Here is a 57671-nt window from a genome sequence, read left to right as displayed (position 1 = left end):
TCAAGATTGTTGCGACGGATTTGCCTATCACAACTCTCTAAGTGCTTAGACTAGCATCCAATAGCTAGCACATCCTATCCTCCTGTGTCACTCCATCGGTAATAACGATTAATAGTGGTATCGGAATATCAACCGATTGTCCATCACCTACGCCTTTCGGCCTCGGCTTAGGTCCCGACTAACCCTCAGCGGACGAACCTTCCTGAGGAAACCTTAGGTTTTCGGCCTGTGGGATTCTCACCCACATCTCGCTACTAATGCCAACATTCTCACTCGTAATCAGTCCACCGCTCCTTACGGTACGACTTCAGCCCGATTACGACGCTCCCCTACCCATCAGTATAACTGATGCCGTAGCTTCGGTGGTAAGTTTGAGCCCCGAACATTTTCGGCGCAGGATCTCTCGACTAGTGAGCTATTACGCACTCTTTTAATGAGTGGCTGCTTCTAAGCCAACATCCTAGTTGTCTTGGAAATCCCACATCCTTTTCCACTTAACTTACACTTTGGGACCTTAGCTGACGATCTGGGCTGTTTCCCTTTTGACCACGGATCTTATCATTCGTAGTCTGACTGCCGAACTAATAGTATATGGCATTCGGAGTTTGATAAGGTTCAGTAAGCGCTATGCCCCCTAGCCCATTCAGTGCTCTACCTCCATTACTCATATTCGACGCTAGCCCTAAAGCTATTTCGGGGAGAACCAGCTATCTCCGAGTTCGATTGGAATTTCTCCGCTATCCACAGCTCATCCCATGGTTTTTCAACACCAACGTGGTTCGGTCCTCCACGAGATTTTACTCTCGCTTCAACCTGGCCATGGATAGGTCACCCGGTTTCGGGTCTACAGCATGCAACTAGTCGCCCTATTCAGACTCGGTTTCCCTTCGGCTCCGTACCTTAAGTACTTAACCTCGCTACATACCGTAACTCGTTGGCTCGTTCTACAAAAAGCACATCATCACACTCATATGGTGCTCTGATCGGTTGTAGGCACACGGTTTCAGGTTCTATTTCACTCCCCTCCCGGGGTTCTTTTCACCTTTCCCTCACGGTACTTCTTCACTATCGGTCATCAGGTAGTATTTAGCCTTGGGAGGTGGTCCTCCCTGCTTCCCACAAGGTTTCACGTGTCTCGTGGTACTCTGGAGCAGAACTATGATCTTCTCGTTTTACTTACAGGACTATTACCTTCTACGGTGTAGCTTTCCAGCTATCTTCAATTACGATACCTTCACGTTATGTTCTGTCCGCAACCCCAGAGATAAATCTCTGGTTTGGGCTCTTCCGCTTTCGCTCGCCGCTACTTACGGAATCGAGTTTTCTTTCTCTTCCTCTAGGTACTTAGATGTTTCAGTTCCCTAGGTTTACCTCCATACAACTATTTATTCATTGTACAGTACATGGGGTTTCCCATGTGAGTTCCCTCATTCGGAAATCTCCGGATCACAGGCTATGTGCGCCTACCCGAAGCTTATCGCAGCTTATCGCGTCCTTCATCGGCTCCTGATGCCAAGGCATTCACCATGCGCCCTTTGTAGCTTGACCTCTAACAAAAAACTAACTTCGTATTACTTTGTCGCTTTCCTCGCTGCGCTGCTCACTTACCTAAGTAAGCTCCGCTGCTCGCTCGTCAGCTCCGCGTACTACTCGTTTCTTTTTTGTTGATGTGTTATCAAAACACATCGTGCCTATCTTAACAAAGTTACTAAATCTAAATTCGCATTTGAATTTGACATTTGAGATATTACATTAATGTAATTTATATACTTGTATGCAATTTTCAAAGAACATTCATATTTTATTTTAGACAATAAGTCTAAATGGTGGGTTTAAATGGACTCGAACCATCGACCTCACGCTTATCAGGCGTGTGCTCTAACCAGCTGAGCTATAAACCCATGTGGTGGAGATAAAGAGATTCGAACTCTTGACCCCCTGCGTGCAAGGCAGGTGCTCTCCCAACTGAGCTATACCCCCACATTGTTTTTCGATGCTATTAAATTTTATCTGTTTCTACTTCACTTGTCAATACTAATTTAAAAACATTTTACCAGACTATTTTTAAATTTTTGAGAGAAGATCTCTCAAAATTAAACAGAGGATAACCAGTCTTCGTTATTTATCTAAACACATGTTTCCATCACTTAGATGTTCTCCATAGAAAGGAGGTGATCCAGCCGCAGGTTCTCCTACGGCTACCTTGTTACGACTTCACCCCAATCGCTGACCCTACCTTCGGCCGCTGCCTCGCTTACGCGTTAGCTCACGGACTTCGGGTATTGCCAACTCTCATGGTGTGACGGGCGGTGTGTACAAGGCCCGGGAACGTATTCACCGCGACATTCTGATTCGCGATTACTAGTAACTCCAGCTTCATGTAGGCGAGTTTCAGCCTACAATCCGAACTGAGACAAGTTTTTGAGTTTTGCTCCACCTCACGGTATTGCATCTTTTTGTACTTGCCATTGTAGCACGTGTGTAGCCCTAAACATAAGGGGCATGATGATTTGACGTCATCCCCACCTTCCTCCTGGTTAACCCAGGCAGTCTCGCTAGAGTGCTCAACTAAATGGTAGCAACTAACAATAAGGGTTGCGCTCGTTGCGGGACTTAACCCAACATCTCACGACACGAGCTGACGACAACCATGCACCACCTGTCTTCCTGTCCCCGAAGGGACTTCCTCGATTAAGAGTAATGCAGGAGATGTCAAGTTTAGGTAAGGTTCTTCGCGTTGCTTCGAATTAAACCACATGCTCCGCTACTTGTGCGGGCCCCCGTCAATTCCTTTGAGTTTTAATCTTGCGACCGTACTCCCCAGGCGGGATACTTAATGTGTTAACGGCGGCACAGAAGGTTGGACCCTCCTACACCTAGTATCCATCGTTTACGGCGTGGACTACCAGGGTATCTAATCCTGTTTGCTCCCCACGCTTTCGAGCCTCAGCGTCAGTTATTGTCCAGAAAGTCGCCTTCGCCACTGGTGTTCTTCCTAATATCTACGCATTTCACCGCTACACTAGGAATTCCACTTTCCTCTCCAACACTCTAGACTTCCAGTTTGGAATGCAGCACCCAAGTTGAGCCCGGGTATTTCACATCCCACTTAAAAATCCGCCTACGCTCCCTTTACGCCCAGTAAATCCGGACAACGCTTGCCACCTACGTATTACCGCGGCTGCTGGCACGTAGTTAGCCGTGGCTTCCTCCACAGGTACCGTCATTATCGTCCCTGTAAACAGAGCTTTACAACCCGAAGGCCTTCATCACTCACGCGGCGTTGCTGCATCAGGGTTTCCCCCATTGTGCAATATTCCCCACTGCTGCCTCCCGTAGGAGTCTGGGCCGTGTCTCAGTCCCAATGTGGCCGATCACCCTCTCAGGTCGGCTACGCATCGTCGCCTTGGTGAGCCGTTACCTCACCAACTAGCTAATGCGCCGCGGGTCCATCTTATAGCGGATTACTCCTTTGATGATTCTACCATGCGATAAAACCATGTTATGCGGTATTAATCTTCCTTTCGGAAGGCTATCCCCCTCTATAAGGCAGGTTACCCACGTGTTACTCACCCGTCCGCCGCTAGATCGTCTTCCGAAGAAGACTTTCTCGCTCGACTTGCATGTGTTAAGCACGCCGCCAGCGTTCGTCCTGAGCCAGGATCAAACTCTCAATTTAAGTTTCAAGTTTAATCTTAGCTTTCGCTTAAAAGAATTGCTGGTCTTAAAAAAAGTTCATATGAACTATTAGTTTCCTCTGTTTAATTTTCAAAGATCTATGCAGTTTTCTCAACCGCTTAATCAGTTTATCATTGTCAAAGTATTTTGTCAATATATTTTTTATAACTTTCAAAATATAATTTTAAAAACACTTTTTGAACCTTCTCACTAGTTTTCCTAGCGACGTGTTCTATAATATCATGTTATTGAATATAATATTTAATGTCAATCACTGTTATGCACAATTAAATTAAATTTTCTTTATTTTTCTTTACTTTTCTAAAAATAGCCTATATAGATACACTTGGACCTGTTTATATATTTAGTGTAAATATTTTATATGCTAAATTCAATTCAAAAATAGATATTTATGATACAATAATAACAAATCAACTTATCTCAATAAGGAGGTATAAAAAATGAAGAAATCTATACTAACACTTTTAATAATATCTACTTTAAGTTTTGTTTCTTGCAGTTCAAGTAGTTCAAGTAACTCTGCAAACGCCAATAGTACTAAGAGTTCTACTATTACTGTTGATCCTAATTCAACTAGCAATTCATCTGCAACTACTAGTACACCAAGCAACAAAACTCCCCTAGTTCTTGCTTCTGGATATACTGAATCCTCACCATTCATAAAAATTGATAATGATTTATACGCTGCTAAATGGAGCGATAACTACAAAGTTTATGATTTCAATTGGTCAGATTCAAATTCAGTGTATGATTTTACTAAAATAAAACGGAATTTGCTATTTCAATCTAGTGAAATGATAGCTAGTGATAAAAACATAATTTATTCTAATATGAATGACAGCAATAAATTATACATATATAATACAAAAACAAATAGCAATACCAAAATAAGCAATGATTCCGCAACTAATCTAATTCTAAATAATACAGACTTATATTATTTAAATACCTCAGACAGAAAAATATATAAAACTTCTGTGGATGGCAGCAAAAAGCAAGTTTTGATGCAGATTTCCGCAGGAAAGTTTGTGTTATCTAACAATTACATACTATATCAAAATATAGATGATGGATATAAATTATATGCTTATTCTATTTCAAATGGCACCAATATAAAAGTATCCGACTTTGCTGTGGAGAGTTTCACATTTAATGATAAAGTGATTTTTTGTGTAAATTCTTCTGATAATGATGCTTTATATACCATTGATAATTCTACTTATGAAGCAAGAAAAATATTAGATTATCATTGCGAGTCAGTAAAATCCTATAAAAATAAAATATATTATATAAATAAAAATGATATGGACTATTTGCATGTTTTATCTGCTCCAAAAGGTACTCCTGAAACTTATACCTCTTCAGCAGTTGATAAAACAAGCATAAATGAATACCATTTTGTAGATACATTAATATTCTATCCACCTAACACTTCAAAGAATAGTATCCTAAATACTAAAGCTCAATAAAGCAACATAACTTAAACATAAAAAGCAACAGCATAGTTAAAATCTTTGATTTAAACTACACTGTTGCTTTTTCACTTTATATAAGCATCTAATTTTATTACAGTCGGCTCAGGTTTTATATAAATAACTTTTGTTATAATTAAAGACTGTTAACTATATCTTTAAACTTATTTCCTCTAACCTCAAAATTAGGGAACATATCAAAACTTGCACAAGCTGTTGAAAGGTATACTATGTCTCCATCTTCAGCTACTTTTTTACATGCAAGTACAGCCTCATCTAAATTTTCAACTATTGTCATAGGTATATGGATCCCCCTAGCATTAAGTTTATCAAATTCAGCCTTTATCTTTTCCTTTGTTGCTCCAAGTAAGACTAAATGCTTTATCTTACTATATCCCTCTGTTGCTAGAGGCTCAAAAGATATATGCTTGTCATATCCACCTGCTATCAAAATAACCTTTTGATCAAAAGCTTTTAATCCTGCTAAAGTTCTTGTAGGAGTTGATGCTATAGAATCATTATAGTATTTAACATTATCTAACTCTCTTACAAATTCACATCTGTGTTCAACACCACCAAAACTTTCAGCAACCTTCTTCATAGTTTCAATTGATACACAATCATATGTTGCTGCAAAAGCAGCTAAATAATTTTCTACATTATGCATACCTCTTATGATTATATCCTCTGCTTTGCATACTGCCTTATTATCCACATACAATATACCATCTTTATAGTAAGCTCCATTTTCAATTTCTCTCTTTGAACTAAATTCTAACACTTTCCCTTTTGCTTCTTTTGCAAATCCATAAGCAATTTGATTTTCTCTATTAACAATAAGCACATCTGTATCATTTTGATATTTAAAAATGTTCTTTTTTGCTTCTATATACTCATTCATATCTTTATGCATATCTAAATGATTTGGACTCATATTAGTTACAATTGCCACATCCATTTGAGTATTCATAGTCATAAGTTGAAAACTTGAAAGTTCTAGTACGACTTTATCTTCTGCTGATATTTCTTCGATATTTGAAAACAAAGGAGTTCCTATATTGCCCCCAACCCAAGTTTTAAACCCTTGTTCTTTCAATAATTTTGATATAATTGTAGTAGTTGTGGTTTTTCCATCACTACCTGTAATTCCATATATTTTAGCTTTACAATACCTAGTGAACTCCTCCATTTCTGATGTTATGTAGGATCCTTCATTTTTAACCTTAACTAAAGCATCACAGTCTATTCTCATAGAAGGTGTTTTAAACACAACGTCAAAACCACTTAAATTATCTAAATAATTTTCACCCAACACTAAAACTACACCTTTAGTTTCAAAATCTACTGATACTTCACCTAATTGCTCTTTTGTCTTTTTATCAAAAGCAGTTACTTTAGCTCCTAGCTTTAGTAAAAAATTAATAAGAGGGATGTTACTTACTCCTATCCCTACTACAGCTACCTTTTTGCCAGCAATATATTCCTTAAATTCATTAAAATCTTTTCTCATATTAACCCTCCACATATATTCATTTCATTTAGCCAACTCCAAAAAACAAGTAAATCAATACACTAGTTGGACTTGTTATTTATTTTCGGATGCTTGTTTTCTATAAACATAAGAATATATAAATATAAAAATATTTATATATTTTTATATTTATGATTATATCATCTTAAATGTACCTGTTCCATTTCAATCCTTATAACTTATTAACCTCGGAAAAACATAAATTATAAACAAGCACTACCTTACATATTCTTTACATCTTGCACACATATATACAAAGAGATTCCACTTTTACAAAATGGAATCTCTTTAAAAATATTAGAAGTCTAATCTGCTTTCAATATAGCTTTCTAACTCATCAATCTTTATTCTTACTTGTTCCATTGTATCTCTATCTCTTACAGTTACAGATTTATCTTCTAATGTATCAAAATCCACTGTAATACAGAAAGGTGTTCCGATTTCATCTTGTCGTCTATATCTCTTTCCTATACTTCCAGTTTCATCAAACTCTAAATTAAACTTCTTGCTTAATTTAGCATAAACTTCTGTAGCTTCTTCTGAAAGCTTTTTAGAAAGTGGTAATATAGCTGCCTTATATGGTGCTATAGAAGGATGTAAATGTAATACTGTTCTTATATCTCCACCTTCTAATTCCTCTTCATCATAAGCATCTATTAAAATTGCTAATGCTGCTCTATCTGCACCCAATGATGGTTCTATACAATATGGAACATATTTTTCATTAGTTGTTGGATCAAGGTAACTCATATCTTGACCTGAATGTTCTTGATGTCTCATTAAGTCATAGTCAGTTCTATCTGCTACGCCCCAAAGTTCACCCCAACCAAATGGGAATAGATATTCTATATCAGTTGTAGCTTTTGAATAGAATGATAATTCTTCCTTAGCATGATCTCTTAATCTTAGGTTTGATTCATTTACGCCTAAAGATAATAAGAAGTTCTTGCAATATGCTCTCCAGTAATCAAACCATTCTAAATCTGTACCTGGTTTGCAGAAGAATTCTAATTCCATTTGCTCAAATTCTCTTGTTCTAAATGTAAAGTTTCCTGGTGTTATTTCATTTCTAAAAGACTTACCAACTTGAGCAATACCAAATGGTACTTTCTTTCTTGATGATCTTTGAACAGCCTTAAAGTTAACAAATATACCTTGAGCTGTTTCAGGTCTTAAATAAATCTCTGATTTAGCATCTTCTGTTACACCTTGGAATGTCTTAAACATTAAGTTGAACTTTCTAATATCAGTGTAATTTAACTTTCCACACTTTGGACATACTATGTTGTTGTCTTTAATGTATTGCATTAATTGTTCATTTGACCATCCATCTGCTGATGCTACTTCTGCACCTTGTGCTGTCATAAAATCTTCTACAATTTTATCAGCTCTATATCTTGTTTTACATTCCTTACAATCCATTAATGGATCTGAGAATCCTCCAACATGACCTGTAGCAACCCAAACTTCACTATTCATTAAAATTGCACAATCAACTCCAACATTATATGGACTTTCTTGAACAAACTTTCTCCACCATGCTTTTTTTACGTTATTCTTGAATTCCACTCCTAAAGGACCGTAATCCCATGAGTTTGCCAATCCACCGTAAATATCTGACCCTGGGAATATAAAACCTCTATTTTTACAAAGAGCTACTATCTTATCCATAGTTTTTTCTACTGCCATTTTTACTACCTCCAATATTATTAAATTAATTTATTTTAATTTTGCCAATAAAAAAAAGACCTCAAGCTTAAGGGACGAAAAAATTTCCGCGGTTCCACCCTTTTTGGCTTTAGCCCATCTCTCAACTACTTACACTCAAAAGTTCCCTTCCCTATAATCTTTTAATGATTCACATCACCCATCATCTTTCTTAAAAAATCTTATAAGTACTCTTCCTTATCATCGTGTATATTAAATTATATCTAACATTGTAAATCAATTAGTTATATATGTCAATACAGTGGTTTTATTTAAACACACTTTTTAATATCGCAACATATCAATTTAATTTTTATAAGCTTACACTTCTAAATCCATTAAAAAATTAAAGTCACAAATATATTGTGCCGTCTATCTTCTGTTTAAATTTGACGACATAAAATTCAATCTAAAGCATAATAACCTACAAGCTTTATAATTTCTCAAAACAAAAAGCTGATTTAAGGATACTTAATATCTTTAAATCAACTTTCTAATAAAATAATGGCTCCGCGAAGAGGATTCGAACCTCCAACCTATCGGTTAACAGCCGAGTGCTCCACCGTTGAGCTATCGCGGAATATTACTTACATTTTTAATTATAGCATCTAAATTTGCAAATGCAATAGGTTTTTAAAAGAATTTTCAAACAATTTAATATGTTTGTAGTTAGCCACAATATATTGCAAAAACAACCTATAGCGCTCAATGATTATATTATGTCAAGCTCTATAGGTTGTTATTCATAAACTTAATTATTGAATTACCTTCATTGTTGGGAATAGTATAACATCTCTTATTGATGCAGAATCAGTTAATATCATAACCAATCTATCTACTCCAAAACCTAAACCACCTGTTGGAGGCATACCTGTTTCTAATGCACTCATGAAATCTTCATCTATTTCATAAGCTTCATCATCTCCAAGTTCTCTTTCTTTCTCTTGTTGAGCAAATCTATCTCTTTGGACTATAGGATCATTTAATTCTGAGTATGCATTACATACTTCTCTACCGTATATAAATCCTTCAAATCTTTCTGTAAATTCTTCATTTCCTCTCTTTTTCTTTGTAAGAGGTGATATTTCAACTGGATAATCAACTATAAATGTTGGTTGAATCATTTTATCTTCACAGAATTCTTCAAATAGAGCATTTAAAACTTCACCCTTAGTTACAGTACTTAAATCCTTCTTAAACTCTAATCTCTTTTCTTTAGCAATTTGTTGAGCTTCAGCATCATCCTTTATGCTGTTATAGTCTATGCCAGCATATTCTTTAACTGCATCAACCATAGTTATTCTTCTCCATGGTGGAGTCATGTCTATTTCAGTTCCTTGATAAGTAATCTTTGTTGTTCCATTTACTTTTTCACAAGCATATGCAGCAACATTCTCCATTATATCCATCATATCATTATAATCAGCAAAAGCTTGATATAATTCTATCATAGTGAATTCTGGATTGTGTCTTACATCCATTCCTTCATTTCTGAAGTTTCTTCCAAGATCATATACCTTTTCGAAACCACCTACTATACATCTCTTTAAATGTAATTCTGTAGCTATTCTTAGGTACATATCCATATCTAACGTATTATGATGAGTTACAAATGGTCTAGCAGATGCTCCACTAGCTATTGTTGTTAATATAGGAGTTTCAACTTCAATAAATCCTCTATTATCAAGGAATTCTCTTATACCTTGGATAATTTTAAATCTCTTATAGAAAGTACTCTTAACTTCTGGATTAGTAATTAAGTCAACTTCCCTTTGTCTGTATCTTAAATCTGGATCCTTTAATCCATGCCACTTTTCTGGTAATGGCTTTAATGATTTAGAAATTAATTGAAAACCTGTTACGTGTACAGAAACTTCCCCAGCTTTAGTTCTAAAAACTGTTCCTTCTGCACTAACCCAGTCTCCCAAATCATAAGTCTTAAATTCTTTAAGATTTTCTTCTCCAACATCATTAATCTTTAAAAATAATTGTATTTTTCCATCTCTGTCTTGTAAGTCAGCAAAAATAACCTTACCTTGACCTCTTTTAGACATAAGTCTACCCGCAACTGTGACTACTTGATTTTCTAAAGTTTCAAAATTGCCTTTTATTTGTTCTGAATTATGAGTTTTTTCTACTTTGTAAACATCAAAAGGATCTTTTCCTGCTTGTTGTAGTGAAACTAATTTCTCTCTTCTTATTCTCTCCTGCTCATTAAATTGAGCTTCCAACTCACTTAAGTTTATCTCTTCATTATCCATTTGAATACATCCTTCCTAATTAATCTCTTCTAATTTCTAAAACCTTAAATTTTGAAGTTCCACCTGGAACAACTACTTCTATTTCATCATCTACTTTTTTACCAATTAGAGCACTTCCAACTGGTGACTCATTTGAAATTTTATATTCCATTGGATCTGCTTCAGCAGAACCCACTATTGAGTATACCACTTCTTCTTCAAATTCGTAATCATAAACTTTAACTTTTGAGCCTACAACAACTGTATCTGTAGGTATTTCTGATTCATCTACAACTGTAGCATTTTTTAACATATTCTCTATTTGAAGAATTCTTCCTTCTGTAAACGCTTGGTCATTCTTTGCTTCATCATACTCTGAATTTTCACTTAAATCTCCATAACCAAGTGCAACTTTAATCTTCTCTGTTATTTCTTTTCTTTTTGTAGTCTTTAAATATTCTAATTCATTCTCTAATTTTTTTACACCTTCATATGTCATAACATATTTTTTTTGTTCGCTCATATTATTCTCCCCTTTGACAATTATGCTCTATAATTTTACTTTATAATATAAATAAAATAATGTTTAATTAGTGCAAATTACTCTATTGTAAACTTATTTTACCTATTATAAATCAGTGAATTTTATCTGTCAACTAACTATTAATATATACTCAATTATATTGAAAGAAGGAAATTCACATTTATATGTTAATAGATTATTCTATGTTCATTACATTAATTCTTACTTTCAAAATTATTTTTTAAATAATTCTTATAATCTAACAGTATCTTTCTTACTTCTTCACTATCATTTTGTTTATTAATTTCTTCTTTAATATCTGTACAATTTTTAAGTCCTTTGATATACCAAGCTGCATGTTTACGCATCTCTCGTACAGCCTTATGTTCACCATCATACTTTAATGATAACTCATAATGCCTTATAGCCATATCAATCTTTTCCCAAGCTTCTGGATATATTACTTCTTCTCCACTTATCTTCTGAAGTATTTGTTTGAATATCCAAGGATTGCCCATGCTTCCTCTTGCCACCATTATTCCATCGCAATTAGTAAGCTGTTTTAGACTAAGAGCATCTTCCGGAGTGAAAACATCACCATTTCCTATAACAGGTATTTTCACTTTATTCTTAACTTCACCTATTATATCCCAGTCTGCCTTTCCTTCATACATCTGCTCTCTTGTTCTTCCATGAACCGCTATGACATCTGCACCTGCATCTTCCATAATTTTAGCAAATTCTACTGCATTAACTGTATCTGCAGTAAACCCTTTCCTAAACTTTACTGTCACAGGTTTATTAGATACCTTTTTCACTGCTGATACTATATCATAAGCTAACCATGGACTTTTCATTAATGCAGAACCTTCTCCATTTTTAACTATCTTAGGTGCAGGACAACCCATATTAATATCAACAATGCAAAAATTATCATTCTCATTAAAATATTTTTCAGTTACATAAGCCATTATCTTAGGATCATTGCCAAACATTTGGATAGCCACTGGTTTTTCTTCATCTGCTACCCTCATAAGTTCTTTTGTATTTTGACTTTCATAATATAAGGCCTTTGCACTAACCATCTCAGTATATACAAGTCCACATCCCATTTCCTTGCATAAACCTCTAAAAGATATGTCGGTTACACCTGCCATAGGAGCTAAAAATACATTATTTTCAAATTCTAAATTTGCTATTTTCATATTTAGCCTTACTCCCTATTTTTTTCATACAAAATTCTAAGACCTTCTAAAGTAAGATTAGTATCTACCTTATCTATAACTTCAGTTTCACTTGCTATTAATTTTGCAAGACCTCCTGTAGCTAATACAAATGGATTTTCTTCTCCTAAATCCATCATTTCCTTTTTCATTCTTTTTACTATATACTCTACTTGCCCTATGTATCCGTAAATTATACCTGCTTGCATACTGCTAATGGTTGTTTTACAAATCACATTGCCTGGCTTCTCTAATTCAACTCTTGGTAATTTAGCAGCTCTTTCAAACAATGCATCAGAAGCTATTCTAATTCCTGGACATATGTTACCACCTAAATAATTTCCCTTCTTAGTTAAAGCACAAAAGGTTGTGGCTGTTCCAAAATCTATTATAATTGTTGGTCTCTTATATATTTCATGAGCTGCTACTGCATTTACTATTCTATCAGCACCAACTTCCTTTGGATTATCATATTTAATATTTATCCCTGTCTTTACCCCTGGACCTACTATTATAGGTTCTTGCTTAAAGCATTTTCTTATCATATGCTCAAAAGAATACATTATATTTGGGACAACTGAAGAAATAATAACCCCTTCTATTTCATTTGGATCTATCTTTGCATTGTGAAATAATTGCATTACTTGGATAGAATATTCATCTGATGTCTTTTTTGAATCTGTTGATATTCTCCAGCTTGTAATAAACTCATTATTACTATGCACTCCCAAAACTATATTTGTGTTGCCTACATCTACTAATAGAACCAACATTTACACCACCTTAATATAATTAAAAGTAGCCTTTTTGGCTACATTCAAATTTCATTGCAGAAAATACTTTTCTTTTAGTTAAATTTTTATCATTTTAATTTTAACAGGTTAGTACTTTTTGTCAAGTTCATTTATCATGAAAAAATTAGGGGTTAAAATAACCCCTAAAATACATATTTTTAAATCAAGTTTGATTATATATTATTATACATTATATATTCTCTTTTTATGGTGAATATATACCTATTAAAACAATCCTACTATCTCTCCACTTTCTAATATATCCATCTTATTTGCTGCTGGAGCCTTTGGTAATCCAGGCATTGTCATTATGCTACCTGTTTGAACCACTATGAATCCTGCTCCATTTGATACTCTAACTTCCTGAACAGTTATTTCAAAACCTTCTGGTCTACCAAGAAGTGATGGATTATCTGATAATGAATACTGAGTTTTTGCCACACAGATTGGTAGTTTATCTAAATTGAAGCTTTCAATTTCTTTAATCTGTTTTTGAGCTGCTCCAGTAAATGATACTCCTGCTGCTCCATATATTTCTTTAGCTATAGTTGATATCTTATCTTTTATGCTATCTTTTTCATCATATAATACTGAGAAATTTGATTTTTCTTCTTCCATGGTTTGAAGTACTTTTCTTGCAAGATCTCTTCCACCTTCTCCACCTTTTTCCCAAACTTCAGATAAAGAAACTTTTACATTTCTTTCTTTACAGAAATCTTCAATATATTTCAATTCAGCTTCACTGTCTGCTATAAACTTATTTATTGCTACAACTACTGGCACGTTAAACTTCTTAATGTTTTCAATTTGTTTTTCTAAGTTAGCAATTCCCTTTGATAATGCTTCTAAATTTTCTGCGCCTAAATCTTCTTTTTTAACTCCGCCATGATTCTTTAAAGCTCTAACTGTAGCTACCAAAACTACACAATCCGGCTTTAAGCCACCATATCTGCACTTAATATCAAAGAACTTTTCTGCTCCAAGATCAGCGCCAAAACCTGCTTCTGTAACTGCTACATCACCTAATTTCAATGCCATCTTTGTAGCAATTATAGAATTACAGCCGTGAGCTATATTAGCAAAAGGTCCCCCATGAATAATTGCAGGTGTATTCTCTAAAGTTTGAACCAAGTTAGGTTTTATAGCATCCTTCATAAGTAAAGCCATAGCTCCCTGTACCCCTAAATCTTTAGCATACACTGGATTTCCTTCATAGTTATGTGCTACTAATATATTTCCCATTCTTTCTTTTAAGTCACTTAAACTTGTAGATAAACATAGGATTGCCATAATTTCTGAAGCAACAGTAATCATAAATCCATCTTCTCTTACAAAACCATTTGGTTTTCCACCAAGTCCTACAACTATATGTCTTAATGCTCTGTCATTCATATCCATAACTCTTTTAAAAATTATTTTTCTTGAATCTATCCCTAAGACATTTCCTTGATGAATATGATTATCTATAGCTGCTGCGAGAAGGTTATTAGTACTAGTTATAGCATGCATATCACCTGTAAAATGAAGATTTATATCTTCCATAGGGACAACTTGAGCATATCCACCACCAGCAGCTCCTCCTTTAATACCAAAAACAGGCCCAAGTGATGGCTCTCTTAATGCTATTACTGCCTTTTTATTTTCCTTCCACATTGCTTGACCAAGACCTACTGTTACTGTAGATTTTCCTTCTCCAGCCGCAGTAGGATTTATTGCAGTAACTAAAACTAATTTTCCGTCTTGCTTATTTTCGGCATTCTTCAATACATCCAATCCAATTTTGCATTTATACTTGCCATAAAGTTCAATATCATCTTCTGATAGCCCTATTTTTTCTGCTATTTTTACTATTGGCTCCATTTTTGCCCCTTGTGCAATTTCAATATCTGTTTTAAACATTCTCCAATCACTCCTTACAATTATAAATCGCCTTTCCCGAACATTATCTTTAAAATACTTGTTTATATTCGAATTATAACATTTATTTATCGCCAAAACAACTTCTTTGTACGTGATTTATGTTTAAGATAATCGTACAACTTATTATAAACATCTAGAAGTAAATGACACCCCAAATATGTCTTATGTAATTATAAAACTTTTAAGTAAAAAAAAATACCCTCTACACAAATAAATGTAAAGGGTATTTTGACATATTAAGAATTTTGGAATATTTCTTCAAATTCATCTGCTTGAAGCTTTTCTTTTTCAATTAGCGCTTCAGCAACTCTATGCAGTCTATTCATATTTTCTTTTAATATTTTCTCTGCTTGAACATAAGCATTATCGATGAACATCTTAACCTCTGCATCAATTTCAGCGCTTATCTCTTCACTAAAGTTTCTTTCTTTGCCCAAATCTCTACCTAAAAATACTTCATCATGGCCAGTTCCAAATGAAATTGGACCTATCTTATCACTCATACCGTATTCCATGACCATCTTCCTAGCAATGTTACTAGTTCTATCTATATCATTCTTAGCTCCTGCACTAATATCTCCTATAACTAACTTTTCTGCTGCTCTTCCTCCTAAAAGACTAACCATCTCATCAAGTAAATAAGACTTCGATATATGAGATCTATCATCTGTTGGTAATGGCATTGTATATCCTGCAGCCATTCCTCTAGGAATTATACTTATCTCATGTACTGGATCTGCATTTGGTAAAACTCTCATTATAATCGCATGACCAGCCTCATGATATGCTGTAATCCTCTTATCTGCTGCACTAATAACTCTACTCTTTTTCTCTGTTCCTACAGTCACTCTAGTCATAGCATCTTCTAATTCTGGCATATTAATTTGACGCTTATCTCTTCTTACTGCTAAAAGCGCTGCTTCATTTGTTAAGTTTTCTATATCAGCGCCTGTAAATCCAGGAGTTATCTTAGCTAAAACTCTAAGATCTACATCATCACCTATTGGTTTATTTTTAGTATGAACTACCAAAATCTCTTCTCTTCCTTTTACATCTGGTGCTCCTACCACTATCTGTCTATCAAATCTTCCTGGTCTTAATAATGCTGGATCTAAAACATCAGGTCTATTTGTAGCAGCTATCATAATGATACCTTCATTCACACCAAATCCATCCATTTCAACTAGAAGTTGATTCAATGTTTGTTCTCTCTCATCATGACCTCCGCCGTAACCAGCACCTCTTTGTCTACCTACAGCATCTATTTCATCAATAAAAACAATACAAGGTTGATTTTTCTTAGCTTGCTCGAACATATCTCTAACTCTTGATGCCCCAACACCAACAAACATCTCTACGAAGTCTGACCCTGAAATCGTAAAGAATGGCACACCTGCTTCACCAGCAATAGCTTTTGCTAATAATGTCTTACCTGTTCCTGGAGGGCCAACTAAAAGCACTCCCTTCGGTATTCTTGCTCCCATTTCTATATACCTATCCGGCTGCTTTAAGAAATCTACTATTTCAGCAAGTTCTGTTTTTTCCTCATCTGCTCCTGCAACATCTTTAAAAGTAACTTTTTTATTATCTGGCAATGCCATTTTAGCTCTACTCTTACCAAAATTCATGACGCCTCGGTTTCCACCGCCACCGCCTTGAGTCTGTTGCATGAACACAAAGAAAACTACTAAACATATTATCAGTATAAATAGCATAGGTAAAATCTGCATCCAAACTCCCATATTGCTAGGTGGTTGAAATGACACTTTTACATTAGATTTAAAATTATCCTTCATAAGAATATTTAATGTATCTATTGGTACATATGTGTTGAAAGTCTGACCATTGGTAAGAACTCCCTCAACTAACATCTTATCTTCTTTTACATTTATACTTTTTACTTCATCACCAATCCATTTTTGTTGGAATTCGTTATATGGTATATTCTGCCCTGTATCCACTGTATTGAATATAAACAATGCTGTTATTACAACAAATACACTGACAAGAACATATGTTGTTAAAGTTGAATATTTCTTCATTGGGTTTTCCCCCTCTCCTTCTAGTTATTTATAATTTTATGTTTATATACATTTAAGTTATTTTTCATAAACTGATCTTTTTAGTATGCCTATGTATGGTAAATTTCTATACTTCTCAGCATAATCAATTCCATAACCCACGATAAATTCATCAGGAACTTCAAAACCTTGATACTTTACATCTATATCAACTTTTCTTCTTGCAGGCTTATTAAGTAATGTTACAATTTCTATGCTTTCAGCATTTCTTTCTTTTAGATACTTTTGTAGATAATTTAAAGTTACACCTGAATCAACAATATCCTCAACTAATAATATATGCTTTCCTTTTATATCATTATCTAAATCCTTTAGTATTTTTACTACTCCTGAACTTTCTGTAGAATTTCCGTAACTCGATACTGCCATGAAATCTAATTCACATTGTGTAGTAATATTCTTAAGTAACTCAGCAGCAAAAACAACAGAACCTTTCAGAACACCAACAACCAAAAGTTCTTTCCCTTCATAATCCTTGCTAATCTGTTGTCCTAATTCCTTAACTCTACTGATTACTGCTTCTTCTGATATTAATATTTCTTGTATATCCTCTTTCATAGTTTAATTCCTTTCTTCTAATTTTATTTGAAGTATTTTTTTTGTATTACCTTTTACCTTAAAAGAGTCACTTATTTTAACACCAACAACCCATGCTATCTCATTATCAAATTGGATTACAGGTATAGCCTCTCTTTCATCTTTGGGTATCTTCTCATTAATAAATATATCCTTTAGTTTCTTGGAATTAGTCATCCCCAGAGGAACAATTTTATCCCCATCTTTTCTGTACCTTATTATTACATTATTAATATTATCACAGTTAAAATACTTTATTAAACTATTATTTTTAAAATCAATATTTTTATTTTCCATGATAGATATATTAATACTGTATTTATTAAAACTTATATTAATTCCTTCTTCAGAAACTTGCTCACAAATATTTTCTAAAATTACTTCTTTAATTTCCCTATCATTATCTCTGTTTTCAACTTCTTTTATTGATTTATTTATTATTTTAATATTCCCATAAGAATTTACTACAATTATATTATTAGGAAGTTCTATAGAGCTTCCTGTTCTATTCTTTTGCAACTCTATAATACTTTCTATATGCTTTTGTTCAAAATTTTTACTAACTCCAGAAATATCAGTTAAGACATACTTTATACATCTCGTAAGAATTGCTTCATGTTCTTGAAAAAGTCCATTATCTAGTATTCCTTGATAAGCATCCTTTTTATCATATTTATTTTTTAATATATCTTCTGATAACTTATCTAGGTATTCATTATCCCTAGCAGCGATCTTCCCAAATCTATTTATAGTATTTATAATATCTTGGTTAAAATTTTCTTTAAGAAACGGTAATAGCTGCAACCTTATTTTATTTCTCTTATATACTGTTTCATTATTAGTTTTATCAATTCTAGGACATAGATTGTTATTTTCACAATAATTCTCAATTTCTTCTCTACTTAAACAAAGAATAGGTCTGATAAACTTATTCTCTCTTACCGGCCTTATTCCTACCATTCCTTCCAAGCTACTTCCTCTTATCAATCTCATTAATATGGTTTCTGCTTGATCATTAGAATTATGAGCAATTGCTATCTTATCTATGTTTTCTGATTGAACTATCTCTTCAAAGAAACTATACCTTTCTTCTCTTCCTGCTAATTCAGTTGAAATTCCTTTTTCTTGAACAATCTTATTTATATCTACACGTTTTACAAACAACTTTACATCATTTTTTGTACAAAATTGCTTAACATAATTTTCATCCTCTTCAGCTTCTACCCCTCTAAGCATATGATTAACATGTGCTGCATATAGCTGTAATTTATATTTATCCTTTAGATTAATTAATATATGCATTAAACAAATTGAATCTGGGCCACCAGATAAAGCAACTAATATTTTCTGTCCTTTTTCAAACATTTTATTTTGATTTATATAGGCTTCAACCTTACTTATCAATGCCAAACACATCCTAATTTTATTTGTTTATTCTCATTATACATTATTTTCTCATATAAACAACTCAAAGTAAAATAATCAAAATAAAAATAGGACATTTATACTGTCCTATCTTTTTTGGTATTATGGTCTTAGCATCATACATTTCTAAAATAATTATGTGTTAATATTTTATGAAATTTATATTGCATAAACCTTTGATACAACCACCGTCATATCATCTTTAACTTTACCACCATTCAATTCCTTAGCCTGTTCTAAAATCTCAATTGCTAACTCTTTAGGACTTTTAATTTTACTTTGTTCAAGAAATGCTTCAAGCCATCTAAAGTTACTCTTTTCAGTTCCAACATCCAATATTCCATCACTAATAGTTATTATCATATCCCCATTAGAGACCTTTTTTTCAACTATATCTGCATCTGGATTATCTAAAATACCAAATGGCAATGTTTTAGAACTAATTGTCTGTACTCCCTTAGCTTTTTTTATAAAACTCTCCACAGCTCCTATCTTAATAAAGTTTGTTTCGCCTGTATATAAATCTATATTTTGCATATCTAGTGTTGCAAACTTTTCATCTTCTGAAAATTTCATTGTCATAACTGAATTAACAGCATTTATAGCAGTTAAATTAGAGAATCCAGCCTTTATAAACTTCTCCATAAGTTCCACAATTGATTTACTCTCTTCACCTGCCTCTTGACCTGAACCCATACCATCACTAACTATAATACTATAATTACCACCACTAGTTTTACCAAAACTAAAACTATCTCCTGTGCAACTTTCCCCATCCTTACATGCAACAGCAGAATAAGAAGAAATATAAAACTTTGGAGTTTCTTCAATAAGAATAGTACATTTTTTAGTTGAAGGATCTATTACACATCCATCTCCACCAATACTCATATTGGCCCCAATTGCATTATTTATAATAGGCAAAATGTTTTTAACACATTTATGCTCTCCACCACATTCATCTATTATAACTTTTATATTTAACCTCCCATTTTTATCATTGTAACAAAGTACATCATCATACTTAATATTAAATCTATTTAAAGCCTTAAATACGCTTCTTTCAACATCACTGCATATACTTATATCTTTATTGAAATCATCCACCAATTCACCTACAGTTACAGCCATATTATTAATTTGTGAAGCCAATATCTTTCTTCCTTCACTCAACCTTTTTCTCCACACTTCATTTAATATGTGATTTTCCACCAACTCCTCTGCATTTTTTATTAAATTATATTTCTTTAAACATTTCTTCTCTAACGCTAATGGAAATTCCTTATTTCCTTCCTCATAGTTTTGAATCAATTGTGAAAATTCTGTATAAGTAGAATGAAACTCTCTGCGCCAACATATATTTCTCATATCACAATTTGAACATACTCTATCTCCTAAATTTTCAATAAGCGCTGTTCCCTTACTTTGTAATAGTAGCTTCTCATTATCTGATAATCCATTTAAAATTACAGACATAGAAGATATCACCTCAGTAAAATCATTGAGTCTTCCAGAAAACTCTTCTTTAAGCTTATTAAAATGAAATATATTAAACTTATCTTCCTTAACATCGTTATCTAGTTCAGCTGTAATATTCTTCAGAAAATTTTTAGGTATGATTGCAAACACAATTATGCTAGTTGTAATTTCAATTAAAATTTTTATATCAAAAGTTTTGGCATATACATTTAATACTACATATATAATTACTCCAGCTATCGATGCAAATAGTTTTCCTGTATCTTTAAATATACCTACTACAAACGCACATAATCCATACACGCTAACTAGCTGCAACATATTGTTTGAAGATATTCCTATAACTACCCCCATTATTACGCCAGCAGTTGCTCCTATAGTTCCTCCCAAAGAATAAGAAACTATAAAAAGAAATATTATGGCTAATATATTTTTTATACTGATTCCATATACATTAATATCACCTATTCCTGATAATACTAAACAAAGTATTAATGTCATCGCTATTATTTCTTCACTAATAAAATAGTGATTTGTATTTATATCTTCAAAACATCTTATTGCAAATCGTATTATATAGTAAATTGGATATATTAGTACAGTTTGTATTATTGAAATAAATATTACAGAGTCTATTGAAAAATGGTTTACAAAATATCTATAAAAAATCATTGTCATGGCTATAATGAAGAAATTAATAAATACAGTTACATTATTTTTTAATTGTTTTATTGGCATCAATTTTAATATTAACATTAAGCTTAATATGCTTATATATAACGGATCCTCACTATTCCTATTATAAATTGATATATACCCAATCAAACTTCCCATAAATACTAATAAAGACTCTTTCTTTTCTCTTTCTAATAAAATTGCCATAGTAAAAGCTATTCCAAAAGGTGCTATATTATCTATAGATGTTATATCTAGCGTAATAACTACCCTACTAATTAAAAATGCCGTTAATACCTCTATAATAAACTTCACAGGAGAAGTAACTTCCCCTATATAATTCATACCATCTTCTTTTCTTAATCTTTTATATGATTCTACCTCTACCCCATATTGCATATCTGTATTTCCTCCTATCTGCTAATGTAAACACATTATAACAAAACCCATTGGAAATAAATGTCATTATATGAGCCGAATTTTTTTTTTCGTATGACCATATTCTATTGATTTCTATTTTTTTATTATTATATATATCTTTTTATCTTTCAGAATTTCAAGTCTAATATTCAAATAATTATCCTTAATGTAACATAAACCTTAATTTAATAATGTTTCTTAATACTAAAACTTTTATTAGAGTAATATGTCGCTTAAATTTGTATATTGGATATATTTGTAAACAAGTTTTGTTCTATTTTTTTATTTTATGCATAATCTAATATACCTATTTTTTAATTACAACAAAAAACTGCATTGAAATTATTAATTAATTTCAATGCAGCTTTATAATTAAGCCTTATCATTGTAGGGAGAGTATTTCAAGCTAGAATCTTACGACTATCAATCTAAAGAACTAACAACTACTCCATCCTATACTATTGGTGCCGAAGACCGGAATCGAACCGGTACGATGTTTTAGCATCGCAGGATTTTAAGTCCTGTGCGTCTGCCAGTTCCGCCACTTCGGCATATTTTCTTTTTTTAATTATGGTAGCGGAAATAGGACTTGAACCTACGACCCTTCGGGTATGAACCGAATGCTCTAGCCAGCTGAGCTATTCCGCCATATTGGTTGCGGGGGCAGGACTTGAACCTACGACCTTCGGGTTATGAGCCCGACGAGCTACCAACTGCTCCACCCCGCGTTATTATTGGTGCCGAAGACCGGAATCGAACCGGTACGATGTTTTAGCATCGCAGGATTTTAAGTCCTGTGCGTCTGCCAGTTCCGCCACTTCGGCATATTTTCTTTTTTTAATATGGTAGCGGAAATAGGACTTGAACCTACGACCCTTCGGGTATGAACCGAATGCTCTAGCCAGCTGAGCTATTCCGCCACATTGGTTGCGGGGGCAGGACTTGAACCTACGACCTTCGGGTTATGAGCCCGACGAGCTACCAACTGCTCCACCCCGCGTTATTATTGGTGCCGAAGACCGGAATCGAACCGGTACGATGTTTTAGCATCGCAGGATTTTAAGTCCTGTGCGTCTGCCAGTTCCGCCACTTCGGCATTTCTTTTTTGTTATTTAATAAGCATACGCTTACTGCCATTTATTAGAGTTTTATCCACCACTCTCATCAGCGACATATTTTATTATAGGGCATACTTCGAATGCTGTCAACACTATTATGTATCATTTAGGTATATCCCAAAAACATGTAGATATATGGCATATAGAAAGTTCATTTTTTATTATGTTAATAGCATAAATTCTATTTTACAAATAAAAAAAGCTGTATTAAAACACTTAATACAACCTGATAAATTCTTATGGTTGCGGGGGCAGGACTTGAACCTACGACCTTCGGGTTATGAGCCCGACGAGCTACCAACTGCTCCACCCCGCGTTATTATTGGTGCCGAAGACCGGAATCGAACCGGTACGATGTTTTAGCATCGCAGGATTTTAAGTCCTGTGCGTCTGCCAGTTCCGCCACTTCGGCATATTTTCTTTTTTTAATATGGTAGCGGAAATAGGACTTGAACCTACGACCCTTCGGGTATGAACCGAATGCTCTAGCCAGCTGAGCTATTCCGCCATATTGGTTGCGGGGGCAGGACTTGAACCTACGACCTTCGGGTTATGAGCCCGACGAGCTACCAACTGCTCCACCCCGCGTTATTGGTGCCGAAGACCGGAATCGAACCGGTACGATGTTTTAGCATCGCAGGATTTTAAGTCCTGTGCGTCTGCCAGTTCCGCCACTTCGGCATTTCTTTGTTACTCATGAATACTTTACTCATCAACATCTAACAGATTTCTGATTTCCGTACTCACTAGCGACATGTTTTATTATATGACATACTTCGAATACTGTCAACACTTTTTATATATTTTTTATTTTGTGTAAAAAATCCTTTCCCACATAACACTAATAAATAACGCCACTTTATCAATATTATTCGCAATAAGGAGCCATTGCATTGCAACAGCTCCTCATAAAATTTATATTAAAAATTCTTTTTACTACTCTTTGATTTAAAATCCTGATGCTTTTTAACATCAGCTAATCTTTCTTCACTATCTTTTAAAAATCTAGACATTATATCCTCAAACTTAGCTGAAGATTGTTGTTTCTTTTTCTCTGAATCCCAATCTATTTCAGCTGGCTTAGCACTCTTTTTTACTGGATTAGCTTGCTTTATTGATAAGCTAATTTTACCATTAGGATCAATACCTAATACCTTTACTTTTACTTTGTCTTGTTCCTTCAAATGCTCTTTTATGTCTTTTACGAAAGAATCTGCAACTTCTGATATATGAACTAGACCAGTTTTGCCCTCCACTTCTACAAATGCTCCGAAATTCGTGATATTAACTATTGTTCCTTCTAATATACTTCCTGCCTCTAAGGTCATGTTAAAAAGACTCCTCCTTAAATTTAAATATATGTTATTAATATAATAACCTTTTTTATTTTTGTTTCTAAAAAATCATTCCTATAGCCTAATTCTTTTTATCGTTTGCATTGCTATTTTCTTGAACAATTACTTCTTCACCAGGTTTTATCATTTTTAACCTTTCCCTAGCCTTTCTTTCAATAAAAGCGTCAGTTTTAGTTTCATTGACTTCATCCTGCAATTGCTGGTTTGATTCTTTCAACTGATTAATTTGTTTTTGTTTTTCAGTTATTTGTTGTTGTATTTTATTCATAGTAGAATTTTGTCTTATTAAACTTACTGCAACAACGCAAAATATAATGGCAATAACTACTCTCTTAACGGTAATTTTCTTATTCATATTATTACCTCTTAAATCATAACTTATTTACACTTAATATTTTAATAACTATTGACCATATATTCAAGTTATTTTTTCTCTGATTTATTTTTATATAAAAGCAGCCTAATTACATACGATATATTTTTATAGGCTATTCTGACAGACTTCATAATACTATTCCCTATGGTTCTTTCTAAATTGAAAATAGTCTTTGAAAAAAACTTTAAATATATTATTACCCCTACTAGCAATAATACATATATATAAGTACCCATAATAGCGTAATTATTATATAACAAAAATGTAAATACAATAATTGAACATAATATCCAAAATAAAATGTCCTCACAAAACTTAAAAACAATAGGAAGATTATCTCCTCTAATTATTCTATAGACATCATACAACATACCAATGATAATTCCCGATAATAACCCAAATAATATTATCTTAAATTGCATGTACATAGGTAATAACATTAATTATCACCTACCTAAATAATCTTGCTAATATGCTGTCTTTTTTTTCAGGTTTTACATTACCAGTAGCATACACTAAGGAACTAATGGTACCTACCATTATTACATCCCCATTTTGGACATCTAGTTTATTCATTTTCAACTCCTGTCCCTTTATGGTTAACATACCTAAGCAAGTATTTAATAATATTTTTTCATCATCAAAGCTTAAAACTTCTATAACACCTGTTAAAACTAGTTTTTTTCTGCTATCTAAGGTTAGATTACTTTTCTTATCTTGAACTTTTAAATCTTTATTTGTTTCCATTTGAACCCTCCACTCATCATTATATGTATTCTACATATTCTATACATATTTAAATATATGAGTAGTTGTTACTGTATATTCAAACAAAGATAGTTCTTTATTCTGTATCTTCTTCTCCTTCAAGAATTTTATACATTTCTTTTGCATCATCTTTTCTAACATGCTCTGCTATATTAATTATTTCTGCTTTTATAGTTTTGTTTGCAAATCTAATATCTATAATATCGCCTTCTTTTATCTCTGTAGATGGCTTAGCCAGTTTGCCATTGATTGAAACTCTCCCACCTTCACATGCTTCTTTAGCTACAGTTCTTCTTTTTATAATTCTAGATACCTTTAAATATTTATCTAATCTCATACAAGTACTCCTTCAAAAACTAATTATAAAAAAACCCGAGTTAAACTCGGGTTTTTACAGAGAAATAATTACTTATTAACTCTTTCTTTAAATTCTTTTCCTGCTTTAAATACAGGAACTTTAGATGCAGCTATTTGGATAACTTCCTTAGTTCTAGGATTTCTTCCTTCTCTAGCAGCTCTTTCTCTAGTTTCAAAAGTTCCAAACCCAACTAGTTGAACCTTATCTCCACTTTCTAATGCATCTTGCACGCTTTCGATGAAAGCTTTTAATGCAACCTCTGCATCCTTTTTAGTAATATTACTCTTTTCTGCCATGCTTGTGATTAATTCTGCTTTATTCACGTTCACATCCTCCTTAAATTCAACCTTTATTTTAGCACTATGTGCTATTATTCACATTACCATATTATATATCTAATTAATGGCTTAGTAAATATATTTATCAATTTACACTAGATTATATCATTAAATTATCCGTGTAGTTGTATATATTCTGTAAAAATATTAAAATTCCTTCTACTTTAGCCATTATTTTTCTTGTTTTTTTGCTATTTCCCAAAGTTTATCCATTTCTTGCAACGTCATTTGTTCAATATTATTACCTTTTTTCATCGCCTCTTCTTCTATAAAAGAAAATCTTTTTATAAATTTTTTACAAGTTCCTTTCACAGCATCCTCACTATCAACTCCTAAAAATCTTGCTAAATTTACACAGGCAAATATTAAATCTCCCATTTCATCTTTTATTCTTGCCTCATTTTGACCATTATATACCTGTTTTACTTCTTTTAATTCTTCTTCTATCTTTAAAATTACATCTTCAACTTTATCCCAATCAAATCCAACCTTAGAAGCTTTCTTTTGAATCTTCTGTGCCCTCAACAATCCAGGTAATGCTTTAGCTACTGCATTTAATTCATCTGTAACAGTGTTGAGTGATTTTTCTTTTTTCTTTAATTCATCCCATGCTTTTAATACTCCTTCAGTATCCTTCACATTAGCTTCGCCAAATACATGCGGATGTCTGCTCACCATTTTATTATGAACAACTTCAACTATATCATTTAAGTCAAAGTAAGCCTCTTCTTTACCTATTACAGAATGGAATACTACCTGAAAAAGAACATCTCCTAGTTCTTCTATAATCCCATCATAATCTTCTTTTTCAATAGCATCTACAACTTCATAGCTCTCTTCTAAAAGAGCATTTTTTACACTTTCATGAGTTTGCTCCCTATCCCAAGGACATCCATTCTCACCTCTTAACACTTCTACAAGATTCACCAAATCATATATATCTTTTTTATTTTCTAAATCTTTAGGAATATATATTGATGTCAGGTAATCTATATCTTCTTGTCTATCCATTTCATAAAGTGGTATCTTCCTTATACTTTCTAACCCTTTAACACCAGCAGCTCTAATAAAATAAATTTCTGTTTCATCTTTGTAATAATCTAATAACTTCAATTTAACCTCAGATGCTATAAATTGATTATAAACCTGCGTGATAATGGTTCCTATTCTCTTATCCATAATTTGATTTTCCATATCAAAAGCATCTATAATTTTCAATCCTTCTATTGGATCTATTTTTAATGCTTCTATAATGGCATCTACAAAGCTCACAGCTGGCAGTATATCATAGGTTATATTCTCTTTTTCACATAAAGATATCAAGTTAAGAACTGATCTCTCAGCAACTAAAGGATGCCCTGGAACTGCATATACTAAATCTTTTTCCCTTGCTTTAACAATTAAATCCTCAGCAATCGTTTTATATACCTCATCAAAACTTTGATTATTTTCGTAAGAATAATCATATGTTTCAAATTTAATTCCTAACTCTCGTAGATAGTCAACTGTAGGATGTTTTTCTGTTCTTAAAAAAATGTAATCACTTTCTTTAAGTGCATTTATCGTCCCAAGAGTTAATCCACTTTCAGCTCCTGGTCCTAATCCAACTATTTTTATCATTAGAAATCCTCCCTATAATGTTTCTGTATATTGTTAATTAATTGACTAAAAAAAATATTTTTGCCAATTAGATTTACTCTCCTAAGTTTAGATAAATAATTTTATATATTATTTATTTCTTTTAAGATATCTCTCCTTTAAAAAATCATAATCAAATACTCCTAGTAATATTAACAACAATACATATATAATAATACCAACAAATATAGAAATCAAGGTTGCTACAATGCTATTCCTTGTTATAAAAATTAGTTTCATATAAACGAACAATACTGACAATATCATTATTACAGCGGCCAAGCTTGGCTTAATTAAGTTTTCAAAAATATTACACCTATATTCAGTTTTAATATATAAAAATATTAAATTTAAAATTGCTGCTACAACATATGCTAAAATTGATGCAATTACTGCTCCATATATATTTATAGATTTTATAGGAACAAGCATACTTGTAAAAATAATCTTAACCATGCATCCTATCAGCATGTTAATAACCGGAACCTTTAAATAATCTAATGCCTGTAAAATAGCTGTAGTGGTCTGTGCAAAGATAATAAATGGTATAGATATAGAGAGATACTTCAGTATAATAAATCCATCATACTTACCTGGAAATATCAATTTCATTATTGGTTCAGCCATGAAATAATAACCTAGAAAACATGGTATAGCAATAACAGCTGAAAATTTCATTGCTAAAGATATCTTGTTATTTACCTCGATATTATTCTTAACAGCATGATTGCTAGATATAACTGGAATAAGAGAAACACTTAATGCCATTGATAAAGTTAGCGGTATATTTATTAATACATTAGCCTTTCCTGTTAACTGTGCATATAAAATAGTTGAAGTTACGTAATCAAGCCCTGCTTTTAATAATTCCTGTGGAACCAACACTGAATCTATTAAACTCATTACAGCTCCCACAGAAGCCCCTACTGCTATAGGAACAGCTATATTTAGGAACCTGTCCATAATTGCAATATTTTTCTTTACAGTTTTTAAATTATATTCTTTTTTAATTTTTTTATATTTATATATTAAATATCCACTTCCAAGAATTCCTCCTGCAGCAGCACCAAAGGCCGCTCCTCCTGCTGAATACTGAATACCCTTATTAAAGAATAAAACTGCAAATCCTACTCCGATTATAACCCTGCCTATTTGCTCAATTATTTGGGATACAGCTGTATAATTCATATTTTGAAATCCTTGAAAAAATCCCCTTAGAACCATCATTACTGATACTGCTATTGGTGCAAAAGAAATACCAATCAATGAATAATAAGATTTAGGATCCCATTTTAAAATCTTCACTATATATGGAGCTCCCAAAAATAAAAGAAGCGACATACTTGTCCCAAATATAAGCATAAACTTCATTGATGATTTATTCGCTTCAAAAGCTCCTTCTATATCACCTACAGCAATTCTTTCAGATACAATTTTTGATACTGCTACTGGTATACCAGAAGCAAAAGCCACAAAAAACATATATAAAGGGTACGACATTTGATAATATCCAACGCCTTCATCACCTATAAGCATTATTAATGGCCATCTAAAAAACAGACCCAGAAACCTTGTAAAGATTCCTGCTAGTCCTAATATAAGACTTCCTTTTATTAAAGATTGAGTTTTCATAAATACCTCCAAACTACTATTTATTTTATTACTATTTCAAGTTTGGAGGTATTATTACAATAACTTTATAATAAATATTATGTACTATTGTTCCATTTGTTTTCCTAAAAATGCTGCTGCTGTTTCAATAAGCTTCTTTTCTAGCTCTCCAAAAGTCTCTCCAGCTTCTTTAGATAGAATTATTACAGCACCTATTGCATCACCTTCAGCTATTATAGGGGCTATAACTTGTGAAGAATACTTCCCTTCTGCTGAATCTTCTGTGTATAATGGAATTACATTATCACTTAAATTCGCTGTCTTTCTGTCTTCCATAATTTTTTCTAATTCACTGCTTATTTTCTTTTCAAAAAAATCCTTTTTTGCAGTTCCACTAACAGAAATAAATGTATCTTTATCAGCGATTAATATAATATGTCCAATAGATTGTTGCAAGCTTTCAGCATATTCTTTTGAGAAATCAGCCAACTCACCTATAGGAGAATATTTTTTTAAGATTACCCCACCTTCTCTATCAGTAAATATTTCTAGAGGATCTCCTTCCCTTATTCTTAATGTTCTTCTTATTTCCTTTGGAATTACCACCCTTCCTAAATCATCAATACGTCTAACAATTCCTGTTGCTTTCATTAATGCTGTCCCTCCTTAAAATTATCTTTTGTTATTTATATGTTTGTATGCTTATATTATTTATCAATTTATATATTTTATTCACTTCATGGTTATAATTTCATACAAATTAAAAAAGTATGAATCTTTTTATAGATTCATACTTTTTTAATTATTTTTAGTATAATATTGCTAAATTCTCATTCTTAGTTGTTACTTTATATTCTGTTTTCCAAGCACTAAAAGTAGTATTCCATAATGCAGTACTCTTAGTGTCCTTAAGAGTGCTCATTATTTTATCTTTAACATCAGCAAGTGGTTGATAGTGCTTATCTGTCTTTATATTCTTAACCATTATTATATGATATCCAAATTGAGATTTTACTGGATTTGAGATTTCACCTTCTTTAAGTTTCTTTGCTCCAGCTAAGAAATCCTTATCCATGTTAGCTTCATCATATTGAACAAATCCTAAGGAACCACCTGTAGTTTTAGTTCCATCAGTACCATATTTTGCAGCTTCATCTGCAAATTTAGCACCACCATCTAATTCTTTCTTTATTTTTTTAGCTTCATCTTCTGTAGCTACAAGTATATGATACATATCTGCACCAGCACCCTTAGAGTAATCTGTTTCTTTATGTGTATCATAATACTTTTGTACTTCTTCATCAGTAACTTTTATATCTTTAACAACGTTCTGCTTAACTGTAGTAGTAATAATTGAATCTTTAATAGCTTTCTTTAATTGATCTTCTGTCATATTTTCAGCCTTTAAAGCTTCTTTGTATTTAGCATCATCATTTTCATACATTTCTTTTATCTGCTTTAACTTGTCATCTATTTGTTTATTTAGATCAGCATCTGTTGGCATTATCTTTAGTGTTACAGCCTTCTTAGCGCAAACCTTTTGTTCTAATATAGAGTTTAATGCATTTGTTCTTTGATCTACTAAAGCTTTTTTACCTTCTGCGCTTGCTGATAAATCCTGTCCGTATTGTTGTTTAATTTGAGAGATAACGCTACCCAATAACTTATCTACATCACTTAATGTTATCTTTTCCCCATCAACTGTAGCTACTACTGACTTTTTCTTTGCATCTGGAGTCTTTTGAATCATATCACATCCAGCTAAAGAAAATACCAGACTTCCGCATAACAACACTTCTATTAATCTTTTTATTTTTTTCACTGCTATTCCTCACCTTTCAAATTTATAAAACATCATAAATTTTTAGTATATTTCAGTACTCTAAATAAGTATACCAATTAGAAACATAAATTTCAATTTTTTATTTTTTAAAATTTTCTAAACATTGTTTCTTATCTCTAAAGCATAATCTAACATTTCCTTAAAAACAACTAATATATCTTCCCTTTTTATTTCCTTAGCTCTATACACTAGTACAGATTTATTCTCAATTGAAAGATATACTTGATGTTTATACTTATTCATTAACATCAAAATACTGTTTTTATCCACCTTGCTGTCATCATAAAATCTAAACAACACCTCATCCTGCTTCTCTTTTACTTCTTCTATCCCTAGCATATTAGCCTTACTCTTAATATAGGCTATATCCATTAAATTAAACACAGGTTGAGGTATGTCTGAAAATCTATCTTCCAACTCTTCCTTAATCTCTAGGTAGTCTTGTGAATTTTCTATAGCTGCAATCTTTTTATAGATAGTAATCTTCTGAATTTCATCTTCAATAAATTCTGATGGAATATAAGCATCTATTTTTAATTCTATAGATGTTTCAATAGGTTCAGAATCTATCTCCCCTTTTACTAACCTTATTGTATCTTCTAACATTCTACAATATAAATCATAACCTATGGCAGACATATGACCATGCTGAGCTGAGCCCATCATGTTACCTGCTCCTCTTATCTCTAAATCTCTCATAGCAATTTTGAACCCTGAACCTAATTCTGTAAAATCTTTTAATGCTTTTAATCTCTTCTCTGCTACTTCTGTTAGAATCTTATCCTTCTTATATACAAAATAAGCATATGCAATCTTATTAGACCTTCCTACTCTACCTCTTAACTGATAAAGTTGTGAAAGTCCCATCTTATCTGCATTATAAACAATCATTGTATTTACATTCGGTAAATCAATACCTGTTTCAATTATGGTTGTACATAGCAATACATCATACTCTCTATTCATAAATGCTATCATTTCTGTTTCTAGCTGTCTTTCAGTCATTTGTCCATGAACTATAGCAATTCTGCATTCAGGTACTAGTTTTGTTAAATAATCGCCTATACTCTGAATATCATCAACTCTATTATATACAAAAAATATCTGACCATCCCTATTCATTTCTCTTAATATTGCATCTCTAATAAGTTGATCATTTTGTTCAACAACATAAGTTTGAATAGGATATCTTTCTTCTGGAGGAGTTTCTATAACTGAAATATCTCTAACACCAGTCAATGACATATGCAAAGTTCTTGGAATTGGAGTAGCACTTAACGTTAATACATCTACATTTTTTTTGATTTCTTTCATCTTTTCTTTTTGTGCAACACCAAACCTTTGCTCTTCATCTATTATTAGTAACCCTAAATCCTTAAATACTATGTCCTTTGACACCATTCTATGGGTTCCTATTAATATATCAACATTTCCTTCTTTGACGGCTTGTATGGTAGCTTTTTGCTCTTTAGCAGTCCTAAATCTACTTATCATATCTATTTTTACAGGAAAATCAGAAAATCTATTTTTCATATTTTTATAGTGCTGATCTGCTAGTATAGTTGTTGGCACTAAAAATGCTACCTGTTTTCCCTCCATGACTGCCTTAAATGCTCCTCTTACTGCCACTTCAGTCTTTCCATATCCAACATCACCACATAGTAATCTATCCATAGGCTTATCAGATTCCATATCCTCTTTAATTTCTTCTAATGAAGTTAATTGATCTGGAGTTTCTTCATAGGGAAATTCATCCTCAAATTGTTTCTGCCACTCAGTATCTTTTGAGAACTTATGCCCCTTTACTGTATTTCTAATAGCATAAAGTTTAACCAATTCTTCAGCAATTTCATTTATTGATTTTTTAACCTTAGCTTTGGCCTTTTGCCATTCTGCTGTTCCTAACTTATTTACTTTTGGATGTGTACCTTCCCCCCCAATGTACTTTTGCACTAAATCTAATTGATCTACAGGCACATATAATTTATCACCTTTTGCATATTCGATATCTAAATAGTCACGCTTATTTCCATTGGTTTCTATCTGCTTTATTCCTTTATAAACTCCAATACCATTATTCGCATGTACAACATAATCTCCAGGCTTTAACTCAGCAAAAGTAGTAATCTTAGCTACACCTTTCCTTTTTGATGCCTTTCCACGTGATAACTTTCTTTTTGCTTCTCCAAAAACCTCTTTATCAGAAATTATACATAACTTAAGATCTGGATATTCAAACCCTTTTAATTGGTTACCAAAGGTAATAACTACTTCACCACATTGTATATCAGAAATAGTATCAGCGTATCGACTCTCTATCTCTCTATCCCTTAATGTTTCTACAAGACGTTCACCTCTTGGTCTTGTACCAGACAAAATTATTATCCTATAACCCTGTTGTTTTTTTAACCGTATATCATCAATTAACAAATCTAACTGACCATGATAATCATGAGAAATTGTTTGATTTATTGGTATACTCTCTAAAAGATTAATAAAATCATTTCTATCTGTAAATGTATTCATAGAAACAATATTTTGCTCATTAAAATATTCCTTAATTTGATCTAAGCCAAGTAACAAGTTTCCTTGTTCTGGTAATATATTGCCTCTTGATAGAAATGCCGAATAATTTTCTTGGAACTCAAAATTAACACTTTCAACTTTTCCTTTACATCTTTCAACTTCATCCATTACAAATAAAAAGTCTTTTGTAAACTCAAAAAAATTAGAAGGCTTCTCAAAGAAAAATGTTAAATAACTCTCAATAGTTTCAAAATTCCAAGTTTCTCTAAGACTTTCTATGTTTGCATTGACTGTAGAAGTAATCCTATCTACAACATCTCTTTCTTCTTTACCTCTTCCACTTACAAATTGTGAAAGCTGCTCTGTCATTAATTCAATTCCTCTATTAATGTTTTCTTCCTTAAGAACCACTTCTTTAGCAGGAAAGACCTCACAACAACTTACCTTTTCAATGCTTCTCTGGGATTCAACATTAAAGGTTCTTATTGAATCAACCTCATCATCAAACAATTCTATTCTATACGGTATTGTAGCAGTAGGTGGATATAAATCTAATATTCCACCTCTTAATGAAAATTGACCTTTTCCATCAACAACTTCCATCCTAGTATATCCAGCTTGAACCAACTTGGTAGTTATCTCATTAAAGTCAACAGTTTCACCAACCTTAATAGTAAAACTATGCTCTTTTATCAAATCCAGAGGAGTGTAATTAGCAGAAAAGTTTTCTACAGATGTAACAATTATTTTCTTCCTTTTGCTTTCAATAATCTCCTTTAGAATTTTTAACCTCGCCCATCTTAAATCACCAGAAATTGCATCTATATTATAAAATACTACTTCTTTAGATGGAAAGTAGTACACTTCATTTATATACAAGGACAAATCTTCATATATATTTCTAGCCTCATAATCGCTATGAGTTACTACTACAATTGATTTTTCGCTACTACCAAACAACGCACTAACAAAATAACTCTTGCCTGATTCAGATAATCCATTTATTCCTATAGGAAACTTTCTTTCCTTGATCATAGATTGAATCTGCATAAATTCTTTTGATTCCAATAATGGAATCATAATTCCATCTAGCCTCACATTCTCTCCTCCATAAAAATGAATTTTACTCTGCACTAAATCCATTAAATTTATTCATTGCAACCTTAGCATCATACTTTATTATTGTTTCTACAGCTTCTGTAGCAGCTGGTATGACCTTGCTTAATAGTTCCACTTGTTCATCGGAAAATTTCCCCAAAACATGAGATATTAAATCATGGTCTGGCTGTCCCACTCCAACTTTAACCCTTGGAAAAATATCAGCGCCCAAGTTTTGTATGATACTTTTTATACCATTATGTCCGCCTGCACTACCTTTATCTCTTATCCTGAGTTTTCCTACAGGTAAACTTATATCATCATATATTACTATTATATCCTCTTTTTCTAATTTATAAAATTTAATTACGTCATTTATACTTTCACCACTTAAATTCATATAAGTAGTTGGTTTTAGAAAGATTACTTTTTCTCCATTTATATTTGTTTCTCCATAAATGCCTTTAAATTTCACTCTATTTATCTCTACATTATATTTTTTAGCCATATAATCAACTACCGCAAAACCAATATTATGTCTAGTATTATCATACTCTTTACCTGGATTTCCAAGCCCAACGATTAGTTTCATAATTTCCTCCTAAAACTCATTATTATTTTCAAGTTATTTCAGCAACAACGAAAAAGTAGCAATAATTTGTTGCTACTTTTCTATTTAGCTTCTTCTAATACTATTGTAACCTCTATCTTCTTACTTCTTCTAAGTATCTTACACTTTATCTTATCCCCAGCTTTATGACTTTTCATACAATTAGTTATATCATCTAATGTAGATATTTCTTTACCATCAATGCTTAAAATTATGTCTAAAGGCAAAATACCAGCCTTTTTAGCAGCTCCATTTGATTCTACATTTTGAACATATATCCCCTTGCGATATTTATCTTCAATTTCCACACCATCAAAGCCTAAAGAAGTTCTTTTTACTCGTCCATAGTCAATAAGTGAATTTGCCACATCTTGAACTTCATTTATTAATATAACATAATTATATGGTGGTTTGGAATATATATCTGAAATATACTTACTATTTAAACCTATTACTTCACCATATTCATCTACTAATGCTCCACCAACATTCTCTGAGCTTATTGGAGCATTAGTCTGGATGACATTATAACTAATCTTATCAGTATCATTTTTACCTTCTAATTCAATCTTTTTATTTAATGAATTTATCATACCAGTGACAGCGAACCCTAAATAATCGTCTCCTGTGGAATTGCCTACACTCATTACATTATCCCCTACCTTCAGAGAATACATAGTTCCAATATTAGGAGTTTCTAAGTTTTCTTTTGGAATTTTAATAACTGCCACATCTGTTATATCATCAAACCCTATAAGTTTACCTTTATAATAACTATTAACTCCAAGAGAAGGTATTTTTACAACTATTGGGTCTATCTTGGAAATCGCATTGTAACTTGAAATAATATATCCATTTGATCTAATAATTATTCCGGATGTATTTATTGTTAAATTCTGCTTAAATCCATTTTCACTATTACTTATACTCACAATAGACTTTGCAAGTTTATCCATGTTCTCCTGCTTAACAGCATATGAATTTCCTTTTTCCGTAACTTTAAATATAGACTGAACTTTAGCAGTTTGTGGATAATATTTATTTACAACATATAGACCTGCTATAGTACCAAATACAGTGGAAATGATCACTATAGTAAATCCCTTTGCAAACAATATAGCCTTCCTTCTATGATTAGATTGCTTAAACTTTATTCCTCCAGTATTCTCACTCTGGTTAATAGTTCTATCTGATTGTGCTGTTAATCTCCTTTTCATCTATTTCCTCCGAGCTTTTGATTGATATTAGACTCTTTTTAAAGTAAAAGTAAAAGTTACTCCCTTTTCAGGAGTTTTGTTTTCAACCCAAATATCTTCACCATGTTGAGTTAATATATTTCTTACAATAGGGAGTCCCAAACCTGTGCTTATCTTATTTGTTCTAGACTTGTCAGACTTATAAAATCTATCCCAAATATGCTTAATTTCCTCATTTGATATAGCCGGTCCATCATTGTAAAAGCTAATGTAAGCTTTATCTCCTCTAATTTTTGTATGAATCTTTATATTACCCTTTTGCAAACAATACTTTATAGCATTATCAAGCAGATTAGTTACAACTTGCATTATTCTATCTCTATCTCCCCAAACATATAAATGCTGTTCAGATAAAACAACTTCCACATTAAGATTTTTATCCTTTATTTTTTGCTCACAATTTATAACACACAACTTAACAACTTCATTTATATTTAATTCTACTTTGTTAAGATTAAATTTACCTGATTCCATAACTGATAAATCTAGTAAATCATTTACTAATCTTGTTAATCTCATTATTTCATCATTTACTATATTAAGATAATAATTTTCCTTGTCTTTAGGGATAACACCATCCAATATACCCGAAATAAATCCTTTCATAGAAGTTATAGGAGATCTCAATTCATGTGAAACATTAGAGATAAATTCACGCCTGTTCTTCTCTACCTTTTCTAGAGAATCTGCCATAATGTTAAATGATTCCGCTAACTCCCCTATTTCATCATCTGAATTCATATCTACTCTATTCTGAACATCACCCTTAGTCAACTTTTTAGCTGCTACATTTATCTTTTCAAGAGGACTTATAAGAATTTTTTGTGAAAAATAATACACAACTATATTAGCAAAAATCAATGCAATTATAGCAGTCAACCATATAATTACGTACACTTTAAAAAGGGGATCTTTAATATTTTCCAAAGGTGTCGATATTATAAGTACCCCTTTAAATGCTCCATTTGCAACAACAGGCATCTCATATGCATATTGTGGTGTATCCTTTGAGGTATATCTAAAATTTTGTTCTTCTACAGCGACTCCTCTTTGCAACAAATCAGCTTTTTTAAGATCTACAAATGCATATAATGCACGAGAAGCTGTTCTTGGGTATGTGCTGTTTGCCGCACACACATATCCACTTGAATCTAATAGTGCAATATCTCCATCAATAGCGCTTACTGCTATATCAAACTGTCCTCTAAGTTCGTCATTACTAGTTGAATTATTTAGCACCTTCACTGATGAATTAAATAATTGCTTTCCTTCTCTTTCAAATAAGTTTCTTTTCTGTTCAAAAAAATATCCATTTAACCAGACAGATAATATAGTAGCTACTACAATAAAACTGCATCCTATTATCCCAGTAAAAGTTAATAATAGCTTTGAAACCAAGCTACCTTTATTCATTTATTTCACCTCAAACTTATATCCTACTCCCCAAACTGTTTCTAATTGCCATCCATCTCCACCTTGAAGCTTTTCTCTCAACCTCTTAACATGCACATCTACTGTTCTTGAGTCTCCTGGATAATCATATCCCCATACTTCACAAAGTAATTGTTCTCTAGTAAATACACGATTTCTATTACTTGCTAAATAGTAAAGAAGTTCAAATTCTTTAGGTGGCATTTTTATTTCTGCATTCTTGTACAATACATTATAAGAGTTCACATCTATAATTAAATCAGTAAAGTTCAGCACTTCTTTCCCCGCAGAGTCTGAATTGTATCTTCTCATTACAGCTTTAACTCTAGCAATAAGTTCTTTAGGCTCAAATGGTTTTACTATGTAATCATCAGCACCTAATTCTAAGGCTAAGACCTTATCAAAAGTTTCTCCTTTTGCTGTTAACATAATCACTGGAAGTTCACTGCCTCTTCTTATCCACTTTAATACATCTATTCCGTCCATTCCAGGCAACATCATATCTAATAAAACTAAATCTGGATTATATTCATCAAAAACTTCTTGAACCATTTTCCCATTATTTATAACCTTAGTTCCATAATTAGAGCTTTCTAAATACATCTTAATAACTTCACATATGTTTTCATCGTCATCTACTATAAGAATTTTTCCTAGTTGACCGTCCATATTATCACTCCTTAATTATCAATCCTAATTTATAATTTACCACATCTTTGAGATGTATAATACGATTTTTTAAAAAAGTTACAATTTATTTACTCTATGTATTCTTTTAAGCAAAAATCAGGCGTGTTTTTAAATTTAACACGCCTGACTTTTGCTATTTAGGTTTATCTTAGGCATCTTCAAAAAATAAATAAGTCCATATGCGACGGATATTTAGACTTGTTATTTATTTTCAGATACCTTATAAGAATAATTTACTTAATGGTTCATCATCATGAATTCTCTTAATTGCATCAGCAATTAAAGTTGCCACTGATATTGATTTAAATTTTTGAAGGTCATCTCTTTTTGGAAGTGCTATAGTATTTAACATTACTAATTCTTCTATAGCTGAAGCATTTATTCTCTCAAAAGCTGGTCCTGATAATACTCCATGTGTACAGCAAGCATAAACATTCTTTGCTCCTAAATCTTTAAGTGCATTAGCTGCATTTGCAATTGTACCTGCTGTATCTATCATATCATCAATAAGTATACATATCTTTCCTTCTACTTCTCCAATTATGTTCATTATTTCTGAAACGTTAGCTTTTGGTCTTCTCTTATCGATTATTGCTATTGGTGCATGTAATCTATCAGCGAATTTTCTAGCTCTAGTTACGCTACCAAGATCTGGAGAAACAACAACTACATCATCTCTTTCATCTAAGCCCATATCAATAAAATACTTTGATAATATTGGTGTTCCTAACAAGTGATCTACTGGTATATTGAAGTATCCTTGTATTTGCGCTGCATGTAAATCCATAGTTAATACTCTATCTGCTCCTGCAGCTGTAATAAGATCTGCAACTAGTTTAGCTGTTATTGGATCTCTTGATTTTACTTTTCTATCCTGTCTAGCATATCCATAGTAAGGAATAACTGCTGTTATACTTCCAGCTGATGCCCTTTTAAATGCATCTATCATTATTAGTAATTCCATCAAATTATTGTTCACTGGAGAATTAGTAGATTGTACTATAAAAACGTCTGCTCCTCTTACTGTTTCGTTTATATCTACAGAAATTTCTCCGTCACTAAATGTAGAAACCTTTGCTTCTCCTACTTTTACCCCTAATATTTCTGCTATTTCTTGAGCTAACTTAGGGTTCGAACTTCCCGTAAAAATCTTGATGTTATTTCCACTAGTTATCATGTCTTTTATGACCTCCTTAAAATTGTTGCTTAAAACCTAAAAATATATTTAAATTTTTATTTGTTTTACTTTTTTCTTAAGACCCAGTTTTCTATATTGATTTGCTTTGCTCTTGCTATGGCAAGACTATTTTCTGGAACTTCCTTAGTAATTGTTGAACCTGCTGCTATATAAGTATTATCCTTTACTTCTACTGGAGATACTAGATTAGTATTGCAGCCAATAAATGAATTATTTCCTATTATAGTTTTATGTTTTTTCTTACCATCATAATTTACAACTACAGTTCCACATCCAAAGTTACAATTTTCTCCAACTGAAGCATCTCCGATATATGTTAAATGAGCAACTTTTGTTCCATTTCCTATAGTGGATTTTTTAACTTCAACAAAATCCCCAATCTTAACATTATCTCCAACTTTAGATTCAGGTCTTATATATGCAAATGGACCAACACTTGTTCCAGTTCCAACTTCACTATCTATTATTACAGAACTCTCTACTGATGTTTTATCTCCAATTACACTGTTATTTATTCTACAATTCTCATATATTATACAATCTTCTCCAATTGTTGTGGTTCCTTCTAAAATACATCCAGGGTAGATTATTGTATCTGGTCCGATTTGAACATCTGCTCCAATATAAGTATTCTCAGGATTAATTATTGTAACACCATTAGTCATATGATGCTTATTTATTCTGCTTCTTAATATCTTCTCAGCATCTGCTAATTGAACTCTTGAGTTTATCCCTACTGTTTCTTCAAAATCAGTTACAAAAGCTCCTACCTTTTTTCCTTCAGATTCAAATATTCCAATAACGTCTGTTAAGTAATACTCTCCTTGGGCATTGTTATTTCCAATCTTTCCTAATGCAACTAACAAATTTTCTATGTCAAAACAGTAAATAGCTGAGTTCACTTCATTAATTAATTTTTCTTCTGCATTGCAATCCTTCTGTTCAACTATCTTTTCAACTTCTCCATTTTTTCTAACTATTCTGCCATATCCTGTTGGATCCTCTACTAAAGAAGATAATATTGTTGCAACATTGCATTCATTTATGTGAGTATCTATTAATTTTTGTACTGTTTCCACAGTAATAAGAGGAGCATCCCCTGCAAAAATAGCTACAACTCCCTTCTTTCCTTGTAAAAAATCCTTAGCACATTTTACAGCATGACCAGTTCCTAGCTGCTCTGGTTGCATTGAATATTCTACGTTTCTAGAAGCTGTACATTCTTTAACAAGTTCTGCTCCTTTTCCTATAACTACATCTATATTGTTTAAATTTGCCTTCTTCATAGTGTCAATAACATGATTAATCATTTCTTTTCCACAAACCTTGTGGGTCACCTTGGGAAATTTTGATTTTATTCTTGTACCTTGGCCTGCAGCCAATATTATAACACATTTATCCATCTTAGCACCTCTTTGTGATAACTTTCAGAAATATTATATATAATAAATCCTCATAACACTCCTATTTTAATTTCTATCAATAATTATATTTTATCCATTAAAGTATTTCAAGTTTTGTTAAGGGTTACATCAAAAAACTAGAAAATATTCTAATAATACAGTTCAATTGTGTATACAATATATATCAAACTTCACAAGTATACCTTTATTTGTAATAATGTAAAAAAAATAAAAGGAAGACTTCTCTTCCTTCTATCTTTCTTGTAACTTATTCTTCTATTTTTTCTTCTTCATTCTTTGCTTTTTCATACTCATCAAGAATAGATTGTTGAATTTTTTCTCTTGTTTCTGTGTTGATTGGATGAGCTATATCTTTAAACTCTCCATCTGGTGTTTTTCTACTTGGCATAGCGATAAATAGTCCATTTTGTCCTTCAATAACCTTAATATCATGGACAACAAACTCATTATCAAAAGTTACAGAAACTATTGCTTTCATCTTTCCTTCTGAAGCAATCTTCCTAATTCTAACATCCGTAATTTGCATTCGACACACCTCCAGTTGCTTTAATTATATATATATTCTACACATTCTATTAATTTCCTTTTAAGTTGCGTAAATTTTTGAAAAATTTATTCTTTTGTTAATATTATCTCAATTCGCCTGTAAATCAATTAAGAAAACTTTTTAGATGGGCTCATTTTTATCTCGCCATTTTCATCCACGCCATAAAATTCTACTACAGACACATAATTATCTACTAACTTACGCTCAGTCCCTATATTATCTATAAGAACACCTATACCAACTAAGTTACATTCAAACTCACTAAGTAAATCTATAATTCCTTTTGCTGTTCCTCCACCCTTCATAAAGTCATCAATAAATACGCAATTACTTTTAGTCTTTAAAGTCTTTTTTGAAAGTGACATTTGTTGAATTCTTCCTGATGTTCCTGATACATAATTTATTGTTACAGTAGATCCTTCAGTTATTTTTGTATCTCTTCTTGCTGTTATAAGTTCAACCCCCAAGTTCTTTGCAACTTCATAGGCTAAAGGAATTCCTTTAGTTTCAACTGTAACAACATAATCTATATCTTTATCAATAAATGCTGATGCTAATATGTTTCCTGCCTTTGATATTATCTTTGGATCAAACATTACATCTGTCATGTAGATGTAATTTCCAGGAACTATTCTGCTGCTATCTTTTAACTTTTCACATAAATTACTTGCAAATAATTTTGCTTCATCCTTGCTTACTGATGGAATATATCTAATTCCTCCTGAAGCGCCAGATATAGTTTCTATTCTTCCCATATCCAGATTTTTGAGAACCTCTCTTACTATTAATAAATCTTCACTAATAGTAGATTTTGCAGCATTAAGTAATTGCGAAAATACACTTAATCCTATTACTTTATTTGGATTCTCTATTATCATCTTTGTAATGATTACTATTCTGTTATTTCTACTTAATTTCTCCATAATTAATTCACCCTATCTTAAAATAAAATCACGAACTATAATATTGCTTTTTATATTTATTATTCATATTGTATAAAATAATATAACATTAATCAAGGTTGAATATAGCTAAGATTATGACAACTTTCAGTATTTAAGTCCATATATAGAAATTTCTTGCAATATTAGTCTCAATGCAAATAAAATATTAATAAAGATATGCACGTATAAACATATAAATTATATAATAATTTATATGTTTATACTATTTTCTAATTTGTCTACTAAATGTATAATATATATTATTATGGTATAAAAGGACTGATTTATATGAAACCATTTAAAAAGATTTCTGTATCTGATTTAAAACCTGGTATGGTTACAGCCCAAGATTTTGTAATTAATAACACTAATTTAATAACCAAAAACTACTTAATGGATATGGCTGTAATAAACAAATTAAATTTAAATTACGCTGCATATGATATATATGTATACTGCCCTGAGAACAGCTCTCCACACTATAAAGAGAAGAAGAGATTTGAAGCTTTGCAAAATTCTTTAAATGATATTTCATCTTGTATAGAAGAAACATTTACATTTGCCAATGAAAAACAATCCATATCAATTGACCAAATACGATCAATATCAAACGACATAATTTCCCTTTTAGATTCTAAAAACAATATAGTAAAGTGCATAAACCTTCCAAGGGATTTCAAAAAATATCTTTATACTCACAGCACAAATGTGGCTTTGTTATCAATGCTTATAGCTCAATGGATGAAACTTGATCAAAAAACTGTCAGCCTTATTTGTCATTCAGCAATGCTTCATGACATTGGCAAAACTGCTATCCCTATTTCAATTCTAGAAAAGAAAGGACCCTTAACTAAAAGTGAATTTAAGCTTTGTGAAACTCATGCATTAAAGGGATATGAAATTGTAAAAAATACACCTTTTATAAATCCAGCTATATTACAAGGAATCTTATTTCATCACGAAAGATTAGATGGGACAGGCTATCCTATGCATCTTAAAGAAGATAAAATCCCAAACTTTGCCAGAATAATTGCTGTGGCAGATACCTTTGATGCTATAACCTCTAATCATGCATACAAACAAAAGACTAGCCCTTTACATGCATTAGCTACAATAAAAGATTGTTCCTTAAACAAACTTGATCCACTGATATGTCACATTTTAATAATGAATATAGCAAAATTCTATGAAGGGCAATCTATTATTCTTAGTAATGATAGAATTGGTGAGTTAATTAAAATTAATATGGATAATTTATTATATCCTATAATCTGTGTAGATAATGAAGTGATAGATTTATCTAAAAATCATAGTTTAAGCATAAAAGATTTTGTTTAATACATATTATTATTTTTCAAAATATATTTTATTTTGTGTTCATTTATAAAAAAATGTATATAATTATAATGTATTAATATATAACGAAATCTTATAGACACTTAAAAGGAGATGGTATTTTGTCATTTGATTTTATAAAAGATAAGCATAAAAAGGTACATTTCATTGGAATTGGTGGAGTTAGCATGAGCGGCTTGGCAGCAGTGCTTTTAAACAAAGGTTATAAAGTATCTGGCAGTGATTCTAAGCAATCTGAAACTACAGACAAACTAAAAAAGAATGGTGCTGAAATATACATAGGTCACCATGAAGAGAACATTAAAGATGTAGACTTAGTAGTATATACCGCTGCAATTTCAAAAGATAACCCTGAGTTAGTTGCAGCTAAAAATAGAAATATTCAAACTATGGACAGAGCTGAATTCTTGGGACAAATCATGCTTGGTCACAAATATAATGTAGCAATCTCTGGTACTCATGGTAAAACAACCTGTACATCAATGATTTCTCATATAACACTAGAGGCAAATCTTGATCCTACCATATTAGTAGGAGGCGATTTAGACCTCATTAACGGAAATTACAGAATTGGTAATAGTGATTATTTTGTAACAGAAGCTTGCGAATATAAAGAATCATTCCTACGATTCTTCCCTTATGTAGGCATAATATTAAATATTGAAGCTGATCATTTAGACTATTATAAGGATATTAATCACATACAATCAGCATTTGAAAAATTTGCAGCGTTAATACCTGAAGACGGATATCTTATAGGCAACGCTGAAGATATCAGGACTCTTAAAGTACTTGAAACTGCAAAATGCAATACTATAAGTTTTGGTATAGATGCTGGGGATGTAAGAGCAAAAAATATACACTTCAAAGATAATGGTGCTGCATGCTTTGACGTATATAAAGATGAGGTTAAATTATTTAGCCTAGATTTAAATGCACCTGGCAGACATAATATATTAAATGCATTAAGTGCTGTATGTGTAGGATTAATTTTCAATATTCCTCATACTTCTATAATGGCAGGCTTAAATACCTTCAGTGGTGCTCACAAGCGCTTTGAACATAAAGGTTCTAAAGACAGTGTTTCTGTAATTGATGATTATGCACATCATCCTACAGAAATAAAAGCAACTCTAGGGACAGCAAAAAATACTGCTCATAATAATATTGTCTGTGTATTCCAACCTCATACCTACACTAGAACTAAAACTCTTTTCAAAGAATTCACCGAATGTTTTGATGATACTGATGTTTTAGTTTTAATGGATATTTACGCAGCTAGAGAAAAGGATACTGGGCTTGTAAGCTCTATGGAGCTTGGTGATGCATTAAGAGCAAAAGGCATTAATTGTGTTAATGTTCACTCTCATCAAGAAGCTTTTGAATATGTGAAGTCACACGTATCTAAAGGTGATGTATTATTAACAGTTGGGGCTGGAGATGTTGTTAAGGTAGGAGATTTATTCTTAGCTAACTAATTAAGTTTATAATAAAGCATGTGAAAATAAATAAGTCAAAATATGAGCCGAATATTGGGGCTTATTATTTATCTTCAAATGGCTAAAAGAGTTAATATAGTTTATTCGCAAACTACATTAACTCTTTTTTTATTAAAAATATTATTATAAACTAGTTAAATAATACATCCTTAATTATTCCTGGCATTTCCCTAATAGCTCCATAAACTTCTTTAAAAATATATTGTTTCACAAATACTCCTGAATAACTAGCTGACAAATTATTTTTATCACATAAAACTTTTGCTCTTCTTAAATGAAAATCATTGGAGACTACTATTACACTTTTCAAATTCATCTTATCTAATATTTGCTTTGAATTTTTAATATTCTCATTTGTATTCCTTGATTTGTCTTCTAATATTATTGAACTTTCAGGAATACCTTCTTGAAGCAATATTCTCTTCATGCCTTCTGCTTCAGAAATAGTTTCCCCCGGTCCCTGACCTCCTGAAACAATTATATACTTTCCTTTATTTTGCTTATATAATTGAGCAGCCTTTAATGTTCTCTCCCTCAAAAATGCACTAGGGATTTCTCCATGAAGTTGACAACCTAAAACTATTATGGCATCACTAGTTTTAGCCTCAGTCATAACTGGTATCCACCATATATACCCTTGAAACATAAGACAAATTAATAAAATAACAGTTAATGATACTCTCACTTTTTTCTTTTTCAAAATATTCCTCTTCATTGCTCCTCCTCCACTCCCCTTATTTATATTATACTAGGCAAAATGTTTGCAATTATCATTTTAATAAATATTTTATTTTTTCTTAATAATTCAAATTATTAATTACTTGCTATTGACTTGTACAAAATATACATATATACTTAATATATGTTAAATTTAAGAAAGCGAGGTAGAATTATGATTAATTTAGTATTTAGACAACTGATTGCTAATAAGAACAGAATATCAAATAATTATAGCCCTACCTCTAATTTGAAATCAAATTAGTTTATTTGATTTCAAGCTTTTACGTGGATAAAAAGCATCGGGGCTATCCCGATGCTTTTTTGCATATGCATTTGTAAGAAGGAGCATGGGTTTTCTATGCTCCTTTTTTGCTTTTATTTCATAAGTTTCTTAAGGAGGCATGCATATCTATCTATTAACAAATTATTACTCAACAAGGGGGATATTTATGGAATTATTTCAAAAGTACATTAAAAAGTACACTTTATCATTTGTAGTGCCAATACTAGCTATGATCCTTTGTATTATCGCTGATAACTTATCACCTTATATTCAAAAGATACTAGTTGATAAAGCATTTAAAGATGGTAACACTAAACTATTATTTACCTTATTAACTATACTTTTTGTGGTTGCAATAACTAGAAGTATAGCAGCTTATGTGAAGGAGTATTTGTTTGACATAGTGTCACTAAAAATATCTCGTTCTATACGACAGGACTTATTTAAGAAAATTCAAAGTTTTGAATTCTCATATTTTGACGGCATGAATACTGGGGAACTTATGTCTAGAATGAGTGAAGATACAGATATAATCTGGCAAACTATTTCCTTTGGACTTAGACTTTTTGTTGAAAGTATTCTTTGCTTTGGATTAAGCTTAACCATGATGCTATTTTTGGATTGGCAACTTGGATTAGCTTGTTTGGTAGCTCTTCTTCCTATAGGATTTTTAAATTTAAGATTTCATAAGAAGTTATCAACAAACTATGATGCAATTAGTGACCAAACAGCTCAAATAAATTCAACCGCTCAACAAAACATTTCAGGTGTTAGATTGGTAAAATCCTTTGCTAGAGAAAAGCATGAGATTTTAAAATTCTTAAACATCAATAATGTTTATTATGATTTAAATGTGAAACTTTCAAAAGTAACAAGTACCTATCTTCCACTTATGGATTTCCTAACAAACATCTCATTAGTGGTAATGATAGTATTTGGTGGTTACCTTGCAATTAAAGGACAAATCACTCTTGGTACCTTACTTGCATTCAGTAGCTATGTTTTAACACTAGTTAACTGCTCAAGAATGGTTGGAAACGTAACTTCACTATTAGCTCAAAATAAAGCTTCTAGCGAAAAGATTTTTACCATTTTAAACAAAGAACCAGAAATTTTATCAGAGTCTAATTCTTATAGCCCTGATGAAATTAAAGGAGATATAGAATTTAGAAATGTTAGTTTAAAATACAATACAGAAGAGGACGCTGTATTAAAAAATATAAACTTAAATATTCCTGCTGGAAGCACCGTTGCTATCATGGGAACTACAGGTGCTGGTAAGTCTTCTTTATTAAGTTTGATTGGCAGATACTATGATCCTTGTGAAGGAGAGATTCTTATCGATGGCGTTAACGTTAAGAATTGGGACTTAAATCTACTAAGAAGCAAGATGTCTATAGTATTCCAAGACACCTTCTTATTCTCTGATACTATTGAAAACAATATAAAATTTTCTAATGGTGATCTTTCAAAAGAAGATTTAATAACTGTAAGCGAAAAAGCTTGTGCTTATAACTTCATTAATTCTTTTGAAGATGGTTTTGATACCCTAATTGGAGAAAGAGGATTAGGTCTTTCTGGTGGACAGAAACAAAGATTATCAATAGCAAGAGCTCTTGCTAGAAATGGTAAAATCCTAATTCTAGACGATGCTACTTCTGCTTTGGATATGGAAACTGAATTTACTCTTCTTAAAAATTTAAATCAAAATTACGATGTCCATCCTACTACCTTCATAATAGGTCATAGAATTTCAGCAGTTAAAAATGCAGATATTATTCTATTTATGGAAAATGGACATGTAGTTGAATACGGTAATCATGATGAGTTACTTGCAAAAAAAGGCTACTATTATGATATCTACTGTGATCAATTTAAAGATTTCGATATGTTAGAAAGTGAGGTTGGATAAAATGGCTGTAAACAGTATTGATAAAGATGAAGTTATATCAAAACAATCTAAACTGACAGTTATACGAAGAATACTGTCGTACCTCAAGCCTTACAAACTTAAAGTTAGTGTTATAATACTTTTCATGCTAATTGTAATGGCTTGCTCAATATTAATCCCTTATTTGCTAGAAGTTGCAATTGACACCTATGTGGCCAATAAAGATCTTGCCGGCTTAGGTAAGATGGGTATATTGCTTCTTTCTGTTAGCTTTATTGCTATGATATTATCTAAGTTTAGATTATTATGGATGAACGAACTTGCAAATAAAGTGTTAGTAAATATACGTCATGAGCTATATTCTCATATACAAACTCTTTCTTTCAATTTCTTCGACAGTAGACCTGTTGGAAAGATACTAGCAAGAGTTGTTGGTGACGTTAACTCTTTACAAAATCTATTAAACACATGTATAACAAATACAATACCTGATTTATTTACTCTTATATTGGTTGTAATAATGATGTTTTCACTAAATCCTAAGCTAGCGTTAAGTTGTTTAGCCTTTATACCAATATTGATGATTTCTATGTTCTTTATAGAAATCAAATCTACTAAGCTTTGGAGCGCTTTTAGACAAAAACGTTCAAACTTAATAGCTTTTTCACATGAGTCTTTCTCTGGAATAAAAGTTACAGAAGGTTTCAACAAAGAAAAACTTAAGGAAGAAGGATTTGATTTTCATGTAAATGAACATTACAATGGCTTCGTAACAGCAGTTAAAATTCAAGACTTTTTCTGGCCTGTTATTGATATATCTCACGGGCTTGGAACTGTACTAGTTCTTTTGGTTGGTTATTATCTAACAAGAAGTGGAGAAATTTCTACTGGTGTGTTAATAGCTTTTACTATGTATTTAGGAATGCTTTGGAGACCTATCACAAATCTTGCCAACTTCTATACTACACTTATATCTAACTTCTCTGCAGCTGAAAGAATTTTCGATATCTTAGATATGGAACCTACTATTGAGAATGTAGAAAATGCTGAAGTTATGCCTAAGATAAAGGGAGATATAGAATTTGAGGATGTTACCTTCTTCTATGATGGAAACTCTAAAGCTCTTGATGATGTAAGTTTCACAATTAAAGCTGGAGAAAAGGTAGCACTTGTTGGAGAAACAGGTGCTGGTAAAACCACTATTACTTCTTTAATAAGTAGGTTCTATGATCCTCAAATTGGTAGAGTTCTAATTGATGGACATGATATAAAGAATGTAGACCTAGAGAGTCTTCGAAGCCAAATGGGTATAATGCTTCAAGACACCTTCTTATTCTCTTGCTCAGTCAAAGAAAATATCCGTTATGGAAACCTTAATGCAACTGATGAAGATATAATAAGAGCTGCAAAGGCAGTTAATGCTCATGACTTTATCATGCAACTTGAAGATGGATATGATACTAATGTTAACGAGAGAGGTTCAAGACTAAGCTTAGGCCAAAGACAACTTATCTCTTTTGCCAGAGCGTTACTTGCAAATCCTAGAATATTAATATTAGATGAAGCAACCTCTAATATAGATACCTATACTGAGAGACTTGTTCAAAAAGGAATCCAAAAACTACTTCTTGGCAGAACCTCTTTAGTTATTGCTCACAGATTGTCAACAATAAGAGATTGCGATAAAATCATGGTTGTTTCTCACGGCTGTATAACCGAATGTGGTACACACGAAGAACTTCTAAAATTAAAAGGTACTTACTATAGTTTATATATCGCTCAGTACAGCTTCTTAAGTGAAGGAGCATAACAACAATAAGTTAATGCATAACCCGAAAAAAATATCATAAATTAAAGATAGCCTAAAGTTAAATATATTTTGTTTTATACTTAACTATTATGGCTATCTTTTTATTTATATTTCTGGATAAAACGTACACTATTTTACGAATAACATACATTATTCGTAAAATTAACTTGTTAAATTGCCCCTTTCTTTTATAATATATGTTATAGGGGGTTAATCATGGCAGTTACAATTAATGATATAGCAAAAGAAGCAGGCGTATCGCTTGCAACAGTTTCTAGAGTTCTTAATGACTCTGGTTATGTAAAAGATGAGACTAAAAAGCGTATTCTAGGTGTGATAGAAAAGCATAACTATTCTCCTAGTGCTATTGCTAGAAGCTTATCTAAAAATATAACTAATACAATAGGCGTAATTCTTCCGGACATAACAAATCCATTCTATGGAGAAATCATTAGAGGCATAAGCGAAATTGCTGATAAAAATAATCTTAATATTTTGTTATGCGATTCAAATGAAAGTGCTGAAAAAGAATTAAAAGCCATTAAAGCTTTAAAAGATCAAAGAATACGTGGATTATTGCTTACTCCAACATCAGTAGATAATGATTTAAACAGCGACTACTCTAAAGCAATATATAATTCAAATATTCCTACTGTTCTTGTAGATGGATATTTAAGATATTCTAATTTTAATTCAGTATTAGTTGATAATCTTAAAGGCGCTTTCGATGCTACCGAAGCCCTAATTAATGCTGGGCACAGAGAAATTGGAATATTAACTGGTAGAATGACATCAGTTCATTCTAAGGACAGATTCAAAGGATACCAAAAGGCACTTATGTTAAATAATATCCCTATTAATGAAGATTACATATTTTATGGAGATTATACTTTTAACAGTGGTTATATGCAAGCCAAAGAATTCTTGAAATTGAATCCTAGACCTTCTTCAATATTTATATGTAGCAACCAAATGACCTTAGGTGCATTAAAAGCTTTTAAAGAAGATGGGTTAGATATTCCTCGAGACTTATCCATAATAACTTTTGATAAAATAGAAATCCTTAGTGCTTTAGGCTTAAATATCAGTTGTGTTAACGGTGATAGTTGTGAGATTGGCAAATTAGGAATGCAGATACTTATAGATGAACTAAATAATTCTGATGGATGCAAGCAGAGAAATGTAACCTTAACACCTGAACTAATGTTATTAGGTTCAGAAAAGAAATTTTAACGAAACGTAACTCTAAGTTACGTTTATTTTTAAATAAGGAAGCGCTTTCACTTGCCAATTATTAATTTCTTTGAAATAATATATACATATATTATATATACTAAATATACACATACTCAATAATTTAATGAGGTGATTTTTATGATAAAGAGAGTTATATTTATAGTACTTGATAGCGTTGGTATTGGGGCTCTACCTGATGCTGATAAATATGGTGATGTTGGTGCCAATACCATGGGTCATGTCGCTAAATTTAATGGAGGATTAAAGTTGCCTAATATGGAAGCGTTAGGCTTAGGTAATATTGATAATATCGAAAATCTTAATTCTGTTAAAAACCCAATAGGCGTATTTGGTAGATTACATGAAGCTTCAAACGGGAAAGATACAGTAACTGGCCATTGGGAAATGGTTGGAGTAAAATCCGAAGTCGCATTTCCTACATATCCAAACGGATTCCCAGATGAATTAATAAAAATGTTCGAAGAAAAAACAGGCAGAAAAGTAATCGGAAATAAACCTGCTTCTGGTACTGCTATCCTTGATGAACTTGGTGAAGAACACATGAAGACAGGAGCATTAATAGTTTATACATCTGCAGATAGTGTTTTCCAAATTGCTGCTCACGAAGAAATAGTTCCTCTAGAAGACTTATACAAGTATTGTGAGATTGCTCGTGAAATGCTTACAGGAGAATATTCTGTAGCTAGAGTTATTGCAAGACCTTTCTTAGGAACTCCAGCAAACTTTACAAGAACTCCTAACAGAAGAGATTATGCTCTACTTCCTCCACACAAAACAGCTTTAGATATATTAAAAGATAAAGGCGTAAGAGTTATGGCTGTTGGTAAGATTGAAGATATTTTCTCTGGAATGGGGATAACTGATGCTGTTCATACAAAAGATAACATGGATGGTGTAGATAAAACTCTAGATTACATGAGAAATAGTGATTCTGGACTTATCTTTACAAACCTTGTAGACTTCGATATGAAGTGGGGTCATAGAAATGATGCCAAAGCTTATGGTGAAGGTCTTGAAGCTTTTGACTTAAGATTAAAAGAAATTATGGATACTATGACTGATGAAGATGTGCTTTTCATCACTGCTGATCATGGTTGTGATCCAACCTTCCCTGGTACTGATCACACTAGAGAATATGTTCCTTTCCTAGCTTATGGCAAACAATTAAAATCTGGTCATAACCTAGGAACTAAAGCTGGTTTCTATACTATAGGTCAGACTATACTTGATATCTTTAATGCAGATAAACTTGAAAATGGTGAAAGTATATTAACAGAACTATTAAAATAATAAATACAATCTTTTGAGGTGAAATTATGGATTTATCAACGAAATTACAAAACTCTGCTGAGTTTATATTAACTAAAACAAAATTCAAACCTGAAATTGGGCTTATCTTAGGATCTGGTTTAGGTGCTATTGCTGATCAAATTGAAAATGCTGAATATTATAATTACAGCGAAATTCCTAACTTTCCCGTATCTACAGTAGAAGGCCATGCTGGAAAACTTGTTATAGGTAACTTCCAAGGAAAACAAGTTGTTGCTATGCAAGGTAGATTCCACTTCTATGAAGGTTATGAAATGAACGATGTTACCTTCCCTGTTAGAGTAATGAAACTTTTAGGTGTAAAAACTCTAATAGTTACAAATGCTGCTGGTGCTGTTAATGCAGAATTTAATCCAGGAGACTTAATGCTTATTTCTGATCATATAAACTTATCAGGAAGAAATCCATTAATGGGTAAAAATCTTGATGAATTTGGACCTCGTTTCCCAGATATGTCAAACGCTTATGACAAAGACCTTAGAAACAAGGTTAAAGAAATTGCTAAGAGCATTAATGTAACATTACAAGAAGGTGTATACGCTATGTTCAGCGGTCCAACATATGAAACTCCTGCTGAAGTTAGAATGGCAAGAATTCTAGGTGGAGATGCTGTTGGTATGTCTACAGTACCTGAAGTAGTTGTTGCAAACCACTGTGGTTTAAAGGTTATAGGTGTCTCTTGCATGACTAACATGGCTGCAGGAATCCTTGATCAACCTTTATGTCATGAAGAAGTAATGGAAACTTCAAATAAGGTAAAAGAAACTTTCATAAATTTAATGACTAATATAATTAAAAATATATAATCTAAAACAGACGATGTAATTCACTTAATTACATCGTCTGTTCTTGCTATATAAGTATATATTCTTTAATTTGCTTTTTGCATAATAGGTTTTAAAAGACGATATCCTACATATACAATTGATGCCACAATTCCTACGGATGCTAGTATTAATAAAAGTGCTTCAAAATAACTAATACTCATTATAATCAACCTCCTTAAATAAACTTATTATTCCACAAAAATATTCAAATGTAAATATATTTTTATTAAGGATAAAAATTGAAAAACACTACAGCACAATCATCTCTTTAGTATAGTTATTTAAAACTTCACAACCATCCTCTGTTACCATTACTAAATCTTCTATTCTAACTCCAAGATTTCCTGATAGATAAACTCCTGGTTCTATTGAGAATATCATTCCTGGTTCTACCTTTGCTTTATTCACAGCACTTACATCACCAAAATCATGTACCTCTATTCCTATACTATGTCCTGTTCTATGTGTAAAGTATTTTCCGTAACCAGCCTTTTCAATAACATCTCTAGCAGCCTTATCTATATCACAAAATCTTACACCAGGTTTTACAGCAGCTATACCTGCTCTGTTTGCTTCTAATACTGTGTTATAAACCTTCTTTCCCTCTTCAGTAGGTTCACCTAAGAAAACTGTTCTTGTCATATCTGAGCAATAATTTTCATTTCTACAGCCCATATCTATAATAACTGTATCTCCTGCTTTAGGAAGAGAAGCATCTGAATCATGATGTGGATCTGCTCCATTGGCTCCATATCCTACAATTGGTGCAAAGGAATTACCTTGAGTGTTCATCTCTTCAAAGCTTTCACCAATCTCTCTGCAAACTTGTTTCTCAGTTTTATTCATAGATAAATTCTTTATTACTTTATCTATTGCCTCATCATTTAACTTGGAAGCTTTTCTCATAAGCTCTTTTTCCTGTTCATCTTTTCTCATTCTTATTGTATCAACTATCTTAGAACCATTTGCATAACCATTAGCTCCATTTCTCTCCATTAAACTTATAAGAAAGTGAGCTGGCCAATTTTTATCAACTCCAAGTTTTTTATCCTTATGAACTACTTTTAATAAATCGTCTATTGGATTCTTAGTATCATTATGCCAAAGAATTTCAACTCCTAAATCTTCATGTATAGGGAATAATTCATTCACTAAAAGTTTACTTGCTCCATTTATATTAATATAAAGAGCAAGCATTCTTTCACCTGGTTCAATCCATTTTCCTGTAAGATAGAATATTGATGCTGGGGATGACACTAGCATTTGTTCTAAACCTTGATTTTTCATTTCATCTATTAATCTATTCACTCTTCCTTTATTCATTAGTCAATCACTCCTTTAATTTATAAAACAATCCATACTACTAATTGCATTTTCTTATAAATCATTATAACTCAATATTAGACATCTGAAAATAAATAACAATTCCAAATACACCAGTATATAAAACTATGTACTTTCAAATGCCTTAACAAAACGTTTAATGATAAAATCATAGGAATAAAAATTTCTTAATTTGGTCAACCTGAAGTTATATTTATATGTACAAGTTTAGTGTTATAATATTTAAATAAACATATAATTATAATAAAATAATTAAAATATAATTTGGGAGGTTGATTTTATGAAACTTGCTGTAATTTCAGATATACATAGTAATCTTTATGCATTGATGAAAGTATTAGATGATATAGATTCTGAAGATGTTACATCTATAATTTGTCTTGGAGACTTAGTTGGATATGGGTGCCATCCTAACGAAGTTATTTCTTTAATTAAACGACGTAACATTCTCTCATTAAAAGGAAATTATGATGCCTCTGTTATTGATAATTCTTATACCTATATCAGAAATACAGAAACAAATTCCTTCTCTTTGCCATGGACATTTGATGAACTAAGAGCTTCAAATAAATTTTTCTTATCTTCACTTCCTACATCTATGACATTAGACTTCGGAAATAGAAAAATCAAATTAGTTCACGGCAGCCCTGATAAGATTAATGAATATTTAACTGAGGACTATGAGAACTTAGATGCTATAATGAATAATCTATCAGAGGATGTGTTGATATGTGCTCATACTCATATGCCTTATATTAAAAATTTCAATAATAAATTGCTAATTAATGCCGGAAGTGTGGGCAAGCCTAAAAATGGTTCTCCTAACGCAACTTATGCCATTCTGGAGATATATGACAATATGCCTATAAAAGCCAAAATAAAATCAGTAGAATATGACTACAATAAAATAATAAAAGATATGCAATTAAATAAATTTCCTAGTAGGTTAATCAACTCTTACGAGAGTGGTATTGAATAAAGCAAAACTTATTTGAGGACGTGATAAAATGAAGTATATTAAAAACTTAATATTTTCTCTCTTTTGTATACTAGTATTTTGCATGTCCTCATTAATCATCAATTTAGTTTATAAATATTCAATTTATACAAATCATTGCAATATGGTTGATACTATGCCTTATTATGATGATTTAATTTTTTTAAAGAATGTTCTTCCTAAGAAACATCCAGATTTATTTTTTAAGATTTCACAAGAAAGTTATTATGGCAAGATTAACAACTTATTCGATAACCAAAATAAATACACTGTTGATAAGATGAGATTAGAAATTATGAAGCTCATAGCCTCTATAGGAGATGGGCATACTGAAACCTATGTAAAAACCAATAGATACTTTCCAATATCATTTTACTGGTTTGATAATAATTCTCTACGTATAACAGGCTGTATTAAAAAATACAAAAGATTATTAGGATATAGAGTCATAAAAATAAATAATGTTCCTTTGTCTTCAATCGTAAATACACTTAATTCAATATGTCCAAATGAAAGCAGTGCTTGGCAAAAGCATAAACTTTTAATCAATCTTGAAAACTATGAACTTTTAAAAGTCTTAAATATAATTCCTTCTGGTTATTTAGATTTAGAATTAGAAGATTTATCTGGCAAAAAACTAAATGCAAAGATTTTTCCATTCACACAAGAAAAGTTTCAAGAATCAACCTTCATAGATTTGCAAAGAACTAAACAAACTATTCCTCAAAGACCTGTCAACAGTAACGAGAATTATTGGTATACTACCGATACTGCTTCAAAAATATTCTATTTTAAATATCATTCCTGCCTTGATAGAAATACAGCATTAATTATAGGTGAGGATACTTCTAGTTACGATGCTAACTTAAATTCTTTCTTTGATAAACTTGTCAAAGATTTTGATAACTCTTCTGCCGAAAAATTTATTATAGATGTAAGAGGAAATTTAGGTGGAAATCCTAAATTAATTAAATTCCTGATAAAAAAATTATCTATTGATAGTAAATTTAATAACTTTCAAAAATCCAAAAATAGAATTTTTGTTTTTACAGATAATTCAACCTTTTCAGCAGGTGCATTTGCTGCCTTGAACTTTAAACAAAGTTTTTCTAATGTTAAAATTATAGGAGAACCTACTGGGGGAGTTCAAAAAGTTTTTGCAAATCCTAGAACAAAACTATTAAGCTGTTCAAATTTATTTCTGACTTACTCCACTAAGGTATATTCTGATGGATCAAGTGAAAGGACTTCTATAAATCCTGACATTAATCCTCAAACTTCACTTAGAGATGAATTTTTTAGAGTTGATTCTGATTATGAAACTGTCAAAATGTTAAAAATACGTTGATTTTTGTTTTTTAACCCATTGCAAATTTAGTATTTATAGGTTAAAATTTTACTTGATAATGTAATTATATTTTAGTGTTATTATAGCCTTTGGGCAATTTAGGTGATACTACAGAA

At 31.9% G+C, this 57671-nt stretch carries 42 protein-coding genes, 15 tRNA genes and 2 rRNA genes (1 of these 59 running past the window's edge); 10 read left to right on the top strand and 49 right to left on the bottom strand.

Annotated elements, in window-relative coordinates; translation table 11 throughout:
* The 4 genes from OCU47_RS20365 to OCU47_RS20350 all read right to left on the bottom strand — a co-directional run.
* Nucleotides 1–1548 (bottom strand): 23S ribosomal RNA (locus OCU47_RS20365) (it extends 1354 nt beyond the left edge of the window).
* 276 nt (nt 1549–1824) lie between these two features.
* Nucleotides 1825–1901, bottom strand: a tRNA-Ile gene (locus OCU47_RS20360).
* A 3-nt stretch (nt 1902–1904) separates the two neighbouring features.
* A tRNA-Ala gene (locus OCU47_RS20355) sits at nt 1905–1980 on the bottom strand.
* 184 nt (nt 1981–2164) lie between these two features.
* A 16S ribosomal RNA gene (locus OCU47_RS20350) occupies nt 2165–3679 on the bottom strand.
* The 16S and 23S rRNA genes sit together here with 2 tRNA genes alongside, the layout of an rRNA operon.
* 460 nt (nt 3680–4139) lie before the next feature.
* On the opposite strand from OCU47_RS20350, the gene OCU47_RS20345 reads away from it, so the two are divergent.
* Nucleotides 4140–5168, top strand: coding sequence for a DUF5050 domain-containing protein (locus OCU47_RS20345; RefSeq protein WP_261830388.1), 1029 nt, complete (start codon nt 4140–4142; stop codon nt 5166–5168).
* 139 nt (nt 5169–5307) lie between these two features.
* Here the strand turns inward: OCU47_RS20345 and murD are convergent, their stop codons facing one another.
* The 43 genes from murD to purR all read right to left on the bottom strand — a co-directional run bounded on the left by murD (nt 5308) and on the right by purR (nt 42873).
* Nucleotides 5308–6681, bottom strand: a complete 1374-nt coding sequence (gene murD, locus OCU47_RS20340) for a UDP-N-acetylmuramoyl-L-alanine--D-glutamate ligase (protein ID WP_261830387.1) — start codon at nt 6679–6681, stop codon at nt 5308–5310.
* 318 nt (nt 6682–6999) lie between these two features.
* On the bottom strand, nt 7000–8391 hold the full coding sequence (locus tag OCU47_RS20335) for a glycine--tRNA ligase (protein WP_261830386.1): 1392 nt from the start codon (nt 8389–8391) through the stop codon (nt 7000–7002).
* Nucleotides 8392–8914: 523 nt separating this feature from the next.
* Nucleotides 8915–8989: transfer RNA gene (locus tag OCU47_RS20330), tRNA-Asn, on the bottom strand.
* A gap of 175 nt (nt 8990–9164) precedes the next feature.
* The gene (gene lysS, locus OCU47_RS20325; RefSeq protein ID WP_261830385.1) at nt 9165–10670 is read right to left on the bottom strand and encodes a lysine--tRNA ligase; all 1506 of its coding nucleotides are present in this window, start codon (nt 10668–10670) and stop codon (nt 9165–9167) included.
* 19 nt (nt 10671–10689) lie between these two features.
* Nucleotides 10690–11172 (bottom strand): transcription elongation factor GreA, encoded by a 483-nt coding sequence (gene greA / locus OCU47_RS20320; RefSeq protein WP_261830384.1) that lies wholly within the window; start codon nt 11170–11172, stop codon nt 10690–10692.
* A 215-nt stretch (nt 11173–11387) separates the two neighbouring features.
* Nucleotides 11388–12377 carry a tRNA dihydrouridine synthase DusB gene (gene dusB / locus OCU47_RS20315; RefSeq protein WP_261830383.1) on the bottom strand — a complete coding sequence of 330 codons (990 nt, stop codon included), beginning with the start codon at nt 12375–12377 and terminating at the stop codon, nt 11388–11390.
* Nucleotides 12378–12385: 8 nt separating this feature from the next.
* Entirely contained in the window at nt 12386–13165 is a 780-nt protein-coding gene (locus OCU47_RS20310) for a type III pantothenate kinase (protein WP_261830660.1), read from the bottom strand.
* A gap of 249 nt (nt 13166–13414) precedes the next feature.
* Nucleotides 13415–15088, bottom strand: a complete 1674-nt coding sequence (locus OCU47_RS20305; protein ID WP_261830382.1) for a formate--tetrahydrofolate ligase — start codon at nt 15086–15088, stop codon at nt 13415–13417.
* A 257-nt stretch (nt 15089–15345) separates the two neighbouring features.
* Complete coding sequence (gene ftsH, locus OCU47_RS20300; protein ID WP_261830381.1) at nt 15346–17151, bottom strand: ATP-dependent zinc metalloprotease FtsH; 1806 nt, start codon at nt 17149–17151, stop codon at nt 15346–15348.
* 57 nt (nt 17152–17208) lie between these two features.
* Entirely contained in the window at nt 17209–17748 is a 540-nt protein-coding gene (gene hpt, locus OCU47_RS20295; RefSeq protein ID WP_261830380.1) for a hypoxanthine phosphoribosyltransferase, read from the bottom strand.
* Between the two features lie 3 nt (nt 17749–17751).
* A complete protein-coding gene (gene tilS, locus OCU47_RS20290) occupies nt 17752–19170 on the bottom strand; it encodes a tRNA lysidine(34) synthetase TilS (protein ID WP_261830379.1) in 1419 nt (472 codons plus the stop codon).
* 180 nt (nt 19171–19350) lie between these two features.
* On the bottom strand, nt 19351–21744 hold the full coding sequence (gene spoIIE, locus OCU47_RS20285; protein ID WP_261830378.1) for a stage II sporulation protein E: 2394 nt from the start codon (nt 21742–21744) through the stop codon (nt 19351–19353).
* A gap of 483 nt (nt 21745–22227) precedes the next feature.
* Nucleotides 22228–22316 (bottom strand) — tRNA-Leu (locus OCU47_RS20280).
* 20 nt (nt 22317–22336) lie between these two features.
* Nucleotides 22337–22413 (bottom strand) — tRNA-Met (locus tag OCU47_RS20275).
* Between the two features lie 4 nt (nt 22414–22417).
* Nucleotides 22418–22493, bottom strand: a tRNA-Met gene (locus OCU47_RS20270).
* A 7-nt stretch (nt 22494–22500) separates the two neighbouring features.
* Nucleotides 22501–22589: transfer RNA gene (locus tag OCU47_RS20265), tRNA-Leu, on the bottom strand.
* 19 nt (nt 22590–22608) lie between these two features.
* Nucleotides 22609–22685: transfer RNA gene (locus OCU47_RS20260), tRNA-Met, on the bottom strand.
* Between the two features lie 4 nt (nt 22686–22689).
* A tRNA-Met gene (locus OCU47_RS20255) sits at nt 22690–22765 on the bottom strand.
* 7 nt (nt 22766–22772) lie between these two features.
* Nucleotides 22773–22861: transfer RNA gene (locus tag OCU47_RS20250), tRNA-Leu, on the bottom strand.
* A 262-nt stretch (nt 22862–23123) separates the two neighbouring features.
* Nucleotides 23124–23199: transfer RNA gene (locus tag OCU47_RS20245), tRNA-Met, on the bottom strand.
* A gap of 7 nt (nt 23200–23206) precedes the next feature.
* A tRNA-Leu gene (locus OCU47_RS20240) sits at nt 23207–23295 on the bottom strand.
* 19 nt (nt 23296–23314) lie between these two features.
* Nucleotides 23315–23391, bottom strand: a tRNA-Met gene (locus OCU47_RS20235).
* A 4-nt stretch (nt 23392–23395) separates the two neighbouring features.
* Nucleotides 23396–23471, bottom strand: a tRNA-Met gene (locus OCU47_RS20230).
* A 4-nt stretch (nt 23472–23475) separates the two neighbouring features.
* A tRNA-Leu gene (locus OCU47_RS20225) sits at nt 23476–23564 on the bottom strand.
* A gap of 239 nt (nt 23565–23803) precedes the next feature.
* Nucleotides 23804–24211 (bottom strand): S1 domain-containing RNA-binding protein, encoded by a 408-nt coding sequence (locus OCU47_RS20220; RefSeq protein ID WP_261830377.1) that lies wholly within the window; start codon nt 24209–24211, stop codon nt 23804–23806.
* An 88-nt stretch (nt 24212–24299) separates the two neighbouring features.
* Entirely contained in the window at nt 24300–24593 is a 294-nt protein-coding gene (gene ftsL / locus OCU47_RS20215; protein ID WP_261830376.1) for a cell division protein FtsL, read from the bottom strand.
* Nucleotides 24594–24661: 68 nt separating this feature from the next.
* Nucleotides 24662–25036, bottom strand: a complete 375-nt coding sequence (gene yabQ / locus OCU47_RS21835) for a spore cortex biosynthesis protein YabQ (protein WP_376778064.1) — start codon at nt 25034–25036, stop codon at nt 24662–24664.
* A gap of 28 nt (nt 25037–25064) precedes the next feature.
* Nucleotides 25065–25361, bottom strand: a complete 297-nt coding sequence (yabP, locus tag OCU47_RS20210; protein WP_261830375.1) for a sporulation protein YabP — start codon at nt 25359–25361, stop codon at nt 25065–25067.
* A gap of 97 nt (nt 25362–25458) precedes the next feature.
* Entirely contained in the window at nt 25459–25719 is a 261-nt protein-coding gene (locus OCU47_RS20205; protein ID WP_261830374.1) for an RNA-binding S4 domain-containing protein, read from the bottom strand.
* A gap of 68 nt (nt 25720–25787) precedes the next feature.
* On the bottom strand, nt 25788–26093 hold the full coding sequence (locus OCU47_RS20200) for an HU family DNA-binding protein (RefSeq protein WP_261830659.1): 306 nt from the start codon (nt 26091–26093) through the stop codon (nt 25788–25790).
* A gap of 156 nt (nt 26094–26249) precedes the next feature.
* Nucleotides 26250–27698: a bifunctional methyltransferase/pyrophosphohydrolase YabN gene (yabN, locus tag OCU47_RS20195; RefSeq protein WP_261830373.1), complete on the bottom strand. Its 1449-nt coding sequence runs from the start codon at nt 27696–27698 to the stop codon at nt 26250–26252.
* A 108-nt stretch (nt 27699–27806) separates the two neighbouring features.
* A complete protein-coding gene (locus OCU47_RS20190) occupies nt 27807–29348 on the bottom strand; it encodes a putative polysaccharide biosynthesis protein (protein ID WP_261830372.1) in 1542 nt (513 codons plus the stop codon).
* An 84-nt stretch (nt 29349–29432) separates the two neighbouring features.
* On the bottom strand, nt 29433–29978 hold the full coding sequence (gene spoVT, locus OCU47_RS20185) for a stage V sporulation protein T (RefSeq protein WP_261830371.1): 546 nt from the start codon (nt 29976–29978) through the stop codon (nt 29433–29435).
* A 157-nt stretch (nt 29979–30135) separates the two neighbouring features.
* Nucleotides 30136–31149: a peptidylprolyl isomerase gene (locus OCU47_RS20180; RefSeq protein WP_261830370.1), complete on the bottom strand. Its 1014-nt coding sequence runs from the start codon at nt 31147–31149 to the stop codon at nt 30136–30138.
* A 117-nt stretch (nt 31150–31266) separates the two neighbouring features.
* Nucleotides 31267–34794 carry a transcription-repair coupling factor gene (gene mfd, locus OCU47_RS20175; RefSeq protein WP_261830369.1) on the bottom strand — a complete coding sequence of 1176 codons (3528 nt, stop codon included), beginning with the start codon at nt 34792–34794 and terminating at the stop codon, nt 31267–31269.
* Between the two features lie 25 nt (nt 34795–34819).
* A complete protein-coding gene (gene pth / locus OCU47_RS20170; RefSeq protein WP_261830368.1) occupies nt 34820–35386 on the bottom strand; it encodes an aminoacyl-tRNA hydrolase in 567 nt (188 codons plus the stop codon).
* A gap of 80 nt (nt 35387–35466) precedes the next feature.
* Nucleotides 35467–36621 (bottom strand): S1C family serine protease, encoded by a 1155-nt coding sequence (locus OCU47_RS20165; RefSeq protein WP_261830367.1) that lies wholly within the window; start codon nt 36619–36621, stop codon nt 35467–35469.
* A 27-nt stretch (nt 36622–36648) separates the two neighbouring features.
* Nucleotides 36649–38073, bottom strand: coding sequence for a sensor histidine kinase (locus tag OCU47_RS20160; RefSeq protein WP_261830366.1), 1425 nt, complete (start codon nt 38071–38073; stop codon nt 36649–36651).
* Nucleotides 38074–38760: a response regulator transcription factor gene (locus OCU47_RS20155; protein WP_261830365.1), complete on the bottom strand. Its 687-nt coding sequence runs from the start codon at nt 38758–38760 to the stop codon at nt 38074–38076. It abuts the gene before it with no gap.
* 241 nt (nt 38761–39001) lie between these two features.
* Nucleotides 39002–39958 carry a ribose-phosphate diphosphokinase gene (locus OCU47_RS20150; protein WP_261830364.1) on the bottom strand — a complete coding sequence of 319 codons (957 nt, stop codon included), beginning with the start codon at nt 39956–39958 and terminating at the stop codon, nt 39002–39004.
* Between the two features lie 65 nt (nt 39959–40023).
* The gene (gene glmU, locus OCU47_RS20145) at nt 40024–41382 is read right to left on the bottom strand and encodes a bifunctional UDP-N-acetylglucosamine diphosphorylase/glucosamine-1-phosphate N-acetyltransferase GlmU (protein WP_261830363.1); all 1359 of its coding nucleotides are present in this window, start codon (nt 41380–41382) and stop codon (nt 40024–40026) included.
* A gap of 268 nt (nt 41383–41650) precedes the next feature.
* On the bottom strand, nt 41651–41929 hold the full coding sequence (gene spoVG, locus OCU47_RS20140; protein ID WP_261830362.1) for a septation regulator SpoVG: 279 nt from the start codon (nt 41927–41929) through the stop codon (nt 41651–41653).
* A gap of 128 nt (nt 41930–42057) precedes the next feature.
* The gene (gene purR / locus OCU47_RS20135; RefSeq protein ID WP_261830361.1) at nt 42058–42873 is read right to left on the bottom strand and encodes a pur operon repressor; all 816 of its coding nucleotides are present in this window, start codon (nt 42871–42873) and stop codon (nt 42058–42060) included.
* A 309-nt stretch (nt 42874–43182) separates the two neighbouring features.
* Between purR and OCU47_RS20130 the strand changes: the two genes are divergently transcribed.
* Entirely contained in the window at nt 43183–44232 is a 1050-nt protein-coding gene (locus tag OCU47_RS20130; protein WP_261830360.1) for an HD-GYP domain-containing protein, read from the top strand.
* Nucleotides 44233–44351: 119 nt separating this feature from the next.
* On the top strand, nt 44352–45728 hold the full coding sequence (gene murC, locus OCU47_RS20125) for a UDP-N-acetylmuramate--L-alanine ligase (protein ID WP_261830359.1): 1377 nt from the start codon (nt 44352–44354) through the stop codon (nt 45726–45728).
* 151 nt (nt 45729–45879) lie between these two features.
* Here murC and OCU47_RS20120 read toward each other — a convergent pair whose 3' ends face one another.
* The gene (locus OCU47_RS20120) at nt 45880–46464 is read right to left on the bottom strand and encodes a YdcF family protein (protein WP_261830358.1); all 585 of its coding nucleotides are present in this window, start codon (nt 46462–46464) and stop codon (nt 45880–45882) included.
* A 454-nt stretch (nt 46465–46918) separates the two neighbouring features.
* On the opposite strand from OCU47_RS20120, the gene OCU47_RS20115 reads away from it, so the two are divergent.
* From OCU47_RS20115 to OCU47_RS20095, 5 genes are all read left to right on the top strand, one after another.
* Nucleotides 46919–48664: an ABC transporter ATP-binding protein gene (locus OCU47_RS20115; protein WP_261830357.1), complete on the top strand. Its 1746-nt coding sequence runs from the start codon at nt 46919–46921 to the stop codon at nt 48662–48664.
* Between the two features lies 1 nt (nt 48665).
* Nucleotides 48666–50453, top strand: coding sequence for an ABC transporter ATP-binding protein (locus OCU47_RS20110; protein ID WP_261830356.1), 1788 nt, complete (start codon nt 48666–48668; stop codon nt 50451–50453).
* 216 nt (nt 50454–50669) lie between these two features.
* Complete coding sequence (locus OCU47_RS20105) at nt 50670–51686, top strand: LacI family DNA-binding transcriptional regulator (protein WP_261830355.1); 1017 nt, start codon at nt 50670–50672, stop codon at nt 51684–51686.
* Between the two features lie 141 nt (nt 51687–51827).
* Nucleotides 51828–53000, top strand: a complete 1173-nt coding sequence (locus OCU47_RS20100; protein ID WP_261830354.1) for a phosphopentomutase — start codon at nt 51828–51830, stop codon at nt 52998–53000.
* Between the two features lie 26 nt (nt 53001–53026).
* Entirely contained in the window at nt 53027–53845 is an 819-nt protein-coding gene (locus OCU47_RS20095; RefSeq protein ID WP_261830353.1) for a purine-nucleoside phosphorylase, read from the top strand.
* A gap of 270 nt (nt 53846–54115) precedes the next feature.
* On the opposite strand, the gene OCU47_RS20090 is transcribed toward OCU47_RS20095, so the two are convergent.
* A complete protein-coding gene (locus tag OCU47_RS20090) occupies nt 54116–55189 on the bottom strand; it encodes a M24 family metallopeptidase (RefSeq protein ID WP_261830352.1) in 1074 nt (357 codons plus the stop codon).
* Nucleotides 55190–55490: 301 nt separating this feature from the next.
* Between OCU47_RS20090 and OCU47_RS20085 the strand changes: the two genes are divergently transcribed.
* Both OCU47_RS20085 and OCU47_RS20080 read left to right on the top strand, forming a co-directional pair.
* Nucleotides 55491–56189, top strand: a complete 699-nt coding sequence (locus tag OCU47_RS20085; protein ID WP_261830351.1) for a metallophosphoesterase family protein — start codon at nt 55491–55493, stop codon at nt 56187–56189.
* A 28-nt stretch (nt 56190–56217) separates the two neighbouring features.
* Nucleotides 56218–57555, top strand: coding sequence for a S41 family peptidase (locus tag OCU47_RS20080; RefSeq protein ID WP_261830350.1), 1338 nt, complete (start codon nt 56218–56220; stop codon nt 57553–57555).
* Nucleotides 57556–57671: the final 116 nt, after the last annotated feature.

This window comes from Clostridium sp. TW13 (genome assembly GCF_024345225.1).
Taxonomy (GTDB): Bacteria; Bacillota; Clostridia; order Clostridiales; family Clostridiaceae; genus Inconstantimicrobium; species Inconstantimicrobium mannanitabidum.
Note: the sequence above shows the minus strand (reverse complement) of the source record. Positions and strands in the feature narration are given on the sequence as shown.

Coding starts and splice junctions, on each gene's coding strand:
- OCU47_RS20205 (WP_261830374.1), bottom strand. CDS start 25,719: ATGAGATTAGATAAATATTTAAAGGTATCTAGAATTATAAAAAGAAGA.
- OCU47_RS20120 (WP_261830358.1), bottom strand. CDS start 46,464: ATGAAGAGGAATATTTTGAAAAAGAAAAAAGTGAGAGTATCATTAACT.
- OCU47_RS20100 (WP_261830354.1), top strand. CDS start 51,828: ATGATAAAGAGAGTTATATTTATAGTACTTGATAGCGTTGGTATTGGG.
- spoIIE (WP_261830378.1), bottom strand. CDS start 21,744: ATGCAATATGGGGTAGAGGTAGAATCATATAAAAGATTAAGAAAAGAA.
- yabN (WP_261830373.1), bottom strand. CDS start 27,698: ATGATAAAAATAGTTGGATTAGGACCAGGAGCTGAAAGTGGATTAACT.
- lysS (WP_261830385.1), bottom strand. CDS start 10,670: ATGGATAATGAAGAGATAAACTTAAGTGAGTTGGAAGCTCAATTTAAT.
- greA (WP_261830384.1), bottom strand. CDS start 11,172: ATGAGCGAACAAAAAAAATATGTTATGACATATGAAGGTGTAAAAAAA.
- OCU47_RS20155 (WP_261830365.1), bottom strand. CDS start 38,760: ATGGACGGTCAACTAGGAAAAATTCTTATAGTAGATGACGATGAAAAC.
- OCU47_RS20220 (WP_261830377.1), bottom strand. CDS start 24,211: ATGACCTTAGAGGCAGGAAGTATATTAGAAGGAACAATAGTTAATATC.
- OCU47_RS20305 (WP_261830382.1), bottom strand. CDS start 15,088: ATGTTTAAAACAGATATTGAAATTGCACAAGGGGCAAAAATGGAGCCA.
- OCU47_RS20090 (WP_261830352.1), bottom strand. CDS start 55,189: ATGAATAAAGGAAGAGTGAATAGATTAATAGATGAAATGAAAAATCAA.
- OCU47_RS20160 (WP_261830366.1), bottom strand. CDS start 38,073: ATGAATAAAGGTAGCTTGGTTTCAAAGCTATTATTAACTTTTACTGGG.
- OCU47_RS20115 (WP_261830357.1), top strand. CDS start 46,919: ATGGAATTATTTCAAAAGTACATTAAAAAGTACACTTTATCATTTGTA.
- OCU47_RS20085 (WP_261830351.1), top strand. CDS start 55,491: ATGAAACTTGCTGTAATTTCAGATATACATAGTAATCTTTATGCATTG.
- ftsL (WP_261830376.1), bottom strand. CDS start 24,593: ATGAATAAGAAAATTACCGTTAAGAGAGTAGTTATTGCCATTATATTT.
- spoVT (WP_261830371.1), bottom strand. CDS start 29,978: ATGAAAGCAACAGGAATTGTTAGACGTATTGATGATTTAGGAAGGGTG.
- OCU47_RS20335 (WP_261830386.1), bottom strand. CDS start 8,391: ATGGCAGTAGAAAAAACTATGGATAAGATAGTAGCTCTTTGTAAAAAT.
- glmU (WP_261830363.1), bottom strand. CDS start 41,382: ATGGATAAATGTGTTATAATATTGGCTGCAGGCCAAGGTACAAGAATA.
- OCU47_RS20080 (WP_261830350.1), top strand. CDS start 56,218: ATGAAGTATATTAAAAACTTAATATTTTCTCTCTTTTGTATACTAGTA.
- ftsH (WP_261830381.1), bottom strand. CDS start 17,151: ATGAAGAAATATTCAACTTTAACAACATATGTTCTTGTCAGTGTATTT.
- pth (WP_261830368.1), bottom strand. CDS start 35,386: ATGAAACTAATCGTTGGGCTTGGAAATCCAGGTAAAGAGTATGATAAT.
- murD (WP_261830387.1), bottom strand. CDS start 6,681: ATGAGAAAAGATTTTAATGAATTTAAGGAATATATTGCTGGCAAAAAG.
- hpt (WP_261830380.1), bottom strand. CDS start 17,748: ATGAAAGAGGATATACAAGAAATATTAATATCAGAAGAAGCAGTAATC.
- OCU47_RS20130 (WP_261830360.1), top strand. CDS start 43,183: ATGAAACCATTTAAAAAGATTTCTGTATCTGATTTAAAACCTGGTATG.
- yabP (WP_261830375.1), bottom strand. CDS start 25,361: ATGGAAACAAATAAAGATTTAAAAGTTCAAGATAAGAAAAGTAATCTA.
- OCU47_RS20165 (WP_261830367.1), bottom strand. CDS start 36,621: ATGAAAAGGAGATTAACAGCACAATCAGATAGAACTATTAACCAGAGT.
- yabQ (WP_376778064.1), bottom strand. CDS start 25,036: ATGCAATTTAAGATAATATTATTTGGGTTATTATCGGGAATTATCATT.
- OCU47_RS20105 (WP_261830355.1), top strand. CDS start 50,670: ATGGCAGTTACAATTAATGATATAGCAAAAGAAGCAGGCGTATCGCTT.
- OCU47_RS20150 (WP_261830364.1), bottom strand. CDS start 39,958: ATGATAACTAGTGGAAATAACATCAAGATTTTTACGGGAAGTTCGAAC.
- OCU47_RS20110 (WP_261830356.1), top strand. CDS start 48,666: ATGGCTGTAAACAGTATTGATAAAGATGAAGTTATATCAAAACAATCT.
- OCU47_RS20095 (WP_261830353.1), top strand. CDS start 53,027: ATGGATTTATCAACGAAATTACAAAACTCTGCTGAGTTTATATTAACT.
- spoVG (WP_261830362.1), bottom strand. CDS start 41,929: ATGCAAATTACGGATGTTAGAATTAGGAAGATTGCTTCAGAAGGAAAG.
- OCU47_RS20345 (WP_261830388.1), top strand. CDS start 4,140: ATGAAGAAATCTATACTAACACTTTTAATAATATCTACTTTAAGTTTT.
- purR (WP_261830361.1), bottom strand. CDS start 42,873: ATGGAGAAATTAAGTAGAAATAACAGAATAGTAATCATTACAAAGATG.
- OCU47_RS20190 (WP_261830372.1), bottom strand. CDS start 29,348: ATGAAAACTCAATCTTTAATAAAAGGAAGTCTTATATTAGGACTAGCA.
- dusB (WP_261830383.1), bottom strand. CDS start 12,377: ATGAAAATAGCAAATTTAGAATTTGAAAATAATGTATTTTTAGCTCCT.